This is a genomic window from Phocaeicola acetigenes (assembly GCF_027529745.1).
Lineage (GTDB): Bacteria > Bacteroidota > Bacteroidia > Bacteroidales > Bacteroidaceae > Phocaeicola > Phocaeicola acetigenes.
Genome location: NZ_JAPZVM010000002.1, coordinates 173014 through 230684, shown reverse-complemented (window position 1 = coordinate 230684; position 57671 = coordinate 173014). Strand labels below are relative to the sequence as shown.

The window sequence follows — 57671 nt, the reverse complement described above, 5'->3', positions numbered from 1 at the left end:
TTCAGCAGACAAAGAGAATACAGAAGCCAACTGTGCTTCTACAACTTCGTTCTGCTTGTTAGCTTCACGTTCTTCCAAAACTTCACCAATACAGAAGATAGGTTTCAAGTTGTTAGCCAAAGCCAATTTTACTTTTTCTTCCAAAATTTCTACTGTTTCGTGATAGTAAGCACGACGTTCAGAGTGACCCAAGATTACATATTCTGCACCTGTTGAAGCAACCATTTCTGCAGAAACTTCACCAGTATAAGCACCTGAAACTTTGTCTGCACAGTTTTCTGCACCTACACCGATTACAGCTTTGTCAACGATAGGAGTTACAGAAGCCAGGTGGATGAACGGAGTACAGATGATTACGTCGCAGTTAGGTTTGTCTGCAGCCAAAGCTGCGTTCAATTCTTTTGCCAAAGCAATACCTTCTTGCAGGTTCTTGTTCATTTTCCAGTTACCTGCTACAATGTTTTTTCTCATTTCGTTTAAATTTTAAAATTAATATATCAAATTGGTTTATTATATACTTTCACTTAAACTTAGTTCGCTTTTTCCTCTTTGCCTTTTTCTTTCTGCTTCATTTTCCGGTTACGATAATTAAGCCAAGCCAGATCAGATAAAGTCAACAGTAAAAGAGGAGCCACAAACCATGCCACAACCTCTACAATTTTATGAATTACTGTTTTTCTGTTCAACTGCCCTATCGGTAAGTTTTCCAGCGATGCGTTCAATTGATACTCATCGGGCAAATCCCCATCACTCCATTTATTGATGACAATTCCCTTTTTCAGCAACATCAAACCTGGATTAGATCGAATCATAGTCTTCAGTGTGATATCATCCATTAAAGCAAAAGGATATTCTGCTCCAGTATACTCCTGCCACATAGCAATATCTTCATCTGATGAAGCTGTCACACACAAAAAACGATAACCATGTTCCAAGCTATAATCGTATACCTCATTTATCAAATCAATGTTACTGTCATCGGCCGTAGACAATCGAGGAGATACCAACAAAAAAGTATAATTTTCATCATCCAATATTACATCAGTCAAATCTGTTCCATCTTCCTGTGAAACTATAGAGAAATCATGAATAGGAGGTTCATATCCTTTCTCTTTTACACGAGTGCGAGAATCTACGAAAACCCAAGTAGTGTCTGAAGAAGGGAAGTTGTCAATAGTAAACTCCTTTTCTACTCCATCTTTAGCATAAATAAAAGTCGTTTCGTATGTAGTAGGCTTTTTTCCTTCCGGAATTTCCATTCCTTTTCGTATATCAGCTCCAACATGATAAGGACGAAAATCAAAAACCGGCAACTTACTAATACAGAAGAACGTATAAAATACAATGAATACCGTACTATATAGAGCAACTAACCAATCGACTTTGCTTGTGACCAGCTGAAAAATTTGCTTTCTCCACTTAAAAACAGAAATAGCAGCAAGTAACAATACAATATTCTTTCCAAATGTTTCCCAGTTTGTTAAAACGATAGCGTCACCAAAACAGCCACAATCTGAAATTGGATTTTCAATAGCCAGCCATAACGTTAAAGGAGTCATCACTGACATCAAAAGAAGAACCAGTGAGGAAGCGATACGACTACGAATTCCAAAAAGCAAATAAATACCCAAGGTGAATTCGACCATCCCCATGAGCATAGAGGCTAAATAGACCAATGCATTAGGGACAAGATCGACTATACCCCATGCCTCTAAGTAATCTGTAATCTTGTAAACTGTACCTAAAGGATCATTGGCCTTGACAAAACCGGAAAAAGTAAAGACTAATGCTAACAGAAACCGGCAAAAATTTGTCCAAACTAAAACAGCTATATGTAAACGCTTATTCTCCAAATTCTATTTTAATCAATCCGAAAACTGAATAATTTATCATATCCATATAATTGGCATCTACACCTTCAGACACCAGCGTAGCTCCACTCAACGATTCAATCTGCTTGGTCCGATATATCTTCATCAGAATTAAATCGGTATATGAAGTGATGCGCATGCTACGCCAAGCTTCATCATAGTCATGATTTTTGGCAAGCATCAACTCTAATGCCTGATTGGCATATTTGTCATACAAATCGAGTGCTTGTTGCTCTGTCAGATCTTCTGTATCCGAATAGCCTAACTCCAACTGAATTAAACCAATAATACCATAATTTACAATAGCAATAAACTCTGAGCGTATGCCTTCGTTAATCAAAGCTACACCTTTCACTTCAATACTACGAATACGATTTGCCTTAATAAAAATCTGATCAGTAACGGACGACGGACGCATAATACGCCATGCAGCCCCATAATCGTGTAATTTCTTGGCAAACAAATCACGGCAAATAGCAATGATATGTTCAAACTGCTGTTTTGTTTCCTTCATAATACGTTCCGAATAGGCAGCAAAGTTACTGTTTTTTCAGCAAAAATTCTCATTTCAAATCGTGAAAATCACAAAACAAAAATGTCATTCTGAAAGAGAAAACATAAGCATTAAGCTTACCTATCATTCAGAATGACATTTTAAAGATGTATACAGATTAATTAATTTCCTTATTTCAAGAGCATCTCAACACTTGACCAATACGCAAAGTTGTAGTTCGTTTAATACCATTCATCTGACACAAACGATCGATAGATACATGGTACAAACGAGATACTTTACCTAATGTATCTCCCTTACGAATCTTATGATAACGAATAGCTGATTTCTCCGCCTCTGCAGCTCCCGACTTTCCTGCCTTTACAGCAGCTAAAGCACGATTACGCTGCCAATCATAACGATTGGCCCCACGAACAAACAAATAATTATCCGCAACGATATCCTGTTTTGGGAAATCAAACATAAACTCAGGATTAATTACCTCACCTAAGAAACGGGTCTCGAAATGCAGATGAGAACCAGTAGAACGTCCGGTATTTCCTCCCAAACCAATAGGATCACCTGCCTTTACATATTCATTTTCTTTGACTATTTGTTTAGAAAGATGACCATAAATAGTTTCCAATCCGTTATCATGACGAATGACCACGTATTTTCCATACCCACGACGCTCATACTTCACAATACGCACACGACCATCAAAAGCAGCACGAATCGTATCGCCAATATATACCTTAATATCAAGTCCATTGTGCATACGACGCCAACGAGGACCACATTTAGATGTGATTTTAGTATGGGTAGTAGGCATACAAAAGCCTGTCAAATCAATACGGAAACTATCTGGAATCTGAACAGTATTACCATAAGCATGCACACGGTCGTTACTCCAATTAGGATAAAGAGTGTAAGCAGGATATACAGCTTGCTCTGCTTTAATCTGGCGAACCAAAGCCAAAGAATCAACAGCTTTTAATTTTCTGTCAATTGGAGCTTGACGCGCCAGCAAATCTTGTCCTGAGGCATTTAAGCTAACAAAAGCTAAAGCTGCTACAGCGACGGTCTTAATACATTTTAATATCATTCCTCTTATGTTATTTTCCGACCTGTATCTATACTCAGTGAAGCATTGGCCTTTAGAAACTGAAACGTATCGATACAAGCCCACATTATAAAAAATTCCATGTAACTATCACGAAAACTTGTTATGTTTCGCAAAAACTGTCTCAAAGATAGTTTTTTTCCATCAGACCGCCACGACGAATTAACTATTTTTTATCTATTTTCAGACCATAATAATGAAGATATGTCAATTCTATGTTTTTAAACATAAGAACGTTTTAAACAATATATGTATCCCTGCTGATATACATCGCTTTTCTCTAATTTCATTTCTCTGAAATAGATGAATCTTTTTCCGAAAGAACAAATTTTCCTTCTTTCCACTCATACAATACTGGCATTTTCCTCAAATAAGGAGCCAGTTCTTTTGCTGTTTCTTTATCAAGGTAATCAGGAGTAGTATATACAAAACGTAATGAATTCGTATCCTCCGACAATTCAGCCTTTAACATATACATATCTGTACGCATGCGCAAGTTGCGTACTGAATCAGTTTGAATTTCAGAAAGATCATTTCTATAAAAAGAATCTTCTTCCGGAAGAGTAAGAAAGGCCTCATCCGATAATTTTCTCCAAGACGTATCATAAAAAGAAATATGGCTGTCTGATGTAGGGGCCATATAAGTATGAACCACACAAAGAATCTTTGTCGAATCGTTTAGAGGGAGCAGCTTCATTTCAACTTCACTGGCCGAAGTCATCTTTATTTTCAAATAATCTGCTGTAAGTTTTGTCATTTCAGAGGGTTTACCAAAGCGATTCTTTACCTCAGCCTTCATATTACTGGCAAGGAAATCGCCAAAATCTTCCCTATTAACTTTCGTCAGTAAAAGAGAAAGTGAATCGGGCATAGTAATAAACAAGGACTTGATATCTTGTGCCTGTGTTGTCAATACACAAAGACACATACCAAGAATTAAAAGTATTTTTTTCATGAGAATATTTATTTTTTAATCGAGTCAAAGATACATATTCTACATTTTCCCACCAAATTTACCTGCAGTTCTTGTTTTGGCTATACCAACCTGTAAATTATTTACAAAAAGCCTTTTCTATCTTTCAGCAGAAAAGGCTTTATAGTCTCCCCAAAATATCTTATTTCTTACGTTTTAAAAAATCGGTAGGACTTTCACCAAAATAATCTTTGTAGCACTTTGTAAAATAGGAAGGAGAACTAAATCCCACTTCATAAGTAACTTCAGCCACAGTTTTATCGGTAGAAGCCAACAATGCAGCTGCTTTCTTAAGACGGGCAATACGCAACAATTCATTAGGAGCATACCCCGTCAGTGCTTTTGCCTTTCTATACAATTGAACACGGCTCATGCCAATCTTATCTCCTAAATCCTCCACACTCAAATCAGGGTCACTTAAATGCTCATCAATCAACGCACGAAGGCGCTCTACAAATCCTTTATCCAATTCTGCTATAGGTTCTTTCCGAAGAGTCATCTTATCGGAAAAGAAACTCTGCAAACGACGTCTGTTATCAATTAAATTCCGCAAACGAACCTGGAGTAAACGTGCACTAAAAGGTTTTAAAATATAAGAGTCCGCACCACACTCATATCCTTTTACTTTCTGTTCATCCATTGTATAAGCAGTCAGCATCATGACAGGAATATGTGATGTCTGCAACTCAGACTTTAACTTACGACAGCACTCCATTCCATCCATTACAGGCATCATTACATCACAAATAATTGCATCAGGAACATATTTCATAGCCAAAAGTAATCCTTCCTGCCCATTGGATGCTTCTATGACAGTATACGTTTCTTGCAGAAGAATCTTCACATAATCTCTAACATCTTGATTATCATCAATTACCAGTACTGTTTCTTTATCACTGCACTCTACCGGCTCTGATACTGTTTGAAGCGTTTCCTGATCAGCAGAAAGCACAGCTCCTTCCTGAAGATTTTCTAGGACTATATTTCTTTCCACGTTATCATTTAAAACGCCTTGCTGTTCCATTGGCATGTCGATGGTAAAAATAGTGCCCTTACCTTCTGCGCTGTCTACGGTAATACTGCCCCCATGCATTTCTACAAAAGCTTTTACCAAAGCAAGTCCAATACCTGACCCCGCATGATGTACATCTACCTGATAAAAACTTTTAAAAATATGCTGTACATGTTCAGCTGGCATACCAATGCCTGTATCTGAGACCCTATAACACAGCCATCTATTATTGTCCCGTTTGTAAACTGCAATCGAAACTTCTATCTTTCCATTTTCTGGAGTAAACTTAAATGCATTCGATAAAAGATTATAAGTAATACGTTCCATTTTTTCAGCATCAGCAATCATCACACAATCTTCTTTTTCAGTTTCAACTGACACGATAAAATGTATATGCTTACGATAAGACAAGGTACGAAAAGCCTCTGTCCATTCTTTTATGGTTTCAGCTATATTAAATTTAGAAAGAGTCAAGTCCAACTTTCCATTTTCAAACTTACGAAAATCCAGAATCTGATTAATCAGACGAAGTAATACAGTTACATTTTTCTGTACAATACGTAAAAGAAAGCGCTCATGTTCACCCAAGTTACCCGTTTCTACCAATTGATTAACAGGATCTGCAATCAACGTTAATGGAGTTCGGAAATCGTGTGAGACATTGGTAAAAAAAGCCAATTTAGCATGAGTAGCTTGTTCTAATTGCTCAGACAAATCCACCAACTGATCACGCTGTTCTTCCAAGCGTCGTTTCTGGTCGGAAAGTTCTTCATTCATTCTATTCTTCGTCCAAAAAGCACGTACCACAAAGAAAAGCAACAAGCCAACCAATATCAAAATAATAATACAAGCATACAACAACATCTGTTGTGAAGAATAACGCATCAAGTATGCATCAAGCCGTTTATCAAGTACCTCTATTTTCGAATCCAGCTGGCTGATGTGTGCAGTCTGCATTTGCATAATACGAGCATTTGCCCGATTGACAAGAGCAGTAGAAAGAATTGTCTCACGATTATATTTTTTCTTCTGCAAAATATTCATAGCAACCTCGAATACTTTATCCCCTCCAGTCGGATAAATAAAGGTTGCATCCAATTGCCCATTAATCACTTGCTCCACACCATGTCCTTCTCCTGCTAACGCATCAATGCCGACAAAAAGCATTTCCTTTTGTCGGCCTTTTTCCAAAGCTGCTTCATAAGCACCTTCTGCCATCCTGTCGTTATGAGAAACAACCATATCAATATGTGAATGGCAATTAAGAATAGAATCAAAAGCCTCTTTTGCCGACACTCGGAGCCAAGCAGCATCGGCAGAGGCTACAATTTTAATATCTGGAGTTTTTTTTAAAGCCGCCATTATCCCTCGATGGCGCTCCAAAGCTGATGTAGACCCATGTAATCCGGCTATTTCTACCAATTGTCCTTTTCCATGAAGTCTCTCAGCTATATAATTACCTACTTGAAAACCTATTTCATAATTGTCTGCTCCCACGTATGCCGTATATTTATCGGAATAAATTCTACGATCGACCAAAACAACAGGAATACCTTTATCATATGCCTTTTCAATAACCGGAGTTATGGCCTCAGCTTCGTTGGGAGAGACAATCAATAAATCAACACCTTTATCTATAAAGTCTTCTACATCTGCAATTTGTTTAGCATTATCATCCTTTGCGGTACAAATATCCACTTTCACTCCCGGATAAAACAAAGCTTCACGCTTTATTTCCTTGTTCATCTGTTCACGCCATTCATCATCGCTACACTGAGAAACACCTATTATATAATGTGCTTTTTGCGGAGTACATCCCCAGCACATCCATATACATCCGAAAATAAAAGCTAACAAAGAATATTTCATACCATTTTTCATTCATGATAATACTGTTTCTACCTTCATTTTACCACACGATTTCTCAACTCCTGTGGCAACACGGGCATAGCACCGTTTTGGGTGCATACATAAGCAGACGTTTCTACAGCCAATTTATGAGCTTCTGTTACCGACAAACCTTGTAAAACAGAAGATACAAATGCTGCAGTAAACGAATCACCAGCTCCAACTGTATCAGCAACTTCTACTTTCGGAGTTTCTACAAAAGATACATGTCCTGGAGTAAAGACATAACTTCCGTTTACTCCACAAGTAAGGATCAGCATCTTAAGATTATATTTGGCCAACAATATCCAGCATTTGTCCTGAAGATCAATTCCTGGATAACCAAACATCCGGCTTACAGTAACCAGTTCTTCATCATTTATCTTCAATACATTACATTTCTCAAATGAATTGCAGAGAATCTCCTTGGTATAAAATCCCTGACGAAGATTAATATCAAAAATCTTCCAAGTATCTTCTGAAGGCATTGCATCAAGAAAACGATTAATGGTTTCACGTGATACAACACTACGCTGTGCCAAAGAGCCGAAACAAACAGCTTTTGTACATTGAGCCAAACCTTCTAAAGCAGGAGTATAAGGAATATTGTCCCAAGCCACTCCTTCTTTTATATCATAACAAGGAACTCCTTCCGCATCCAACTCTACCTGTACAGTGCCAGTAGGATATGGTACAACTTCTACCATTGCGCTAAGTTTCTTTTCACGGAAATTCTCCAAAATCTCCATGCCCAATTTATCATCTCCCACTGCACTTACTACCCGGCTTTCCAATCCGAATTGAGACACATGATACGCAAAATTAGCGGGAGCTCCACCTATTTTTTTCCCTTCTGGAAGCACATCCCACAATGCTTCTCCCATTCCTACGACGATTGTATTTTCCATATCTTGAATTCTATATAATCAAAGTTACATATTACTTTTTAATTTTCCATGTATAAAGGAGTAAATAAATCACTCCGACCATCATCACAGCTACTGCTCCATTCTGTCCTATGGCATCACTGGCAAATCCCATGAACAAAGGGAAAACAGTACCACCAAACAATCCCATAATCATCAAACCTGAAATTTCATTTCTTTTTTCAGGAACAGCCAATAAAGCTTGTGAAAAAACAATTGAAAAGATATTTGAGTTACCAAAACCAATCAATGCAATTGCCGCATAAATCACATATAGTTCATGAGATATAAACAACCCAATCATAGCTATCAACATACAGCATACGCTAAGAATAAAGAAAGAACGAGCAGATACTTTCTGTAAGACAATAGCTCCTGAAAAACATCCCAGTGTACGGAATATAAAATATAGACTGGTAGCGAATCCAGCTTCACCAAGTGACATTTCCAGACGTTCCATCAAAATTTTTGGAGCAGTTGTATTAGTGCCGACGTCAATTCCTACATGACACATAATGCCCAAAAAGCAAAGCAAAATAAACGGACGGCCCAATAATTTCAAGCAATCTCCAAACCCAGATGCTTGATCAGCTTTCTCTTCTTCAATCGGAGTTGCCCCCAGCCACAGTATAGCAATTACAGCTATAACCATATAAACAGGGAACAGAACTCTCCATCCCAATCCAAATGTAGGCATAGCCTGAGTAGCCCCCCACATCGCAATATAAGGTGCCAAGAAAGACGCAATAGCCTTTACAAACTGGCCAAAAGTCAAAGAACTTGCCAATTTATCTCCCGATATGATATTACTCAACAGCGGATTCAAAGAAGTTTGCATCAAAGCATTTCCTATTCCCAGTAAAGAAAAAGAACAAAGCATAATACCATAACTATCACCAAATACCGGAATAAGCAAGGATACAAAAGTTACAACCAAACTAAGTAGAACTGTTTTCTTACGCCCTATTTTATTCATCAGCAATCCAGTAGGAACTGAAAAAATAAGGAACCAGAAAAACACTAATGACGGAAAAATATTTGCTTCCGAATCACTCAGATTCAAATCCGCTTTTACATAATTTGATGCTATACCTACCAAATCTACAAAGCCCATTGCAAAGAAGCAGAGCATCAAAGGTATTAATTTAGCATACTTCAATTGTTGATTCATTGTTGTCATCACTATTAACTTTATAATTTATATTACATTTGTTCTGAAAATTCGATTACGCAACTTTGCAAAGACTTGTCTCCAAATACTTCCAGACCTACTTTCATTAAATAATCTCCAGAAACAACCTGATTATTCATCTTTAATACAGATTGGCAACCAGGCATCAGATTAATTTCTTCGACTTTATACATTTTATCAGGATTCAATCCCTGCACTTTAACTGGAAATACTTTTTCTTTAAAACGAGGATAAATATCATATGCAAACAATACAGCTTTTCGTCTATCTTCGCTGACATAGTTCACAGCCATGTGTGCACTCTTATAAGGAGAAACCAAACGATACTGTTTACCATCAAGTATAACAGAAGACAAACGTTTCCAATTGCTTATTGCAGTCTTACAATAAAGCAGCTCATCTTCCGACAAATCTTTCAGACCAATATCAAAACCTAATTTACACATAGAGGCCACATCGGTACGGAATTTTACAGAAGCATTCTTATTCCAGCTTGTTACATGTGCACACATTGCCTTAGCCGGGAAGAAATGAGAGAATCCCCACTGAATATAAATACGTTCTACCGGATCTGTATTATCACTACACCAAAACTCTGTAAAATATTTCAATGCTTCATAGTCACAACGAGCTCCACCTCCCGAGCACAGCATCAAAGGCAATTGAGGATATTTTGCAGATACACGCTTCATGACATTATATACCCCACGCACATGATCGATATAAAGACGTCCTTGCTTATTCTTCAAATAAGGTGAATAAATATTGGTTATCGGACTATTGCAATCCCATTTAAAATAAGCAAGTCCTGCATTCTCTTCCATCAGTTTTTCGACAACCGAATATACATAATCTTGTACCTGAGGATTACTCATATCAAGAACCAGCTGATTACGATAATAATAAGTTTCACGATTAGGATAACGGATAGCCCAATCCGGATGTTTTTCCATCAGTTCACTTTGAGGATTTATCATTTCAGGTTCTATCCAAATACCAAATTCCACACCCGCTTCCTTTGCATAACGGATCAGTGTAGAAACACCTCCAGGAAGTTTATCTACGTTTGCCTCCCAATCTCCTAAACCTGCTTTATCGTTATCACGAGGATATTTATTTCCAAACCATCCATCATCCAGCAAAAACATATCCACTCCCAGGTCTTTAGCTTCCTTCATCAAATTTTTCAAAGTAAGTTCATCAAAGTCAAAAGCTGTATTTTCCCAGTTGTTCAGCAAAGTCATACGTGTACCTTTACCATCTTTCAACTGATAGTTTCGTGCCCACTGCTGAAAATTTCGGCTTCCTTCTCCTGTACCCTTGCTCAATGTAAAAATAAACTCAGGAGTAGTAAAAATCTCATTTTTCTGCAACTCATATACCGATGCATATGGATTAATAGAAGGAATTACACGTAAGTTACCTACATTATCCACCTCAAAAGTAAATCGGAAATTACCGGTCCATCCAATTGTTCCCATCAATACATCTCCATCCTTTTCCTCCACCGGTTTTCCCAGTCCTACCATGAAAAAAGGCTGAACATGCATAGCGGCTCTACTTCCCAATTTTGTATCTATTACTTTTTTGCCAAATTGCAATTGCTGGCTGCTCATCTGCACTTCTTTTGCCCAGTCGCCACTAAACTCTGTCAGATAATAAGAAGGACTACTAAAGTAAAGAATCGTTGAAGCATAACGGGATAACAACAACGGTTTCTTTTCCTGATGTTTTATTTCGCTCCAAGTTTTAATGACATTTTCCTCCGGATAGGCTACATAATGAAGTGTCACTTCTACCGGATACTTATCATCACGAAGCAGAATATCTGTTTGAGTTCCTCCTGGCACCTGTTTTACCGAAGAAGACACATAATATAGCCATGCAGAAGGATTACCGTCTGCATGCATCATACTCCAGGCAGGTTCAAAAAAATCTTCATTTCCAGAGGTACTGCACACCTCCCATCCACGTTCTACAACGCTTGCATCAGATGCCGGGTGTACTCGCCATTCTAAATGCTCCAAATCGGATTCATTACGCAATTTCTCACCTAAATAAGACTGATATACTCTTCCATTCGGAGCTACTTGAAGTATCAGATCGGTCTGATTGGTAGAAATACGAATCAGTTGCTTTTCTGCAGCATACATCTGTATGCTCATTAAAGCAGCAAAAACTAAAGTAAAAATATATTTCATGGTTCAGATTAATATATAATGAAGAATATGTGTTTCGGTAAAACAAATTCAGGTTTTAATAAAAACCTGAATTTGTAAAAGTTGAAGAATGTTTTTACATTCCCAATTTATAGATTTTCATATTACTAAATTCTGCTTCACCTCCTTCTGTATAGAAACGTAAAGTATCATACGGTTTGGTTGGGAAAACTAAATTAGTCATTGCAATACGTCCGCCATCTACAAAAATCTCAATGGAACATTTATCTACAAAAATATCCAAATGATAGGTCTTATCTTCACAGAGAGAAAGTGGTGCCCATGTACCTAAGGCAAAATCATTCTGATAGTTCACAGACAATGTTTTACGGTAATTGCCTGTTTCTTTTGCATGAACATCAAATTTTCCATTTCGTTTCAAGTCAACAATACCACTTTCTGTACGGTCCATCACCAGACGGCCTTCTTTCATATCCAAATAGATCTTTGATTTTTCTCCTTTTTCATTCATCAAATCAAAGCCTACCAAACGTGCATTACCCGGAGTTACATCCATTTCCAGTTCATAAGCTCCTTCCATCTTTGAAAAGACAGTATCCATCTCCAATTCACCTTTTACAGTAAAGTTTTCTATCGGACGTGCATCTTTTCTCAAACTCTGAGCTTCTTTCACAACATTAGCAGCCATATAGATTTGTCCATCTTTTGTATAAAGAGACAGTTCACGCGGCAAAGCATTTGCTCCACGATACTGTTTGATAGGAGTAATATTGGCATACTGCCAGTTGCTCATCCAAGGTACAGCAATCACTCTATCGCCTGTGTTTGAGAAACAAACTGTAGCATAGTGGTCTTTTCCATAGTCCAGCCACTTCACAACCTCAGGTTTGGTATCACATTTAAATTCTTTACCATCAAATTCACCTACAAAATATTCGGTAGCACTTCCTCCAAACATACATCCTGGATTGATATTGACTATCATCACCCATTTCTTATTTTCCGGATTGCCGTCTACAGCCAACTGTACAAAATCGGGGCATTCAAACTGATTAGGCTGTGCACCATATCCTTTTCCAAATCCACTTAAGAACTCCCATTCTTTCAAGTTGGAAGAAGAATAGAAACGCATTTCTTTATCGGCAGATACAATCATATACCATTTCTGTGCCGGTTCATACCAGAATACTTTAGGATCACGGAAATCTTTCAAGCCATCAAAAGGAGTCAATATCGGATTCTTTTCGTACTTAGTAAACGTACGCCCGTTATCGTTGCTATATGCCATACACTGAATCTGTCCGTGTTCATCGCTTGCAGATGTATAAAAAGCAATCATAGCATCTTTTCCATATCCAGCACTGTTACGATGATCGACAATAGAGCTACCTGAAAAAATATGTCCCAATGTATCGCGTGCAATAGCTGGTTTCAAATGTTCCCAATGAATCAAATCCTTACTTACCGAATGTCCCCAATGCATATTTCCCCATCTGGAACCATAAGGATTATACTGGAAATACAAATGATATTCTCCATCTTTATATACTAACCCGTTTGCATCATTCATCCAGCCATACTGAGGAGTATGATGATACACCGGTCTATAATAATCGGTATTAGCCACATCGAAGGTATCAGACAACTGAATATTCTTCCAGCATACAGCCTGAGAAGAAACCTTGTCGACAGTAACAGTCACTTCCTTTACATTCTGAGGAAGTTCAAACGGTACATAATATTCTATACTATCCACAGCCAAGCGGATATCCATTGCTACATCAGCCGGGCTTCCGGTATTCAGTTTCACTTTACCCTCACCACTTGACTCCTGCACCGGAAGTAACAAATATTTTGAAGGATTAGAAACACGGATCACAGTCAAAGAATCGCCTTGACGTTCCAACACCAAATTTCCTTTATCCGATTGGCAAGCAGTCATGCCACACAACAGTGCCTGCGCTATAACTAAACTAAAGAAAGTACGTTTCATAGTATATATTTTATATGCTTTTAAAGATATCTGTTTTTATTTTCATTCAATAATGTTTTACAAGAATTCCAACCTGTTTTTACATAACAATCTATCTACCTTCAAACTTTAAAATTTAATCTGGGCAGAGAACTCGACAGTAAACGGACGGATATAACTACCAGCCATTACAGTATTGGCATACTGTCCTGCTTCCTCTTTTGTTACCAATTCAGCACCTGCTATACTTCCCTTCGCACCAGTCTGATTCAAGAAGTTGATTACAGTACATCCCAAAGAAAATTTCTTATTGACCTGCCAGTTCAAACCACCAAAGGTTTCCCAACGTCCGTTGAAATAATAAGCATCGTTGATATTAGCATAAGTCTTGCTGAAATAGCGGAAGCTAGTCCATATCTTCAAATCGTCAGTAATCATATAACTAGGATCGATTTCAACAATTACTTGAGGAATTTCTGCTACGATATTTCCAGTTGCGTTAATCTGTCCGACATAACCATCAGAGAACTTCACAGAAGTTTCATACTTCTTGTATGTAGGTTTCTGGTAAGTAAACAAGAAGTGCAAATTGAAGCCTTTAAACGGAGTAGCTACCACATCGGTTGTCCAACCCAATGTCTTGATGTCGTAATTAAGCGGAGCAGCCAAAATCTCATTCACACCATTTACTGCATGCTGCAAATTCAATGTAGAATTATTGTTGGTCTTAGAAATATAAGAGAACAAAGAAGTCAGGCTCAACCAGTCGTTATTGAAATAGATTCCGGCACGTCCCAATGGTACAGAAATCTTATCTGTATTAGGTAAAGTAGCAGGAGCAAAATTTTCAATACGAGGATGCTGAGTAATATAGGTAAAGTCTCCGGTTAAACCGAATTTGTTAGTCAGCTTATAAGTAGCAGCAGCACTCAAAGCATAGTTAAACCAATCGTAGCTCATTGGAGTAGGTTCAACTTTTACAGCTCCCGAAGCGCCAGCTGCACCAGCCATATATCCTGTCTGATTACCATCTACATCATATACAGGAACAGCAGTTGCTCCAAGATAATAGTTGGCAAAACGTCCGATATAGTCACCATTGGCATTTTTTACTGCGGCATTGTTTCCACGAAGTGCCTGATACTCCAGACGTGCACCATAATACAAGTTCAATCTGTCTGTTATATCCCAGTCATGAGTAAAATAAACAGCCAATTTATTTTCATGACCTTTATAATATTCTGAAGCATTCTTATTGAAATCATAATAATATCCGTTTCCTCCGTAAATACGTCCTTCAGCTGTTGCATATGCAGGATTATACAAACGTACCGGATAGCTTCCGTCAGCAGGAACCGACTGGTCATACATTGTAGTATTAGATGCATAATCAATATCATAATACCATTCATTCAAGCCTAAACGCCAAGTACCGTTAGACAATTTACGGGACAATTCTGTTGTAAACATAAACTCATCAATGAATCCACGGTTCAAGCAAGACATTCGGCTTTGTACATATTCACCTTGATACGGCATCATACTTCCATCTGCAGCTTCATACTGGTAAGCAATAGAACTGTCTGTACGACGCTTCAGCTCCATCGGAGTCTGGTATACACACGAACCTGTTGCATGGTCATACTTCATCATTACCTTCCAAGCCAGTCCATTATCCCATTTATAGTTATTCATCAATAACCATTCACTTCCTTTATTCTGTACCGCATCGTAAAGTGTTGTTTTCTGCAATTCACCTGTACGCATATCACGATACATCATTTCATTGTCTACCGGAAGATAAGAAGTGGTTCCCAGGGCAAAACCGCCAAACTCTTTTACACTACCATCACCTACATATATAAACGGAGCAGACTGAGTAGCATACATGTATACCGGATGGCTGTTGCTATAATGATACATGGCTGTAAATTCACCACGATTTTCATGATAACGCTTAGTCAGCGCAAATTTATAAATCTGTGTACGGTCTTGAAATGGAGTAGACTTAATTTTAAATGTTCCCGGATCAAAGTCCTGATATGCACTACCACTATAATACCAGTCCTTTGCAATTTCTCCATTGAGGTTAAGAGAGAACTCTTGCATACCAAAGTGATTGGTCTTATAATTTAAAGTACCATGAAATCCTTTTTCTCCAAGCTGAGTAAAAGAATTGACAGCATAACCAATATTACCTGTAGTAATGGCTGTTTCCGAAATTTTCAAAAGTCCTACATGACTCAAGCTGGCATCGGCACGCCACAGAGAGTTTACGCTGTGAGGATTGGTTGCATAAGTAACAGGCATACCATTCTCCAGCACATTGACATCGGCAGAAGGAAGACCAATCTGAATCTCACGAGGACCGTTAGCACTAGCTGCATTCAACATCACATTTCGGTTTCCCTCTTCTTTAGAACTACTATTGTTTGATGATTTCTTTTCCTGTGCATATCCATTTGCACAAGCCACGGCGAGTAGTAACACGACTGCTCCCATACGATTGCATAACTGTTTCTTTTCAGTCTTCATAGCATTAAATACTTAGTATGAAAGATTTGTTTTTATCGACAGCAAAAGTAGGAAAGGGAATAGTTAAAGGGCATAAAAAATGTTTCATCCTCTTACAAATCTGTTACATGAAACAAGTTTGCAAGAGGATGAAACATTTTTATCAATAGTGTTAAATTCCTATATCATAACAGTTTACACTCTATTCTTTCACTTTGTATCATCAAAAACATTCTTTTCGGGTCTTACAGGTGGAAATAAGATATATACCCAGTAAAATAAGAGGAACACTGAGCCACTGACCGATATTAAGTGTCATATTTACCTCTTCTGCTACCTGAGGATTTTTCATAAATTCCAGTCCAAATCGTGCACCAAAGAAAATCAAGAGAGAAACTCCAGTTATCAGACCGATTCGCTTTTGAAGGTGAAATTTGTAATACATCAGCCACGAGGTCACTAACGCTATCAAGCAATAAAGCATCTCATATATCTGAGTAGGATGACAGGCTTGTGCCACTCCATCCCGATTATACAATTCCTGCCATTCACGCGAACGGATAAACTCAAATCCCCAAGGCAAGGTTGTAGGATAGCCAAATATTTCAGAATTCATCAAGTTACCGAAACGAATGCACATACATACCACAGCTACAGCAGGAATCATACGGTCGAACAACCACCACACGCTTTTCTTTGTCACCTTCTTAGAATACCAAATCAACGCCAATATCAGTGCAAAGACCCCTCCATGGCTGGCCAGTCCACCTTTCCAAATCTTTAAAATTTCCATTGGATGTGCACCGTAATAATCCCATTCATAAAACAGGCAATGTCCCAAACGAGCACCAATAACACTACTTACAATGCAATATATAAAAAGTTTATCCGCCCAGTTATCCGGATACTTCTCTCTTTTAAACAGACGAGACATAAATTCATAGGCAAAGATAAAACCAAGTCCCCACATCAATCCATACCAACGGATTTCCAATGAGCCTATATGCACCAATACAGGATCAACATCCCAAACTATACTTCCTAACATGATTTTGATTTGTTTTATAATGTATTTATTCGAGACACAAAGAAAAGAAAAAAAGCAGACTTAGCACGATTATTCACTTACAAAATACAGAAAATTTCGCTATTGGAGCATTACTGGAATGTAAAGCAGGAATACTTACTCTAAAAGGGCACAAACAAAAAACAACTTCTTTTCAGCTCCGAGATTTCATTTTTACAATCTCACACAAAAAAAGGCTTGGCCGGTATCTTTTTGTTTTCCTTTATCAATTTTCGCTAACTTCATCTTCTTCTATTTTGCATAGAAAAAAAGCAGAAATATCCTCAAAAATAGTCCAATACATGCTATACAACACCTTTCCAAGGGTCGATTAAAGGGAATACACGACCTGTATAATGAACCAACGGTACTTGTAACGATGGCTTTCGTTACTTGAAACAGCAGCTTACGCGACTAATAACATCAGCCAACGCAACCAGTCGGAATAATTTAGTCGACCTATAAAGCGTTTTCCAAGAAAATTCACCTCTTGTTTTCACTTTTCCACCTATTTTTTACATCTTCTTTTAAATAACAAAAAACGCATTAAACAAGAGATAGCACAACAATAAACCAAGAAACTAAAGCCAAGAACAACATAATTACACAAAAGCGTGCTGTTTAAAAGATTTATGATTTCACAAAACGGCTAAAAACAGCCATATTTTTCAGGAAATCTTAATCTGGGTTCAAATAACGCATTCTAGAAGCCTCTAAATTGACAAAATGATACTTTACCCCAAACGTTTTCAGCGATAATTAAGAATCTGACAATTTGCAAAACAGATAACATATTAAAAATGCCCTCTGTTTTCTGTATTCACAAACAACATATCAAAAAAAACGGCTTCAAAGCAAAATCGCTTTGAAGCCGCCAGATTATTACAAGATTTTATGATCAGAATCTATAACCTACAGAGATAGAGAATGCCATGTTTTTAGTAGACAGTTCTTCACCCCAAACTTTATCATTCAAAGGATTGATAAATCCATTCTGTCCTGTAAGGTTTACCAAGTAATGTTCACCTACTTCCAAACCGATACCATACTGGATACCCAAATCAAATCTTTTCATTAAAGCTTCTTCGGCACCATCTTCTTTAGAGAAAAGTTTTACAGAACCACCATCTTCTCCATCAACAGTCATTTTACCTCCTAATCCAACAGCCAAGTAAGGACCTGCATTTACAACGAACTTCATATTTTCTCCTAAAGCAAATTTGTATGCAGCCAAGATAGGAAGTTCTACATAGTTCATTTTAACTTTTACACCCTCATCTTTAGCACCTTTACCAGTAAAGTTCAAACCAGACTGCAAAGACCAATCTTCTGAAAATGCATAGTCCATGCCTACACCTACATTGTAACCGATTTTCATATCACCATCCATGTCACCAGTCAAGTTAGTCATAGACATACCAACTTTAGCATCCCACTTTACCTGAGAAAAACCAGCCAAAGCAAACATACCTAACACTGCTGTCAATAAAAACTTTTTCATACTCTTTTTAATTTAGTTTAGATCCGTCCCTTAGACCTTTATTCATTGTTTTATCGTCGAGTGCAAGGACTATCTTTTATTTCTTTAATAAAAAGCTATAAAAGAAGCACTCTTCGTTTGTATTTTTTAGCAAAGTTATATATTTATTTCACATAAAAAACACTTTAAATTTCAGATTTTACATTATTAGGCAAAAAGCATGACTATTCAATCTAAAACAGTAACTATGTAATCATTTTTTATAACTATACAAAACACTAAAATGGCAGTCTTAAGTCCAAAATCAACCTAAGACTGCCATTTCAAAAAGTATATAATAAAAGCTATTTATAGTTTTACGGTTTTCTTAACTGCTTTTGATTCATTGTGCAAACGATCCAATGCTGTCACTATATAACGATACTTTGTCTTCCCGTCTTCATAAGGAAGTTTATAAAAGGTATCACGGGTAATTGATACAATATGTGAAGGATCATCCAAGTTTACCTTTTCCTTATTTTCGAAACGATAAACCACATACTGCACAGCTTCATCCATTTCATGCTTTGCTTTCGGAGCAGTCCAGAACAAGATGTAACCGTCTTCTGTCCATACGGGTTTCAACTTCCTGACCTTTCCCGGAGCTTTATCATCTATAAATGGAGACAAAGGAATCAATGCCGGATACTTATGATATTCTTTTACCAACATATCACGATAGTTACCTACATTTTCCACCACCGCTGCAGCATACCACTGGCAACTTCCCTGCACAGTAGGCAAAGAACGTTGCAAACGATACTTCGCTGGAATCTGACTTTGGTTAGGATTCATAAGATCGGCCTTGGTCACGGTACGGTTTACATCCTGACCGATAAACAATGGACGTGCAGCCGAATGTCGTGCCCACCAGCGAATCAATGTAGCATAATCGGCAGCCGGATGACCAATTTCCCAATAAATCTGAGGAATATTATAATCTACCCATCCATTATTTACCCATAACAGAACATCGGCATACAAATCATCGTAATTCTGCAATCCATTGGTTTTACTACCATTCGGATCGTTCTTCTGGTTACGATAGATACCAAAAGGAGAAATACCGAATTTTACCCAAGGTTTAGCTTCGCGTACGGTTTCATGAATTTCTTTAATCAATACATTCACATTATCACGACGCCAATCGGCCTTGTTCAGAAAACCACGTCCATAAGCAGCAAAACTGGCTCTATCAGGAAACTCTTCACCCGGATTAGGATACGGATAGAAATAATCATCCATATGAATGGCATCGATATCGTAGCGAGTTACGATATCACGTACTATCTTACAAATGTATTTACGCGATTCTGGATAACCCGGGTCGAAATACAACTGTCCGCCATAACTCACGAAAAGTTCAGGATATTTATTGTAAGGATGAAGAGGAGACAAAGCACCTGTTCCTTTTGTTTTTGCACGGTAAGGGTTAATCCATGCATGAAGTTCCATGCCACGTTTGTGACACTCTTCTACCATAAACTGTAGCGGATCCCATGCAGGAGAAGGAGCTTTCCCTTGTACTCCTGTCAAAAAACGGCTCCAAGGTTCATATGACGATTTGTACAATGCATCACATTCGGCACGCACCTGAAAAATAATAGCATTAATACCGGCTCCTTTCAGATTGTCGAGCTGGCTGATTAGTGTAGCTTTCATCTTCTCGGTTGGCATACCTTGAAACTGACCATTCACACACTGAATCCATGCTCCACGAAATTCTCGTTTAGGTGCCATAGTCTGGGCTGAAAGAGTTGCCATTCCACATAGCCAGGCTACAATAAGCACTAAAAATGTCTTTATTTTCATATTATTATAAATAGTATACAACAGCCCGCAAAGATAAAGAAAAAAAGTATATCAAGTGCAGCATAAATGACCAAATCGGAAAGAACATCCCAATACACTTCCAAAAACATCCGATACCTAAGAATCACTGCGAATTAAACAGTAATTTGTTATGACTATATGAGCAAAATAGCTACTTTTGTAACAGTATAAAAATGAGAATAGAATAACATAATAATAAACCAAAATAAATAGAACTATGTATCCATTAAAATTTCAGCCAATTTTAAAATCAACCATTTGGGGTGGTGAAAAAATTATTCCGTTCAAACACCTTGACTGCCAGCAGGCACAAGTAGGAGAAAGTTGGGAAATCTCGGATGTACCGGGCGATGAATCAGTAGTAGCCAATGGAGCTGATGCCGGTAAAAACCTGACACAGATGGTAAACGAATATAAAGGAGCATTGGTAGGTGAAGCAAACTATGCACGCTTCAACGGTAAATTCCCATTGCTTATCAAATTTATCGATGCACAAGACGACTTGTCTATCCAGGTTCATCCGGACGATGAACTGGCAATGAAACGCCACAACTCTATGGGTAAAACAGAAATGTGGTATGTAATTGACAATGCAAACGGTAAAGCTCATCTTCGCTCTGGTTTGAGCAAACAGATTACTCCGGACGAATATGCAGCAATGATTGCAGACAATACAATCTGTGATGCATTAGCAGACTATGCGGTAAAACCGGGCGATGTATTCTTCTTGCCAGCCGGACGTATCCACAGTATTGGTGCAGGATGTTTTATCGCAGAAATCCAACAGACTTCTAATATTACTTACCGTATCTACGACTTCAACCGTAAAGATAAAAACGGTAATACACGCGAATTGCATACAGAACTTTCAAAAGACGCTATCGACTATTCAGTAGAAAGTGACTATCGTACCAACTATACTCCGAAACAGAATGAACCGGTAGAATTGGTTACTTGTCCGTACTTCACTACTTCTGTATACGACCTGACAGAAAACATGAACATGGATTATAGCGAATTGGATTCTTTCGTTATCTACATCTGTATGGAAGGTGCTTGTACTGTAACAGACAACGAAGGCAATACTGTAGAAATGCAGGCTGGCGAATCTGTATTGTTCCCTGCTACTACAAAAGGACTGGAAGTTGCTCCTAAAGGACAGGTTAAATTCCTGGAAACTTACGTATAAGAATTTATCTTTCCTATTCACTAAAAAAGACGAAGAGTTCTGTATTTTACAGCAGGGCTCTTCGCCTTGTCATAAAAATTGATATCCATGAAGAAATACACATCTTTGTTTTGTACGCTTGCCCTAGGAGCAACAATGTTCAGTTGCTCTTCCGAACAAACACCGCAAGCAATCGATTACACACAATACGTAAATACATTCATCGGAGCAGCCGATAACGGACATACCTTCCCTGGAGCATGCCGTCCTTTCGGTATGATTCAGACAAGCCCGGTTACAGGAGCTATCGGATGGAGATATTGCTCTGAATATGTATATGAAGATTCATTGATATGGGGTTTCACCCAAACCCACCTGAACGGAACCGGATGTATGGACTTGGGCGATATTCTGGTAATGCCGGTTACAGGCAACCGCCAGCGTAGCTGGGACGGATACCGTAGTCCTTTCTCTAAAAAGAGCGAAAGTGCTACTCCTGGATATTATACCGTAACTTTAGACCAGCCGGGAGTAACAGCCGAACTGACTGCTACCACTCACACTGCATTACACCGTTATACATATCATAAAGCAGATTCTGCCTCTGTACTTATCGACCTTCAACACGGACCGGCATGGAACGAAAAACAATATCATTCGCAGGTAAGTATATGTGAAACCAATTGGGAAAACGACAGCACCCTGACCGGACACGTAATTAATAAGGTGTGGGTAGATCAGGTATACTACTTTGTAATGCAGTTCAACCGCCCGGTAATCAGCACTGTCAACCTGCCGATGGCTGAAACAGAAAAAGGACAGCGCATCGTAGCTACATTCGATATGAAACCGGAAGACCAGCTGATGATGAAAGTAGCATTGTCTACTACTGGTGTAGAAGGTGCAAAGGCCAATATGGCTGCCGAAGTGGCCGGATGGGATTTTGAAGGAGTTCGTCAGGCTGCAAAAGACGAATGGAACAGTTATCTGAGCCGTATCGAAGTAGAAGGAACACAGGATGAAAAGACCAACTTCTATACAAGTTTCTATCATGCATTGATCCAGCCGAATGAAATCTCGGATGTAGACGGTAAATACCGTAATGCACACGACGAAGTAGTACCGGCAACCGGAGGTAAATTCTACTCTACTTTCTCGGCATGGGATACTTACCGTGCAGCACATCCGTTCTATACTCTGATGGTACCTGAACGTGTAGATGGTCTTGTAAACTCACTGGTAGATCAAGCTGAAACAATCGGACATCTTCCTATCTGGGGATTATGGGGTGGTGAAACCTTCTGTATGGTAGCCAACCACAGCGTATCCATCATCGCAGAAGCGTATGCAAAAGGATTCAGAGGCTTTGACGCAGAACGTGCCTTCAATGCTATCAAACGTACTCAGACTGTATCTCACCCGCTGAAATCGAACTGGGAAAACTATACAAAATACGGTTACTTCCCTACCGACCTGACAGAAGCAGAATCAGTTTCATCAACTTTGGAAAGTGTATACGATGATTATGCAGCTGCCGATATGGCAAAACGTATGGGGAAAAAAGAAGATGCTGCTTACTTTGCAAAACGTGCAGATTACTACAAGAATCTGTTCGATCCTTCTACAAAATTCATGCGCCCGAAAAAAGCTGACGGTACATGGAAGAGCCCGTTCAACCCAAGTCAGGTAGGACACTCTGAAAGTGTAGGTGGAGACTATACCGAAGGAAATGCATGGCAATATACCTGGCATGTTCAGCACGATGTACCGGGTCTGATTGCATTGTTTGGAGGAGAAGAACCGTTCCTCAACAAACTTGACTCTGTATTTACAGTGAAACTGGAAACTACACAGGCCGATGTGACCGGACTGATTGGACAGTATGCACATGGTAACGAACCAAGCCATCACGTAACTTATCTGTATGCTTTGGCAGGACGTCCAGAACGTACTCAGGAACTGGTTCGTCAGATATTCGATACACAGTATCTTCCAAAACCAAACGGTTTGTGTGGAAATGACGACTGCGGACAGATGTCTGCATGGTATATGTTCTCGGCTATGGGATTCTATCCTGTAAACCCGGTAAGTGGTGAATACGTATTCGGTGCACCTCAGCTTCCGAAGTTCACACTGCATCTGGCCGACGGAAAGACATTTACTATCATAGCAGAAGGCTTGTCGAAAGAACATATGTATGTAGACAGTATCACATTGAACGGGAAACCTTATACCAAGAACTACATTACTCATGAAGATATCATGAAGGGTGGAACATTGGTATACAAGATGAAATAAAGCTTCCGTCTGTTGATTATACAAAACTAAATGCCCCGGCAAAGAGAGTTTTCTTTTGCCGGGGCATTTAGTTTCAGTAGTCTTTTCTAATAAGAAAGAAATTGCACACAAACAGGTTTGAGCATTTTAATACGCTTTCCAGTATCTTTCAATAGACCGCTTTCTTCCTCCCTTTCATATATCTGAATCTCGTTTGTATCCCGACAAGCCACCAACAGATACTTTCCATTAGGAGTTATATTGAAATTACGCGGATGGATTCCCGTTGGCTGATACCCTACCTTATCTAAGGTACCGTCTTCCGAACTGACTTCAAATATAGCAATACCATCCCCTTTCAAACGATTCGATGCATAAAGGAACTTTCCATCCGGAGAAAGATGAATATCGGCACTTCCCCGGGCATCCAATGTATCGGCTTTAATATGCTGAATAGTATCGAATCCGGCTTCATCGTACGACAAACCTATAACTTCTCCCGACAATTCGGTGAGCAGATAAGCGTGTTTACCGTTTGGAGCAAAACAAAGATGACGAGGACCACAACCTGAGGGTAAACAAATATCAAAAGTATTCTCTTTTTCCAGCAATTCCGATTTTCCGTCCTCTTTTACCGGAAAGACATGAATACGGTCTGTTCCTAAATCGTTAGCCAACAAGAAACGTCCGTCGGGAGTAAACTGTACACAATGTAAATGAGGCTGCGACTGACGCTCCTTATCCGGTCCGCTACCTGTAAAATTAATCGTATCGCCTGCTTTTAATCTTCCATTTTCCTCTAGGGGGAAAACAGATATATTACCCCCCATATAATTGGCAGTCAGTACAAAGTCTTCTTCCGGACTCAATGTCACATAACACGGAGCTCCTCCTTGTGTTAACTGAGTATTCATCAATACCAGTTTTCCTGTCTGCCTGTCAAAAGACACCGCATTTACAGTAGAAGAAGCTCCCTCGTCTTCACCCACCACATAAATCCGGTTTCCATCTGTAGATGCAACCAAGTAAGAAGGATTAGAAACTCCTTTCAGCCCACTTACATATACAGCTTCTCCGGTTTCCTGATTGAACTGATACATCTGTACTCCCTCATCAGCTGCCGAAGCATAACTTCCCACACAGAGATAAAGCGTATCTCCTGTCTCTGCAAGCCCGACCGCTGCTTTCTGCTGACTTCCCATACACGCAGAAAAACAAACGATTCCTGCTGCCAACCACTTTATTTTTTTCATATACTTAAACTTTGTTCTTTTTCAAAATTAGACAATTTTCCAAGAAGCATTAGATAAATCCATTCTTTTTTCATATCTTTGCAAGAAAGAAATACTTCATCATTCGGGGTTGACTGGTTTTGACAGCGAGAGATGTGGTATGTAAGCATGCAGTGCGTCAGTGATTTGCACTATAATATCAGTTACTGAACTATTATCTGGCAACGAAAACTATGCTCTCGCTGCTTAATCGAAGTACAGTAGATTAACTTTATTTCTGCCACAGTGGTAGAAACGAGACATTGCTCAAAAGCTCTTGTTCCGAAGCGTTTGGTAAAGCGATGCAGTAAAATCGGAAATAGTTTCGTTCTTGTCTTGCGGACGAAATGAAATTTTAAAGACTAAGGTATAAGTGGGTGGCTCTGGTCTTGCTTATGCACGAAAACCGAAGGCAGAGATAAGCATGTAGAAAGCATATGGCTTCCTTGTTTGGACGAGGGTTCGACTCCCTCCAGCTCCACGAAATGTTTCAAAGACCGCTGATGATCAGCGGTCTTTCTTTTATATACAATTCTTACTCCTCTTATCTTTATGATAGTTTAACCATATCAGAGTTAAGAAGAGCAAACAACCGAACTCTGCAATAATTTTCTTCCATCCCAAATCCCCTAGAAGCCTTATATAGATTAATAAAATTACTAATTATAAAATAAGTTTAAGAATGTAAGAAAAGAAAACTGCAGTTAAGAGATTTTTTAATATTGCTGCCCGATAAAAATGGCATATGGAGTGATTTTGCTATATCATCTTCATATGCCATCCTATTTTTGTGGAACATTTACTGAATATCCCTCTTTATGCAATATTCCCAATCATAATCTCCAAATAAGAAATAGAATACCTACATAACTCCAAATACTAAAAAACAACAAAAGCATTTCTTACAGATAGAAAACGTAATCAATAGTTTTGTGTCAGAGATGAATTGTGTAACACGGCGTTCTGTGGAAAAGGGAACACCCACAATGGTGAATCCGGCCTCAGAGTAACGATACCACCATATTCAGGTCCTAAATCGCGAACAATAGTCTCAGCATAATTACTCTCGGAGTTCCAACGTTTCCGGTCACAGAAATTTTCGAAGGTGTTAATAAACTCCACACGCTTCGAGTCTTGCAATAATTTCATGGCCTCATGCTCGGTCAGTCCGGCAGCCTGAGCAGCGTAAGGCTGATAGTTTTCAATACGCATAGCCCGCACCCGGTCTACACGAGACAGTCCGCCTTCCAAATCCCCCTGCCTGATAAGGCATTCAGCAGCCAAGTAATACATAGACTCTGAACGGAGTCCGTAAACATTCCATTTGATATCTGACACATTACATTGTAGGCAGCCATCGGGAAGGGTCGGATATGGTTCCTCCCAAGCCTTGACACCGTCGCTCAGATAATATTTATTCACATAGTCATCAGGAGATATCCGTGTAGCTACATCAGGAGTGATACAAATGCCATACAAATCCCCCAAATTGCTGTTGTCACACCATATAAGATAATAATTATTTTGAGCCGTTTCATTCAACACCCAGTTCTGATTGGTCTTCACGGTAGTACGATCTTCAATATGTCCGTTCACAGCAAGGGCAAGATTAGCGTAATGCAGTGCCTCATCATAATGTTTCATCTGAAACAACACTTTGGCACGCACACCATAACCGAAGTCTACTCCGAAGCGGCAGGGATCATCCACATGACTCTGTATCAGTTTGGCCAGGACTTCATCACTACAGTCGGCTAATATTCGTTCATACACCTCTTTCAAAGTCAGTTTTGTTTTCTGCTCTCCCACATTGGTATTATCCACATAGGCTATGCCACCCAACTGCGCGGCTGTTGCCTCGTCATACTGCTTGGCGTGCATATTGACCAACAGAAAATGATACCAGGCACGCAATACTTGTGCCTCAGCAATGATGCGAATACGTTTGGCATCGTCTCCATCGGCCTCAGGAGCTTTAGAGATAACCACGTTCATGTAATTGATATTGCTATATAAATTTTCGTACAAGCTGCTTGAAGTGGTCAGGTTGACACGATCTACTGTTTCGTCATATTTCACAAGTGCATAAGTCACACTATTAGAGTTGGCTAACAAATCCGGCAATCCATCCCACTTAGCGTACATATTGTTACACAACATCTCAAACTGATTCTCTGTCTGATACAACATAGGCACCTGATTCAGTAATGTTTCCAGATCATCTACACTATCCAAGGTTGTCTCACCCAAAGGCACAATATCCAGCTTATCCTCACAGGCAGTAGTGCAACACAGCATGACAGCTGTCAGCACAGTAGTAAATATCTTTTTAGTTGTCATAGTCTTGTCCATTGTTAAAGATTAAAGAATATGCTCATGGTGTAGCTACGCGGCACACGATTATAGTTGGCTCCGGTTAAGGGATTTACCGCCTCGGGATCAAGCCCCTTGCTATTACGTGCCCAAGTGCAGACATTATTAACCTGGAAACGCAAGCGCAGCTCATTCAAGCCGATGGCCTTACAGATACGGTCACTAAAACTATAACCAAAGACCAAATTACGCAACTTCACATACCCAGCATGTTCCACATTGGTGTGACGATAGATACCGTAGTTGGTCTCACTGTATTTCTGCGCCATGTATCCGTTACCTGGCACGTCCTTGTCACCCTGCCAGTAACGCAAGTAATCCTTGCTGACAGCCCCGTTACCGAAAATAGCCTTATAGCCCCCAGTACTTCCGATAGTCGTTCCCCAAGCATCGTTATCAGTGCGCATGTAATGTCCGCCATAAAAATTGAACATCGCCGACACAAAGAAACCGTTCCAAGTTATTTCAGGTGTGATGGCACCGCTGATGGTAGGTGTATAAGTACCCGAGAATACGGCATCCTCCACCTCAAAAACTCCACTTCCCACAGACTCGGTATGTACATTACCTTCTTTGTCTTTCCAGCCCAACAGGTAAACACCCTCATTTTCAATCAACCCCACATAATTCACCGAAAACAAAGAATTGAGTGGATAACCTTCGTGCAACGAAGTTCTCAAGTATTCAGCTCCCGATTCGGGATAATGCGACACTTTCGTCACTTTATTTTTGTTATAAGCCAAGTTAAATCCCAAATTAATACCTAAATCACGGCGTTTCTTGGCAGGCAAAATTCGTCCGTCTAACTGGAGTTCAACACCAGCATTAGTCATCTTCCCGTTATTAATAGTCAGTGACGTCCATCCTGTGGTAGGATCCAAATCCGTTGAAGTCAACAAGTCACTCCCTTTCTTGCGATATATATCCAACGATCCGTTCAGACGGTAGCCCCACAAAGCAAAATCCAGACCTGCGTTCCATGTAGCCGTTTTCTCCCAACGCAACTGGTCATTAGGCGGTGTTTTCAAACTACCCACCAGATTACCGTTATACTGATTGGTACCCAGACTGGCGGTAAGGTACGATGAAACAGAAGAGTCAATATTACCTGTCAGACCGAAACTAGCACGCACCTTCAGTACGTTCATCCACTCAATCCACTTCAAGAAGTCTTCGTTGTGCAGATTCCAGCTGGCTCCTACTGACCATAGGGGACGTCCACGGAATTTCGGATCAGTGCCGAAGAGATCGGTACGGTCTACGCGATACGAGCCGAACAGACTGTAACGGCTGTCGTACACATAATTCGCTGTAAAATAATACGAATAATACCGATGTAATACATCGCTGGTAGAGAATGTTTTCGGAGCACCCGACACACCATAGTTAGTACCTAGTACACCTGTATAAGGATTATTGATGAAACTCCAATCCGTCAGCAGGTTCTTGTTGGTCTGTGTCTGGTAATCATAGCCATACTTCAAATCCCCATCTGTCGTAGTATGCGTCTGCCGATATTCAAATCCAGCCAGTACATCTACGGCATGTGAACCAAAAGTACGGTTGTATTGCGTCTGTGCCCGGAAAGTATAAAACTGACTTGAAGTGTTATTCGTCTGTAACAAGTCACCATCTGGTATGGCATGGTTCAGATCAAGACGGGTTTCTTCTTTCATACCCAAATGTGGGTCTGTCCAGTCGATGTTCGGATCAAACCAATCAAAGTCGGGGTCAACCACCCACTCTGTGATATACTGTGCCGTAGTGTAGAGGTTGTAAAGACTACGCATATAGTGCGACTCGTTGTTGTAACGAGTCTGTGTACGTGATGTAATGTCTTCATACTGAAACTGTGCCTGAGCCGTCCATCCTTTCACCGGCAAACGGAAGAGCGTCTTCACGTGTGTTCGTACATTGGTATAGCGATATTTACTGAAGTTATAATTCATTTCTTCTGCGTAGTTGTAAGTCGGGTCTTTCAGCTCGTATTCAGCGTTGTCGAAAGCCTTCTCACCTGGATAAACATCAGCTTCCATACGTCGCAAGGTGCCATCTTCGTTGTACATGCTTTCATAAGCCATGAATGAGTTTATGTTGTCATAACTTCCCAAAGCGTGGTACTTCGAACGATTATTCAGAACGTTTACCCCAAATGACATATCCCACCATTTATTCACCTTCAAATCACCATTATAACTGAAAGAGAGGGAATTATCCTGCTCTTTTCTTGCACCTCGGTTATCGGCCATGTAATTAAAGGCAATGCTCGAACTGAGTGATTTGCTTTTGACACGAATACCCAGATTATACTGTTGGGTAATTTGAGTACGATCGTGCATATCACGCCATTCACTACGATAGTCGTTCTGACTCCAGCGGTCGAGAATAGCGTTCAAATCGGCATCACTCAACAACCCCTGATAGTTCTGCAACAAAAGGCGCATCACGTGCGATTGAGTGAAGATGCGCCCGTCTGCGGCTGCTTTAATTTCATCTTGAATAAGGTTAGGATCTTCTTGCAGCATGGCGTTGAAATTATACTTCTCCAGCTGAATAATATCAGCAGCCGAAGCCCAGTTATAGTTGCTGTAATCCTGCCGTTCACTCACCACAAGGTCAGCGTTGAAATCGATAGAAAGACGCTCTTCCTTAGCTCGCTTGGTTGATATGACAATAACCCCGTTAGATGCTCTCGCACCATAAATGGCGGCAGCCGATGCATCTTTCAGCACGGTGATATTTTCGATGTCATAAGGGTTCACACTATCAATACCACCTTCAATAGGCAATCCATCTACTACGACCAGCGGACTGGTACGAGCATTGAAAGTACCGACACCACGGATAGTAATGGCATTTTCACCAGTAGCATTAGGATTATTGCTCACTGTCACCATACCAGGGATTTTCCCTTCCAGGTTACTGGTAATGTCACCCGTATAACGTTTGTCCATATCCTTTGACGTGAGGTTCTGGAAAGAACCGGTAGCGTTTTCCCGCTTGATATTCTGGTAGCCTGTCACAATGACTTCATCCATCAGTGTGATATCAGGTTCCAATGTGAGACGTACGTATTTGGATTCCGGCAGCAAACGAACCTGAGTAGTCTTCATACCGATGTAAGATACAATGAGCACAGGTTTCTTCCCTTTGACCAGAAGCGAGAAGTTGCCATCTATATCAGTGATAGTACCAAGCTCTGTGCCTTCAATACGTATGGAAGCACCGGGTAGCGGTTCCCCGTTTTCATCAAGGATGGTACCTACCACTGTCTTCTGTTCGATATCATGAACAGCCTGCCTTACCGGCTTATTATTCACACTTTGTGCATGGAGCATGAACGGCAATGCAGTGCTCGCCACCCCCAACAATATATAAGATAAATGTTTCATTCTTCTACTAGGAATCAAGATTATTAAATATAAAATTTCAAGCCATGCACCGACAGACGGTTTAACGAGTCAAAGCTGCATCAAGTACCGTAGCAATGTCCTTATCAGACGGACGAGCCGCATTAGCCGAGAGAATTCGTCCATCGGCACCCACGATAACAAAACGCGGGATGGAATTAATACTCATGTCTTCAAGGAATTTACTTCCGCTGTTTTTGTCGAAAATATAGTTGGGCCAGGCAGGTTGATCTTTGTCTATCTTCTTTTCCCAAGCTTTCCGGTCATCATCTTGCGAAATGCTAACAAAGACAATGTGCTCATTTTCTTTATATTGTTCCCATACTTTCTCAAAATAAGGTATTTCGTGGCAACAAGGAGCACACCACGTAGCCCAAAAGTCAATATAAGCTACCTTTCCACGGATGACATCGGCTAAAGTGGTACGGCTGCCATCACGTGCAATCAAGATAGGATTCCCTGGCAAAAGATCTCCATCTTTAATGCGCTGGGCACGTTCGGCCAACACCTTTTCAATATTCTCCACTATGCGCGGTGCCTTGGCCAATTGGGGTGCAATGGCTGTCTGGAATTCATGAATGGTACTATCAGACGGTTGATACATGAGAAACATGTTACACAACGTGTTGATAAGGCTTTTCTTGTTGCTTTCGTTAGTCAGCACACTATCCACTCCTTTTACCTGACGTGCAAAGAAATCTTCCAAATCAACGCACTCACCGGTATTTGCACCCCAACCGACATTGTCATACCAATAGTTGAGCAACCCGCTCAGACGAGTGACGTCGGCATTAGGATCGATAGTGGCAATAATCGAATCACTTTGTGACTTATTGTCGGTCTGATTCATCATGCGTTCCAAGGCCAGATTCTGAAGGAGATAATATTTATAAGTGGCATCGGCCAATTGACGATATCTGGCACGAACTTCACTGTCAATCACTCCGTCCAAAGCTTTTTCTACAGTTTCTCGGCTTTTTTCCAGACGTGTGTTCCATTCGGCCACATCAAAAGGATGGTCGGGCGTAGGCTTAAAGGCCCAAGAAGAAAAAGTGTGATATAAAGTATTGAGAAAAGTACAACGGTCAGTATTATCCCCCCTGAAGGTAACATTCTCTCCATCAATAGCAATGTGAGTAGAACAGCCTTCTTTTACATAGGCACCATAAATATCTTGCCCTACGTAAATAAAGAGGTCGGCCTCACCGCCTTCCAATTTGGGGTTGTAAATAAAAGAACCAGTTGAATCTGTAGTCAATTCTTCCACGTAGTTATCTCCCAGATAATCGTAAACGAGAGCAATTCTGGTGGGTTCAGTCACGTTCAGGATTCCTTCCAGCAAGGGTGAATCAGCCTTACGGGTACAACCTTGTCCAAGTACCGCTGTCAATACCAGCAAAAGCACCTGTTTCAGGTAATGAATAATAGCTTTGTTCATGTGTCAAAAATTTTAATTATTTTCTATCATTTTCCAACAAAATAACAGAAAAACGGCACAAACTCAAAGCCTTATATTTTCGTGATTCATCAATTTGACGGATAAAGAAAAAGAATACTACATTCCTTTCAGTTGCGAACGGTAACAAGCTGGCGTCATGCCGGTACCAGACTGGAAACAGGTATAAAATGTTGAAAGCGAACTGAACCCCACTTCAGCAGCTATCTGCTTCAACGGCTTATTGGCAGCCAAATCTGAAATTTCAACAATAGCTTGGCGAATACGATATTCATTGACCAGTTGTGTGAAACTTTTCCCTGTAGTCTCATTAATTGCTTTTGATAGATAAGTACGGTTTGTACCCAAACGGTCAGCCATGGAGCCGACAGTAAGAGAAGGGTCTGTAAACAACTGTTCTTCTATCATCAACGTTGTGAAACGCGACATCAAATCATTCAGCTTATTGGTGAGGGCAACAGAAGCCTGCCCGTCCTGCCTCATCTTGTCCATCTGCGCCAATAACATTTTTTCCCGATGCAGACATTCCCGGTTTTGTGATACAATGGCATTGTACAACTGTATTTTCTTTCGATAGAAAAAGCAAATCAGGCCCAATGCTACGAACACCGCCGCCAGTATGCAAGTCAAAACAACAGTGCGGTAACGATTATTCAAAATAACCAATTGCTGTTCACTGATTTGCTGTTCACGTGAGTAAATGTCATGCTTAATACGTGCTTCCTGAGTGGCCCGTTCACGTACCTCATCAAACAGACGGTCTTGATAACCCATGTATTCCAACGTACATTCCAGTGCCTTTCCTGTCTGCCCGGCCTCACGGTAACACAAAGCCAGTTCTTTCAGCAGACGTCTCTTATGAATGGGCATACCGCTGTCATCCACATGGCCAAGCGCATATTCCAAAACCTTGATAGCATTTTTCACCCGATTGTCTGCGCGCAACAGACGGGCGTATTCCAGATAAACTATCGTAATGGTAGAAGCCGACGCAGTGGGAAAGTTCTCCATAGCCTGTGAATAAAATCCGTAGGCCTTATCTGTTTCTCCATACTTGGCGTACAACATGGCTTGCAACAGACAAATATCCGACTTAGTTCCGAACCCCTGAGTGGTATGCATCTGGCAAACAGCCTCAATAGCCATACGAGCCGGACGCAAACTGTCAGAAGCTAAATAGTAAAGAGCAGTATTCATTGTCCCATAAAAAAGGGGAATGGGTTCTTTGATCTTGTGTGCAATGTCTACAGCCTCTTCAGCATACACAAGTCCGGAAAAATCGTTACGCATGAAGTAAGCCCCCGATATGTTGGACAATATCATAGCATACTGCCGGCGATTACCCGTGTACTTAGCCTCATCCAAAGCCTGAAAATAATAAGAGATAGCTGTATATATGTCATCATAGGCAAACATAGCATAGTTGCCAAACCCATTCAGTATTAACATCAAAGCTTCATGGTTATGATACTGCGTTGCCAAAGCCCGTGCTGTCTCCAAATGTGTATAACCTTCAGTACTCAGCCTTGATTCCGTATTGACCAATCCCAGTATCAAATGGCCATACAGTTGTCCGCAGGCACGGTCGTTCTGAAGTTCCCCCAATTCCAGCAAGCGTTGACCGTATTTTCGAGCCAGAGCAGTATTGCCGTGGTATAGATAATGAAAAGCCGCTTCACGCAGCCTCTCCTTGTCAGCAGGTAGCACTTCGGTATCCCGTACCGAAAGAGTATCTGCAACAGCCGACAAGGATAAAATCCACAACAAGAATATCAAAATGAAGCGTATCGGCATAGTAAAACAGTAAAAAAAAAGTTCTTTTAAAACAAAGTAAAGCAAATTATCTGAAACAGCCAATTTTTGATGACAGTTCTGTCTATTTCATACACTTTAAATGGCATCATAAGATATATAATTTTCTTAAAAACCTATTTTTCAACATCATACGAAATCATCTGATATTATAAGAATTCTTGAATCGACTTTCTCCAGCTCCACGAATGGAATATGAGAGCATTTCTATATAAGCTTAAGATGGTCTCTTTCTTTTTTATTCCAGAATGGAGTTCGATGTTTTATATACAGTTTTAAAACATACTTGTTATCTGTAACCTAAATTTATGATTCCTTTTACGGATTTAAACCGACGACGTCGGATGCACAATCGGCGACGTTGAATATACAGCCGACAACGACAACTCTACAGCCAACGACGACAACTAAAACATCCGACACTCATCATCGCCTTTTCATACTGTATCCATCAGGAAATAATCACTTTTCCTATCCGAATCCGAGCTAAAACATAACCATAAAAAAATCCGACAGACAGCCCACTAAAGCAGACTGAGACTGTCGGATTCCCCTATAACTATATCGACCTTATCTTATTAAACTACCAAAAGACATAATACCTTGATGATTAATATCAATATTCTCCAAAGATTGAAGCAGAGCCAGCGATTTGTCTTTCAATCCCAATCCACAGTAACCAAGAGCCATCATGTACTTACAGTGAATGATATTGCGAACCTCCAAGTCGTCTTCCCAAATCAAAAGATCGGGCAAAGACACCGCAAAGTAATCCAGTTTCACTTTATCGAACAGATGCTTTTCTCCATAAGATGTCAATTTGTGGAAACGACCTTTAGCCTCATCAGTTCTACCCAGTTTCATTAATGCCAATCCCTGATAGAAAATCTTATCCGGTTTAGCATCGTTATAATACAGGGCTGCAGCAGGTTCTGTAGGACCGAGTGTAGCCTTCTCCCAGCATTCTTTGGCTTTCTCTTTCTGCCCCATTGCATCGTAGGCACATCCCAGGAAATAATAAAAATCGTTTTCCTGTGCACCATATAGTTTACCTTCTCCCAGGTGATGAGGATAGACCAGACATTCCTCCAGCAACTGAACAGCTTCTTCGTTTCTTCCTTCTTTCAAGGCAAGTTTAGCCAGTTCAACACGGGCAAACTGATATTGTGCAGGAACTTTTCCTTCTCCCCCTTCCCATGGATGGAAGATATGAGCATCCAATAAAGTCTTCGCCTTTTCGTATGCACCAGTCTGGTTCAACAAAGTAATTTCTTCCAGCACCAAGTCATCACGCAGTGCAATCAATGCCGGATACTGCTGCAAGAAAGCCAGACGTTCCGCGTGCGGACGCTGCATTCTCTTATAAAGCTGATCGAGCTCCATCAAGATTCTGGCATCTGTTTCATCCAAATGGAATGCTTTTTCCATACATTCCAATGCTTTTTCTTCCTGATGCTGCTTGTTGAAGTAAACCAAAGCCAAGTTTCTCCATACGGTTGGGAAAGAAGCATCCAAAGTTGCAGACTTTTCCCAGTATTCTGTTGCCAAATCGTACTGACGCTTGTCATAATACAGGTTACCCAAATAATAAGGAGCTCTTGCGTCTTCCGGATTCTTTTCCATAGCACACTGAAGCGCAAGGATTGCTTCCAGACGGTTAGGGAAACAATAGTCCGGACAAGCAGCTACTGCTTTTGCAAAGATAGCATCTGCACCTTCCAAGCCTCCTTCTTCCAGGCACCATCCCCAATAATAATAAGTCATCGGAGTAACAGCATTTTCAGAAGAAGCAATATTCCACAACGAAGCCGCTTCTGTCCAGCAGCCAGCGCCACAGTAATCCAAAGCAATTTCATCGTAGTTGTGTGCTTCGCCACGCATCAGTTCTTTCAAGACCTGCAAGTCGGCTACATCCCCTGTCAGAAGGTATTTTTCATAACGGCATCCGAAGTTGAACTTATCAATATCCAGAGAATCTTCAATCAAACGCAGCGCATCTTCTTTTCGTCCCATCTTACGGAGAATTGCAGCTTTCAAAGCTCTGGCCTTATGATGATGCCAATTGCGAATCAATGAACGGTCAATTTCATCCAGTGCATCTTCCAAACGACCCTGCATCAATGAAATCTGTGCACAGGCAAAGTAGCCGGCATCCTGCCATGCTGCATTCCAGCATGATTTATAGAAGCGTGCATAAGCTTCATCCATACGTCCCTGATATTTCAATGCCAGACCCAGGTTGTAAATAGGTTCGCCATCGTACGGGTTCGGATTGCGTTTCTGCAATGTCTTTACTGCAGTCAACAGATACTGTTCAGCACGTTGGAAACGTCCTTTACGGATGTACCACAAACCAAGCGCATTGTTGTTGCGTACATCAATCGGATCGCGACGCAACGCTTCTTCATAATACTCAACCGGATTATAAGTTGCATGACGGTACTGTTCCAAATGCAAACCAGTGAGATACAACTGTTCTGTTGTTTTTATTTCTTCAGGCAACAGGGCTGCTTCTGCTGCATCCGGAATAGGTTTCACTTCGTCCGGCTCTGCATGCCAGTACAAAAGTTCTTTTGCACCTGCAGTAACGACCAGTTCCAGACGTGTGAATTGCTCTTCGCCTACTGCTACCGTTTCGTTCAAAAGTTCTTCCGGAGTAATGGTTACTTCTTTCTGATAGTATACAGTTCCATCTTCTCCTCTCAAAGTAACGACTACCTGCTGACGTGAAGTAGCAAAGATTTTAAAGCATACTTGTCCTTCGCCTGCCGGTTCAATATTCATCAGCAAATCTTTGGTTGCATTTTTTACAACACCCAGTTCTCTATAAGGCAAGAAGTATTGTACGAAACTCTTTTCTTCATAAGGCTGCAACCAGGTGAAGTCTGGCTGGTTTTCAGTATATACTCCGGCCATCAGCTCGATATAAGGTCCGTCTTCGTCGGTCAGGTTACGGTCCCATGCCCGTCCGAAGTCTCCGTTCCCCCATGTCCACTGTTTCTTTCCCGGAGAAATATGATGGCTTGCCACATGCAACATTCCGGCCTGTGTATCGTTTTCATAACCTCCTTCGAAATCGAAGCGAGAGTTTACTGCCATATACGAAGTTGGCACTTTAATATTCTTATAATTGGAAATATCTACTCCGGCAGAGTAGTCCATTTTATAATAAGTCCCTGTAGCGATAGGGAAGCTTGATACGGCACGTTTTCCGTGGTCGAACACTGCATTGATATCGGGTGGGAATACGCTCTGATAATAATCGTTGACAGCTACTGCCGGATTAGCCCACCAAAGGAAAGTCTGAGGAACTTCAGTACGGTTGTAGAGTACTCCCTTGATTTCCAGGAAAGCATGTCCCGGGCGCAAAGTAAATCCAGCCATACCTTTCTGATGGAACATCCGTTCCATTTCGTTTACCCATACAGTTACACTACCATCGGCATTTTCTTCAATTGTAGTATCTACCGGCATGTATGTACTGGGACGATGGTGCTGCGGCCAGTTGAATTCAATACCTCCCGAAATCCATGGCCCGGCAAGTCCTACCAAAGCCGGTTTAATCACATGGTTATAATAAATAAAATGCCGTTGTTTGATTTTATCGTATGCCATCTGCACACGTCCGCCCAACTCCGGCAAAATCATTATCTTGATATACTCATTTTCTATAAAAACAGCATTATATTCCTTATCTACTTTTTCATTGGCAATTGATTCGATAACCGGATAAGGATATACCACTCCGCTACTTCCCTGATATACACGTTTTTCAAGGAAGATAGGATTTTTTTCAGGCTTTCCGACTTCATAGGTAGGAATTACAACCTTTTCTTTCCATGCTTTTACCATTATATTGTATTCTTTTTAAAATTTATTTTTCAAGTTTCAACCGGAGCAGTCAGTTGTCAGACAATACCGCTCCCATCTTATTTAATGTTTTGTTTTATCAACCAGTTCTTCCTCCAGCATTTCTAGTGATTTTCCTTTTGTTTCGGGCAAAACACGAAGGAAATACAGAAAACCTACCAGGCAAATGGCTGCATAAATCCAGAAGGTACCGTAGCTGCCTAATGCATGGTTAAGTAAAGGGAAGGTATAAGTCAGCGTAAAGCTTCCTACCCACAAGGCAAATGTGGCAGTAGCTACGGCTACAGCACGTACTCTGTTCGGGAATATTTCGGCCAGCAAAACCCAGGTTACAGGACCCAACGACATAGCATAACAAGCAATGGCCAAAACGACTAAAACGACCATAAAGAATCCGCTGACCTGAAAGAAATAGCAAGTACCAAGAATCAGATAAATACCAGCCAGTCCACCTGCCCCCAAGAGCATCAGAGCTCTGCGTCCCAAACGGTCGACTGTATAAATGGCCACAATCGTAAAGATTACATTTGCTACTCCTGTCACAACAATATTGAACAGAACATCACCCAACGAATATCCTGCCGACTGGAAGATCTCCTGTGCATAATTGAAGATGACATTGGTACCACTCCATTGCTGGAATACTGCTACAATAACTCCCAGCATCAGTACCTTACGGAACGGACGGCTAAACAGCAAACGTAATCCTCCCTGTGATTGCTGTCTTTCTACTGTACTCTCCATTTGCTCCAGTTCATAAAAAGCATATTCCTTACCTCCAATACGTGTTAAAACCTTTCTTGCTTCATTACTTTTTCCCTTCATAGCCAGCCATCTTGGACTTTCTGGAATAAAACAAGACAACAGGATAAATATTACAGCAGGGAAAGCAGCTCCCCAAAACATCCATCTCCATCCCATCTGCCCGTTCCACGAAGCACAGATATCTACTGCAGTAAATGTTTCCGGTATCGGATCAGCAATCTGCCAGTTTGCAATCTGAGCTGCCAGAATTCCCAATACAATAGTCAACTGATTGAGAGAAACCAAACGTCCTCGTATCGCGGTAGGAGCAACTTCTGCAATATACATAGGCGACAAACCTGAAGCGATACCGATACCTATTCCACCCCAAAAACGTGCTACGAGAAACCAGATAAAACTGGAGAAAGCACCGGTAGCATAAGCCGAAAAGAAAAAAATAAGCGCAGAAACAAGCAGTAACGGCTTGCGGCCGTAACGGTCAGCCATCATACCGGAAACCATTGCTCCTACCAAACAACCAAGTAAAGCAATGCTCATTGCTAACCCCTGCATGGAAGGATTATCGGCTATATCAAAGTACAATTCATAAAAAGGTTTTGCGCCTCCGATTACCACCCAGTCGTATCCGAAAAGAAGACCTCCCATAGCAGAAACCAGACAAATAAAATAGACAAATCGCTTATTATACGTTTTCATGTAACTAGATAATTAATTTTAACAGGACAAAAGTAGAGAGTAAAAGAGAGGTAAAAAATAGAATCTTTTCAAGAAAACATGGACAATCTTATTTTTCTATATATATTTGTCACTGTAACTATGTAAGGGCAAAAACAGATGGTGCGATTAAAAAGCGGATTCAACGGAGAACGGGCAATAGTCATTCCACAACTCATTATCAAAATAATGGAAAAGGATCCATTAATATCCATGCTTCATATTACAGATATCGGATATTATCCCAAAGCCAGTCATCATTTTAGGGAACGGAAAACTCCAATCAACCAATATGTATTTATCTATTGTGTGGATGGTTCGGGCTGGTTTCGTTCGGGAGAAAACGAATACAACGTATCAGCCAATCAATATTCTATCCTTCCTGCCGGAATACCACATGCGTATGCAGCAAACCCAGACGACCCATGGACTATTTACTGGATTCACTTTAAAGGAGTGCTGGCCCCTCACTATGCACAAAAGGTTGCACACCCTGTTGATATCAAACCTGAAATTCATTCCCGCATCAGCAACCGTATAGCTCTGTTCGAAGAGATTTTCAATACACTGAAAGCCGGATACAGCAACGAGAATCTGCACTATGCCTCTTCTTTATTCCATTACTACTTGGGGTCACTGAAATATATCCAACAATACCGGAACGCAGGAGCAAAAGAAGCCGACGACAGCAATGTAGTAGATATTGCCATCCACTACATGAAAGAAAATATAGAAAAACACCTCACATTACAGGAGATATCGGAACACTTGGGATATTCAGCCTCTCATTTTTCGATGCTGTTCAGAAAAAAGACCGGACATAGCCCATTGTCTTATTTCAACCTATTGAAAATACAGCAGGCCTGCTTTATTCTCGATTCCACTGATATGAAAATCAATCAGGTGTGCTACAAAATAGGGATTGAAGACAGTTATTATTTTTCAAGACTGTTTCATAAAATAATGGGGATATCGCCCAAAGAATACCGTAAAAAACAAAAAGGATAAATCCCGGAAGGTTTCAGAAATATAATTCCGAAGACAGCGCAATAATTGTACTTAAGGAGCTTAATTGCCGGTAAACCATTCCTTAAACTCATTTACCTTAGCTTTACTGATTAAGATTTTCTCAGCAACAGGAACTTTCAGATTCACCGACAAGCGATTGTTAAACCACAAATCAATATCCTTAATAACTTTCTTCGAGAGAATATACTGACGGTTAGCCCGAAAAAAATGATGTGGATTTAACGAGTCCGCCAACTCGTCCAAAGTCTGTGGAAACATATATTCTTTTTGATTCACATCTACAGCCTTGACATTTCCCTCTGCAATATAAAAATATAGAATATCCTCTGCTGCAATCGGAATAAATTTATCCCCTTTGGCTGGAATCAAGAAATGTGTCTTATAACTTTCCTGCTTCTGCAATTCACGAATCAATTTCAAATACCCAGGCTCCTCTGTTGCAACCTTCCCTTCCAGCCTTTTCAATTTATCTAAAGACTGAATTAAGTCCGCTGTAGTAATAGGTTTCAGCAAATAGTCTATACTGTTTACTTTAAAAGCTCTTAAAGCATATTCATCGTAAGCCGTTGTAAAAATAATAGGACACGTAATATCTACATGATGAAAAATCTCAAAAGCAGAACCGTCGGCCAAATGGATATCCATAAATACCAAATCGGGCATTGAATGATTCTTCAGCCATTCCACTGTATCCCAAATACTATCAGTCTCACCTACTACCGCTATTTCGTAACCGGTCTCTGCAATGATAGCTTTCAAATTACGCAGAGCCGCTTTCTCATCTTCTATAATCAGTGCATTCATACTAAAGGAAGGATTACGGTAAAACATTCATTTTCTGTTTTCACCTCTATATCTTGTTTAAAAAGGAGACGATAACGCTTGGAAAGATTATCAAGACCAATCTGTGTACTACTATCAGTCGTAAGTTTTGGCTGCAGATGATTACTCACTTCTACCCTGTTTGCTGTAGCTTGTACATATATAAGTAGCGGATTACGATTACTTATCTCATTATGTTTGACAGCATTCTCAATAAGCATTTGAATAGCCATAGGAGGAAGTCGACGGGGTAAAGCCTCCTGTTCTATTTGCAAACTAAAATTCAGATTATCCTCATAACGCATCTTCAGCAAATAAATATAAGAATGAACAAACTTCATTTCCTCTTCCAATGAGACAGAATGACTTTCATTATCCTGCAACGTATAACGTAATACTTTGGACAGTTCCTGAACATAATGCTGTGCCTTATCTGAGTTTTCACGAATAAGTGAATAAAGAGTATTCAACGAATTGAACAGCATATGTGGATTAAGCTGACTTTTTAAAGCTTCATACTGGTTTATCAGATTCTCCGTACGCAATTGTTGATTATCAAGTAATACAATCCGGCTTTTTTTACTTAAATGCATTAAATGACAACTTCCAACTACAATAGAAGAAATAAGAAAATCACGTAACGGATGGAGATAATGATGCAACATAGCATCAATAGCAGGAATATTGGCATAGTGATGGAGATAGACAAACCCTTTTCCCAATAAACTGCTCATTCCCCATGTCAGAATATACGACACAAGCAACTGCTTCCATCCAATATGAACCATTCCCAAATGAAAACGGAATAACTTCAGATTCAAATAAAACAGAAGGAGTAAAGAGAAAAAAGTAAAAATGACTTCATTTATAACATCCGCTATTCGCATACCCGGAAACAGACTTCCATCACCGGATAGGGCAATCATCTCCGGAAGGTGAGTAAGAAACGCCACCATCACAGATATACAAATAACTATAAGTTGATATTTATTAAGATAAAGCCATTTCATACAGCAAATGTATCAATTTTTCTTGATTTTAGCATTCACATACATCCCCGGACGCAACAAAGGATCGGAGTTTTTAAGAATTGCATATACTTTTACTGACCGGTTTTCCTGGTCGACTGTCTGATCAACAGATAACAAAACTGCCTGGAACACCTGCATTCCCATCCCATTTACACGAAATTCTACAGTACTGCCTTCTTTCAGTCTCGAAAGGTCTTTTTCATAAGCAGTAAGTTGAAGCATCAATTTACTTTTATCAATAATCTCACATATCGGCTCTCCTGGATTCAAATATTTTCCTACATTGATATTTGCATTGGTTATATAGCCAGTCAATGGAGATTTTACCTCCAAACAACGAAGTATCATATTTTCTCGGAGGGATTTAATATCGATTCCTAACAAAGACAATTGAGCCGAAGTAGCTTCAACCTTACTTTTCATCGACAAATAGTCGGCTTTACTCTGTTGGAAACGTTTTTGAGAAGCCGCTTCCTGCGAAACAAGATTCTGCTGACGGTGATATTCTTTCTCTAAAAACTCCAATTGAGCCACTGCATCCAAATAACTTTGTTGCAAAATTATAAACTCCGGATTATCTAAGGTTGCCAGCACTTCTCCCTTCTGTACATAACGACCAGGCATCAAAGAAGTACTTCTCACAATACCACCCATTGTAAGCGAAACAGTGGCATGTTGTTGGGGAGGTACCATCAATACCCCATTAAATGAAGATACATTTGCTACATTTGTAGCTCCGCTTACTCCATCAACTTGGGTAGTATCGACCAAAGTAACCGTATCGGCCGCAATAGTAGCTTCTGCATCTGTAATCACAGTTTGTTCCGACTGACTACATGCTACCATATAAAAAGAGGCAGCTAAAATAAATATTCTTTTCATAAACATTCTTACTTTATTTTATTCTGTATATAATTCCAATTCCAAGGCAGAAATATTATAAGCATACACAGCTTCGATATAACGCTGACGAATATCCCGAGCTGTTTCCAGTGTTTGTACAAACGAAACAATATCTATTTCACTCTCACGAAACTGAGCCAATGCACTTTGTCCCAATGCATGTGCTTCCTTTAAAGCTGCCAAGGTAAAATAATCAAGTGTCTTTTTATTTTGAAGAACTAAGTTCTGAAGTTCCTCCACCTTATTGTTTAACTCTGTACGATTTTGTTCAGCTTCCCATTCTGCAATTTTCCAATCAAGTTTGGCTTGTTTACTCCGGCTATGTTGCGGGAAAAACAAGATAGGAAACGAAACTCCTACCATCCACGAATCTAACCCACACATAGGAGAAATCTTTTGACGTACATATCCTATCGAGAATTCCGGAAAGAATTTGCTCTGTTCTATATGCCATATATCTTTCTTCTCCTTCACTTGGTTAGCAAAATAATTCAAATGTACAGAAGAGGGAACGACAGATAGTTGACGCTCTACGACAAACACATTCAGCGTTGTATCTTCCGGCACAATTGCTTCTCCAGCATAACAGGCCCATATAAAGCGTTTAGATGCCAGCTTAAGCTCTTCTTCTGCTTTCATCTGACGGGTATGCAAATCTGCAGCCATAGTCTTAATCGTATTCCGTTCCAGTAAATTAATATCACCTTGCTGATAACGGAGTTCTCCAGTACGATTCAGCTGCTCAGCCAAAGCTTTTTGCTCTTTATATAACTCACAGATATGATAAGCGTATTGATAATAAGCCCATGCACGTTTTACTTCAGCTGTTATCTCTTTTTTTACCATATCTCTATATAGTCCACTTTTCGTTACTTGGGTACGAACTAAAGCATTTCTATAAAAAGGAGTAAGCAGTGAACCGAGTGATTGTTCTATCGCCAATTCATTGTCCTTGCGGTAATTGCCATTCAACTGTCCCCATGAATAACTGAAAGAAGTACTTCCTCCATCCCACACTTCTCCTCTTGCAGCCTTATTTCTATCCACAGAAGCGGTAGCTGCTTTTAACCGGGGATGATGTTGAAAAGCCAAAGAAATAGCTTCATCAAGAGAAACAGTACGCACAGGTTCATCTGCATAAGTATTCAAAGCAGGAAGCATCAACAGCATCCACAAGATGACTTTTGCATTTGATTTGATACAGCGAACTCTTTTCCATCCATGCAACAATTTATTCACCAGTTTATAAAATACCGGAATAATAATTAGAGTAAGCAATGTAGACACAATCAATCCACCAATCACTACCGTAGCCAACGGACGCTGTACTTCTGCACCAGCTGACTGAGCTATTGCCATAGGTACAAATCCCAGCGAAGCAACCAAACCAGTCAGAAAAACCGGACGCAATAAGTGTGGACAACCTAATGCAATAATTCGACTCGTACACATCGTATAATTTTGTTTTTTACGTAAATCATTAAAATGGTTAATCATCAAAATACCATTCAATACCGCAACTCCAAACAATGCAATAAATCCTACACCAGCCGAGATACTGAAAGGAAGCCCTCGAAGCCACAATGCAACAATTCCTCCAATCAAGGAAAGTGGAATGGTAGAAAATACGACCAAAGAATAGATTATGCTCCTGAAAGCAAAGAAAAGCAACAGCAGAATCAACATCAATGCAACCGGGATAACAACCAATAAAGTACGAATGGCATTTTGCAAGTTTTCAAATTGTCCGCCATATTCGAAGTAATAACCTGGTTTTAACTTAATATGCGTATCCAATACAGACTGTATTTTAGAAACCACTTGCTGAATATCAGCATTACGTACATTGACTCCAATCACAATACGCCGTTTGGTTGCATCTCTGTTAATCTGAAGCGGACCATTAACCAGACTAATAGATGCGACTTCACTGACAGGCAACTGAATATTTTCGGAAGTACGCACAAAAAGTCTATCTAGATTCAAGTCTTTTACCTTATCATTGTCCAAACGAAGTACTAAATCGAACCGACGCTCATTTTCAAACACAACTCCAGCCGCTTCACCGGCATAAGCTGTACGTATAATAGTATTCAGTTCTTCAATGTTTATTCCATAGCGAGCTATCTTATTCCGATCATAATTGACTACCAGCTGAGGAAGTCCCATCGCTTGCTCCACAAGCACATCCGAAGCTCCTGGAACCTGTTCTATATAACGAGCAGCCTCTTTAGCCTTTGCATATAGTTCTTCCATATCCTCACCATACAATTTAATAGCTATATCAGCTTTTGCTCCGGTCATCAGTTCATTGAAGCGAAGCTGAATAGGCTGACTGAAATTAAACTCTGCGTCAGTGATCGGTGCCAATGCTTCCTTCATCTTTTCTACCATTTCAGCACGACTCCCGGCTGATGTCCACTCATCAAACGGACGCATTACAATCATCACATCGGCATCTTCTACAGCCATAGGATCTGTAGGAACTTCAGCGGTACCGATCTTTGCTACCACATGTTTGATTTCAGGAAACTTCTCTTTCAGTATCTTTTCTGCACGCAACGATACATCAATACTCTTGCTCAACGAACTTCCTGCAGGAAGTGTCATCTGCATAGCAAAATCTCCCTCATCCAATGTCGGAATAAATTCAGCTCCCAAACGACCGAACAAGAACAAAGAAGCCAATAACATCGCAAACGATACCCCCACTGTTTTCCACGCATGCAGAAGACAATAATCCAATACTTTTCTATAAATACGATTCAACTTTTCAAAGAAACGGTCGGCAAAAGTAGACTTCAGCACCACCTCACGCTTCAGGAACAAAGAAGCCATCATCGGTACATACGTCAACGACAACAATAAAGCACCAATAATACAGAACACTAGTGTCTTTGCCATAGGAGTAAAGTATTTTCCTTCAATACCCGACAAAGTCAAAATGGGAAAGAATACAATCAGAATAATCAGAACGGCAAAAGTGGCACTACGCACGACTTTACCTGCTCCCATTTCCACCTCATGATCCATTTCCTCCTGACTTAACTTCTTACCTGCAAGACGTTTTCCATAAATATGAGCAAGGATACCTTCTAATATAACAATAGAACCATCTACTACAATACCAAAGTCAATCGCTCCCAAACTCATCAGATTAGCAGACACGCCAAAGACACGCATTAAAATAAATCCGAAAAGCATTGCCAAAGGAATCACAGAAGCAACAATCAAACCAGCGCGTACATTACCCAAAAAGATAATAAGTACCACAAATACAATCAAAGCACCTTCAATCAAATTACGGACAACGGTAGATATATTTCTATTAACCAATTCTGCACGATTAAGATAAGGTTCAACACTAACTCCTTCCGGTAACATTTTCTGCACCTTAGCCACACGTTTCTCCAATTCTTTTGTTACCATATTAGCATTAGCGCCTTTCAACATCATTGCAATACCTCCCACACACTCTCCTTCTCCATCCTTAGTCATAGCACCAAAACGTTTAGGTGCACCAAAACGTACCGTTGCAATATCACTTACATGTACAGGAATCCCTCCACGATTGGTCACTACAATTTTTTCTATATCATGAAGATCTGTAATCATTCCCTCGGATCGAATATAATAAGCCTTATTTACCTTTTCTATATAGCTTCCACCCGTATTCTGGTTGTTTCGATTCAATGCCTCAAAAACATCGCCAATCGTAATATTCAATGAGTATAAAGCATCCGGATCGATTGCCACTTCATATTGTTTGAGATAGCCTCCAAAACTATTTATCTCTACAATACCCGGAATACCAGAAAGCTGTCGTTTTACAATCCAGTCTTGAATCGTACGCAACTCCATGGCATCGTATTTTTTTTCATAACCGGGAGCTACCTTTAGTACATACTGATAGATTTCGCCCAAACCAGTAGTAATAGGCATCAATTCCGGAGTACCAAGTTCTGTTGGAATATCACCACTCACGGCTTGAATCTGTTCGTTAATAAGCTGACGGGCATCCAAAGTGGGTACATCTTCCTTAAATACAACAGTTACCAATGACAAACCAAACCTCGATACAGAACGTATTTCTTCTACATTCATGATATTACTCATCGCTACCTCAATAGGGAAAGTAATCAACTGCTCCACTTCCTGTGGAGCCAATGTCGGTGATACGGTTACAATCTGTACCTGATTATTCGTAATATCTGGTACTGCATCAATGGGCAGTGTCAACATAGAATAAATACCACCTATCAGCAAAAACAAAGTTGTTAATGCCACAAACAGTTTTTTCCGAACGGAAAAGTGTACAATTTTCTTAAACATAGTCTGAGGGTCATTTTCTATTATTGATTTCAAAAATAGTACGTATATTCTACTCTTACGACCATAAAAAAATGAAGCAACCAAATACAAGGCTGAAGTCGCTATTTTCCCATTTCAGTTTATTCCATACATCTTCCGCTTTAACAGAGTTCCGTTTATTTCAAAAGCCAAACAAAGTATTCCTTTTCTAAAGCAAATTTCATCATATCAATATAATCGTTATATTTGTCCCGCAAAAATTGAAATTCATCTGTATTCACCAATTATCAATATACATATACTAAGATGGAAATTCATACAGACCAAATAAAACTTAAGGTACAAAAAAGAATTGTATTGGTCTCTTTTGTTATTCTGATAGCCAAGTTTATAGCTTATTATGTAACCCATTCGGTTGGTGTACTGACCGATGCGCTGGAAAGTATTGTCAATGTAGTAGCAGGAGCAGTAAGTCTATACAGTCTGCATTTGGCTATGCAGCCGCAAGACCGTAATCACCCTTTCGGACACGGAAAGATTGAATTAATCTCAGCCTCATCAGAAGGTATCCTGATTATTATTGCCGGCATTATGATTATCTACGAAGCTGTAAAACGCCTGCTTTTCCCTGTGGAAATTCAAAAGCTGGATATTGGTATTTATATCATAGCTTTTTCCGGTATAATAAACTATCTGTTAGGAACCTATAGTATCCGTACCGGCAAGAAGCATAACTCTGTAGCCTTAGTAGCAGGAGGCAAACACTTGCATTCCGATACATATTCTACCATCGGACTCGTAATTGGTCTGTTGGCCTTATTCTTCACCAAAATATCATGGATTGACAGTGCATTGGCCTTATTATTTGGCGGCATTATCATCTTTACCGGTATTTCTATTCTACGACAGACCATTACAGGACTTGTAGACCATGCTGATGAGCAATTACTCGGTGAAATGGTCACTGTTTTAAATGAAAATCGTCAACCTGAATGGATTGATATCCACAATACCAAGATTATCAAATCGGGGAATTACCTTTATATTGATTGTGACCTTACTGTTCCCTGGTATTATACAGTAGAGGCAGGACATAATTTAGGAAGTCAGTTGAAAGATGTATTAAACCAAAAATATGGGAACAGAATCCAGCTCACTATCCACATAGATCCCTGCAACATCACACAAACCTGTAAATGTGAAAAATGTATGTTGGTAAAGTGCCCGCACAGACAAAAACCCTTTACTCAACAGCAAAACATGGATATTCTGTCATTTACAAACACAGAACTGGAGAAATCATAATATTTGTTTTTCGAAAAGATATCAAACTTGTCGTAATGAAACAATCTTGTGCCTCACAATACTTACATCGTGAGACACAAGATATTTGTTACATTTTTCAACTTTTGCATCTATATAAACAGATGTGTTTAAAATCTGCTTTCAGTCGATATAAAAAAACATATCTATTTTACTACAATTCCTTGTTTTTACAAACAAGGAACCGAAACAAATTCAGTGTCTGGATATTCCTTCGCCAATAATGTACGAATATAGTCTTCAGTATCACGGCGAATCAGTTCATCATCCGATACCGGATACAGGTTGTACATCAGTGTATGCAAGCGAATACCTCTTTTACGGATTGCCTCCAGACTCAACAGAGTATGATTAATACTACCCAGACGGCCAGATGTAACAAATATCAACGGATAATTTTTTTGAGCAATATAATCGATAGTCAGCAAATCACGCGTCAATGGTACCATCAATCCTCCTGCACCCTCCAATAAAACTGCATCATACTTTTCACTTAATGCCTCAGTAGCACGTTCTATTTTATTAAAATCAATTGCACGCTTGTCTATTTCTGCTGCCAGATGAGGAGAACAGGGATATGTAAAAATCTCAGGCATGGTCAGCCCCTCCTTATCTTCCGGAAGCAGACCTGTCTCCATCAACTTACGGTGTAACTCTATATCTTCCGACAGTTCAGCATTTCCAGTCTGAATAAACTTCTGTGTAATGGTACGTATTCCGTTCTTGTTCCATTCACGAGCCAGATAACCAGTAGCATAACTTTTTCCGATATTTGTATCAATACCACTGACAAAATACACATTCTCTTTCATATCTTTTACTTTTTAAGTTGACATATTATATATATAGGATGATAGGTAAGCGGTACCATACCACCTTCCGATGCATAACGACTTGAATAATGCATGCAAAAAGCATCCAGCTTGCCCCGTGTCCATACCCCAGAGCGGATACCGGTAACACCTGTTTCTTTAAGATGCTTCAGTACAGCCATCGGCGATTCGAAAGAAAGCCGAAATACTTCTTCATGACTATACACCAGATGATAATGAGGTTCCAGTTCACGCTTCAGTTCTTCCAACGAAAGATAGTTCAGCGATACCGAAGACACTGAAGCTATTTCCTGCATATTCATCTTTCCAAAAGTACTGAAAGCCAAAAATCCTTCAGGCTTTAGAAAGCGGGCACATCTGGAAAGAAAAGCAACAGGATGCTCAAACCATTGTATCGCCGAACAAGATACAATCATGTCCAGGTTCGAGGGAAAACAAAGTTTCTCGGCATCTCCCATCAGAAAGTCAACTTTTCCTTCCGGCAAATCAGAAAAACAGGTCTGTACCTCCGGACAAATATCATTCAGAAACAACTGTTCAGGTGAATGTTGCTGTAAATACATACGGGTAAACATACCTGTACCACACCCTACTTCAAGAATCTTATGCTGATCCGCCTCAGGCACATAAACACTTATACGGTCTACCATGCGCTCGGCAATAGTACGCTGTACTGAAGCAGTCTGCAAATAACTTCCAGTAGCACGTGCAAAACGTTTTCTGATTAAAGTCTTATCCATCCTTCTTCCTTTCCCGACAACAGATTGTCGAACAAGCACTCATCGTAATGAGCGATATTCAATCTTTCCATTTCTACTCCCTCCCAGGCTTTTTGCTGATTGTTTACGGGAAAAATCAAATCCTGCAAACCAACAATGGCTTTATCCCAATGAAACGTCGGAGTATTTTTTGCCTGTACTTCCTGTTTTAATGCGGCAAGTTCTTCTCTCAGTTCTTCCAACGGACGATACGGCTCATGTGCAAGAAAAGCTTTGACTCCTTCCTGAGTACCACACATGCGGCGGCGAAAGCGTACTAAAGTCTTTTCCGAGAAACCTTGTAACGTACCTTCGAATATGGCATGCGGAATGCCTCTTTCGTCATCTATCGGATAAACGGTACCATTCACAGCCAGACTTCTTATTACCGGCCAAGAAGCATTGGACAATACATATCCGGCAACCCAGACTCCCATTGACCATGCCATCACATAAATCTCCTGATACCCCTCAAGGTATGCTTCATCAAAATCTAAAGTACGATAATCGAAGCACAACAAATAATCATAACCTTGTGGTACAGGACGATGGAACAAATGTTCGTCTGCTCCCCATCCCGCAAAAAACAAAAGCAAGCGAGGATTTCCTTCCCGTTTTAAAAAGAGCTGTTTCATACAGTACGAGGTATTATGTTCTGAACAAGCAAATTAATATCTTCTTCTGTCATAGCGGCTGTAAGTGAAAAACGCAAACGCGAAGTACCTTCCGGAACAGTAGGTGGACGAACAGGCAATACATAGAAACCTTTTCGCTGCAATTCCGTTGCATACCATACAGCCCGCTCACTACTGCCTACCGTCAGCGGTACAATATAACTGCCAGAAGCACATTCATATCCATTGCTCTGTACCGCTTCGCGGAGACGGGATGAAATCATATCCAAATGTTTTCTTCGCTCTGTCCATTCTCCCAAACGAGAAAAAATAAAACGAGTCCATGCCATATTGAGTGGAGGAAGAGCTGTAGTAAAAATCAAGGTTCTCATCTTATTTACCAAATAATCCCGTATTACTTTCCTGCAAACCACATAAGCTCCGGCAGAAGCCAATGCCTTTCCAAAAGTTCCACAAAGAAAATCAATGTCGTGTAAACATCCTTGTTCCTCTGCCACTCCCAAGCCATGTTGTCCGCGTACTCCGATACCATGTGCTTCGTCGACATACAGCATCAGATTGGAATATGTCTTCTTGAGTGAAACCAGACGAGCAAGCGGAACCACATCTCCGTCCATACTGAACACACTTTCCGTTACCAGAATAATGCGGGAGTATTCAGTATGATGCTTCTCCAAGAGCTGTTCTACCTGTGTATAGTCCTGATGCCGGTAACGGATGCATCGGGCAGCCGACAGACGGATACCGTCTATCAGACTGGCATGTACCAGTTTATCGGCCAATATCAACGTGTTGCCATCGGCAACAGCCGGCAATATTCCCATGTTCATGTGATAGCCGCTACCAAAGACCAATGCACTTTCGGCTCCAAATGTATCGGCAAGCAACTGTTCCAGTTCCGTATAAACAGGGAAATTACCTGTCAACAAACGAGAGGAGGAAGAAGAAAATAAAAAATCCTCTTCCTTTATCTCACTCATAAACTCTTGTTTCAAAGATACATCGGAGGCCAACCCTAAATAGTCGTTTGAAGAAAGATTCAACATTCTTGCTCCTTCTTTCTCTATCCATTTTCCGTTTTGCCTTACCTCCGGCAATACCCGCAAATTATTTATTCCAGCCAGTCTGTCCAGTTCTGTCAGAAAGGCCTCATCCATCTGTTCCATACTCATAATGTTTGTTTTACAACCTTTATCAATCCCGAAGTCAGTTTGCTCAGTTCTTGCGGAGTAATGATAAAAGGCGGCATGATGTAAACCAATTTGCCAAACGGCCGTACCCAAATACCTTCTTCTATAAACAAGCGCTGCATCTGTGCCATGTCTACCGGTTTCTTCATTTCAATGACTCCAATAGCCCCCAAGACACGTACATCTTCTACCTGAGGCAATAAAGAAGCCGGAGCCAGTTCCTTGCGTAACTGTTTTTCGATACAAGCCACTTTTTCTTTCCAGCCGGACGACAAAAGAAGTTGTACCGAAGCCTTAGCCACAGCACAAGCCAGCGGATTTCCCATAAACGTAGGACCGTGCATAAAGACATTGGGATGATGAGAAGAAATACAATCAGCTACACGGTCAGTAGTCAGAACAGCAGAAAAAGTCATATACCCTCCGGTCAATGCCTTTCCAATGCACATGATATCCGGTTCTACTCCTGCATGTTCCCAGGCAAACAATTTACCGGTACGTCCAAAGCCGGTAGCTATTTCATCAAAAATCAGTAGCAAGCCATACTCACGACACAATTTGGCAGCCTCACGCAAATAGTTGGGATGATAGAACCACATTCCTCCGGCCCCCTGCACAATAGGCTCCAAAATGAGTCCTGCCAGTTCCTGATGATGCTGTTCAATAGCCTCACGCAACGGAAGAATATCTGCTTCATCCCACTCTCCCTCAAAACGACTTTTAGGTGAAGGCGCAAAAAAACGTACGGGTAAAGCCGAACCAAACAGACTGTGCATACCTGTTACCGGATCGCACACCGACATGGCATTCCAAGTATCACCATGATATCCCGAACGGATGGTTATAAAATTACTCTTCTCCGGTTTACCGGCTGCAAACTGATACTGCACAGCCATCTTCAAAGCTACTTCTACGGCCACGGAACCACTGTCTGCATAAAATATTTTCTGCATAGAAGGAGGTACCACTTCCAGCAACAGTTTTCCCAACTCGATGGCAGGGGTATGAGTCAGTCCTCCAAACATCACGTGCGACATCCGGCCCAACTGTTCCTCTATAGCTTTATTCAGTACCGGATGATTATATCCATGTACAGCACACCACCACGACGACATTCCATCAATAAGCCGTGTACCGTCTGATAATGTCAGTATGCATCCGTCTGCTCTTTCCACTTTATAAGTAGGCAACGGATTCAATGTCGATGTATAAGGATGCCACAAATGTTCTCTGTCGAAGCTATCCACAAGCTGTTCATAATTCATACCCTACCTCCTTGATTCGTTTTATATCTTCTTTTACTTTCGAGCCTAATGTAGTAAGCAAGTCTCCTACTATGGCCGAATTCACTCCCACATACAGTGCCTTACGGACAGCCTCCTCACTCAGAAGAGAGCGTCCTCCGGCAAAACGCAGATAAGCCGTCGGGTTCACAAAGCGGAACATAGCTATAGTCCGAAGAACCTCTTCATCAGACAAGCGGGGAGTCTTCTCCAATGGAGTTCCAGGAATAGGCTGCAACAAGTTCAATGGAATAGACTGTACATCCAGTTCCTTTAAAGTGAAAGCCAGTTCTACCCGCTGTTCCATACTCTCTCCCATACCTATAATACCACCACTACATACATCCATACCGGCACGGCGTGCTGCACGCAACGTCTCTATTTTCTGCTCCTGTGTATGAGTTGTACAAAGATTCGGGAAATAGGAAGGAGCTGTTTCCAGATTACAATGATAACGCTCTACCCCTGCCTGACGCAAACGCAGCAACTGCTCCTCTGTAGCCAGACCAAGTGAAGCACAAAGACAGATGGAAGTATGAGTGTGCAAGTAAGCAAAGCGTTCACACAAAATATCCAGCTCCTTGGAGGTAGGTCTTTTTCCACTTGTAACCAAAGAGAAGCGATGTACCCCCAGTTCCTCATTTGCCTGAGCATGACGTAAACATTCTTCTGCAGAAGCTAATCCATATTCTTCCACCCCTGTAGCATAATGGGCCGACTGTGCACACCATTTACAGTTTTCCGGACAACGTCCCGATTTAGCATTAATAATGGAGCACATATCAAACTTATGTGAAGCAAACTGTCCTGTCAAACGATGCGCAGCTTCACAAAGCGCTTCAAAAGGAGCTTCTTCCGCCAACCACAATGCTTCCTTCCGTGTCAACGAAACTCCTTCACCAACTTTTTTTTCCAGTTCTTCTACCATAATAAGATGTATAAAAAGAACGGAGTGACGAAGCAACCAGCTTTAGTATCTGCACAGATACCACACAGTTGCTTCGTCACTCCGTTTACATGAATGACAAATATCCGAAATGTCCAACCGGCATATACGCTACCCCGTACACAACCTCCGCCTGCAAACAACAGAGAAAGAAAATCACTTCCGTTTTCCCTTTGTGGGAAACCGGCATCTGCCTCCCAGTCGTCTTTATCTTCTGCCGCCAAATGCTGCACTCCCCTACAGTTATCCCTCAAAGAGAAAACCACTTTTGACTTATCCAAAGCAGAATCAGCAATACCTTTACCTACACTACCTATAGTAACATGGCAATGCAGACTTCCGAACACAGCATAACTCTTCCGACTCCAAAAACGGAAACGGACACTCTTTCGGTCGTGATGTAAAGTGCTTGTATGCATATTGAAACAATTCTATCGGCTGCAAATATAACAAAAGCCTTTTAACCGCAAAAATTACACTCAGAAAAAGAAAAATACACTGCAATGACACAAAAAGGCTGTTCGGCACAAATATTGATACAAATGAAACATTAAAGAAAATAACTCCTTTCAAATCAAAATTAAATTATTTTCTTTGCAGAGAATTTTGAGAGTATATGTTTAGGAATATTTATTGTAAAAGCATATCTACCCGACTATTCAAGAAGAAAGAGTAACAAAAACAGCATTAATAGATAAAGTAAAACAATGAAAGTTTGCAGTATAGAGACAACTAATACTTCCGAAAAAATCCTATCACACATCGAAAAAATTCGCTCAGAAGAACCATTTATCATCATCCTTTCTTCTTTCGATTGGATAAAACAGAGTTTGGAAAATATTTCTGAACTTTTGATCCAAAACCAGCAGACCGAAGCTTTGCATGCCATAGATACATTGAAAGAAGAGTGCATCAGTATGTTTGCGGTTCCAGATACAGATGAGGCGAATACATGTGCTACAAAAGCAGACATTACAGCACGGATAGACCATTTCGTACATTTGGCAAAGTCACATTCAGAAGCATCTTGCCAGCAGGAAACAGATATAAGAACAACAGGAGGATACCTTTCGGCCATTCTTTGTACTGCATATTTGAAGTACAAAGGAATGAACGCATCCTTACTCGATGCTTCTGAATTTATCCAGTTGAATGAAGAACAGATTCCTGATATAAATTCCACGAACATACAGACAGAATCGGGTAAGATATATGTTATGCCGTCTAATGTATACCGAAACGAATCTGGTGAGGCGACCTATCTGATTGATATGTGTACCGATTTATATGCGCTTTATGTAGCAATTGCTTTCCAGGCAAAAGAACTTTTTTTAATTATGCCGACTCAAGGACTTCATTGCTTAGATAACGAAAAAAACGAGCTTTGTCTGACCTACGAAGAAGCCGGACACATGCTCATTACCGATGACATTCATATTGCGCACTCTACCCTCCTCTCGGCTCGTGAAAAACAAATCAGTATTCGCCTGATAAGCGATAATCAGGCGAACTTCCCTGCTATCTACATTGATGAAGAAAAGAAAAAGCATGATATAAAAGCCATAACTGTACGAAAGGATATCAACTATTTACGTATGTCACCTTTAGGTACAATTCCTTCATCGCAGGTATCTACACAAGCATTAGGTATCCTTGTAAACAATTTGGTACCCATTTATCTGCTTACATCTTCCAGTACAAACATATCGGTAGCCATAAGAGTTTATGACATTTTCTGGAATAAAATACTGAATGAACTCTCTCGATTTGCTAAAGTCACAGTAGAAAAGAATGTTACTGCCATATCTATATTAGGAGAGTTCGACTGGAATATCAGTAAAGTAGAAGCTCGCATAATCGATTTATTAAAAGACATTCCTATTTTAATGATTTCATATGGCAGCGACAACCAAAGTATATCAGTAGTAGTACGAGAAAAAGATACCCAGGAAGTGCTTCGTATTTTATCCAAGTATCTGTCGGGAGTTGAACCCAATCCTCAAAGTCTGACTTTCGCTCCTTACGAAGATCACTCTACCTGGTTTGTATAACCCCAAACAAGATTTTCGGATATTATTCACCATTCGGTCAAATTTGTGCACAAAATGTTTCAAATTTGACCGTTTTCATTTTCCCTTAGAATCGGAAACTACATAATCCACACAACCTCAACCGGTAAATTGCAGAAATAGTGTTTTCCCTTTTTGTCTTCTTTCTATTTTCATGGGTTCCTTCTAATTAATTCTTCATTTTTAACGCTTCATCTTCTATCTTTTTCTTATCTTTGTAGCGAAAGAAAATAATGTAGACAAACATCATTATCACATAACTTAAATAATAAGAATTATGGAATTTGTAACAAACGAAAAACTTACCATTGTAGGTGCTGCCGGTATGATCGGTTCTAACATGGCTCAGACTGCTATCATGATGGGCTTGACTAATAACATCTGTTTGTACGACCCGTACGCTCCGGGATTGGAAGGTGTTGCTGAAGAATTGTTCCACTGCGGTTTCGAAGGTGTAAACATCACTTTCACTTCAGATATCAAAGAAGCGCTGACTGGTGCTAAATATATCGTAAACTCAGGTGGTGCAGCACGTAAAGCTGGTATGACTCGTGAAGACCTGTTGAAAGGTAACGCTGCTATCGCTGAAGAATTCGGTAAAAACGTAAAAGCATACTGCCCGGATGTAAAACACATCGTTATCATCTTCAACCCAGCAGATATCACTGGTTTGATTACTTTGTTGTACTCAGGTTTGAAACCAGGTCAGGTTACAACATTGGCTGCTCTTGACTCTACTCGTCTGCGTAGCGAATTGGCTAAACATTTCGGTATTTCTATGGACGCTGTTGAAAACTGCCGTACTTACGGTGGTCATGGCGAACAGATGGCTGTATTTGCTTCTACTGCAAAAGTAAACGG

Annotated in this window: 38 protein-coding genes and 1 other RNA gene (2 of these 39 only partly in view); 7 read left to right on the top strand and 32 right to left on the bottom strand. The window is 40.3% G+C overall.

All coding sequences use genetic code 11. The features are described 5' to 3' along the window. The 14 genes from tpiA to O6P32_RS03430 form a co-directional block, all read right to left on the bottom strand. Window positions 1-471, bottom strand: the 5' portion of a protein-coding gene (gene tpiA, locus O6P32_RS03495) for a triose-phosphate isomerase (RefSeq protein WP_269876830.1). The gene continues 285 nt to the left of window position 1, outside the view; 471 of the gene's 756 nt are visible here — the first part of the coding sequence; the start codon lies at window positions 469-471; its stop codon lies beyond the left edge, outside the window. 59 nt (window positions 472-530) lie between these two features. Then, window positions 531-1853: a BT_3928 family protein gene (locus O6P32_RS03490; protein WP_269876829.1), complete on the bottom strand. Its 1323-nt coding sequence runs from the start codon at window positions 1851-1853 to the stop codon at window positions 531-533. Then, a complete protein-coding gene (locus O6P32_RS03485) occupies window positions 1843-2385 on the bottom strand; it encodes a DUF1599 domain-containing protein (protein WP_178266073.1) in 543 nt (180 codons plus the stop codon). The genes O6P32_RS03490 and O6P32_RS03485 overlap by 11 nt, the downstream gene beginning before the upstream one ends. Before the next feature lie 175 nt (window positions 2386-2560). Beyond that, window positions 2561-3469, bottom strand: a complete 909-nt coding sequence (locus tag O6P32_RS03480) for a peptidoglycan DD-metalloendopeptidase family protein (protein WP_269876827.1) — start codon at window positions 3467-3469, stop codon at window positions 2561-2563. A 304-nt stretch (window positions 3470-3773) separates the two neighbouring features. After that, entirely contained in the window at window positions 3774-4442 is a 669-nt protein-coding gene (locus O6P32_RS03475) for a DUF3256 family protein (protein WP_269876825.1), read from the bottom strand. 160 nt (window positions 4443-4602) lie between these two features. Further along, window positions 4603-7341: a hybrid sensor histidine kinase/response regulator transcription factor gene (locus O6P32_RS03470; RefSeq protein WP_408636040.1), complete on the bottom strand. Its 2739-nt coding sequence runs from the start codon at window positions 7339-7341 to the stop codon at window positions 4603-4605. A gap of 35 nt (window positions 7342-7376) precedes the next feature. Beyond that, window positions 7377-8267, bottom strand: coding sequence for a carbohydrate kinase family protein (locus O6P32_RS03465; protein WP_269876824.1), 891 nt, complete (start codon window positions 8265-8267; stop codon window positions 7377-7379). A 31-nt stretch (window positions 8268-8298) separates the two neighbouring features. Then, window positions 8299-9465, bottom strand: a complete 1167-nt coding sequence (locus O6P32_RS03460; protein ID WP_269876823.1) for an MFS transporter — start codon at window positions 9463-9465, stop codon at window positions 8299-8301. A 23-nt stretch (window positions 9466-9488) separates the two neighbouring features. Beyond that, the gene (locus tag O6P32_RS03455) at window positions 9489-11678 is read right to left on the bottom strand and encodes an alpha-galactosidase (RefSeq protein WP_269876821.1); all 2190 of its coding nucleotides are present in this window, start codon (window positions 11676-11678) and stop codon (window positions 9489-9491) included. 94 nt (window positions 11679-11772) lie between these two features. Further along, the gene (locus tag O6P32_RS03450) at window positions 11773-13650 is read right to left on the bottom strand and encodes a GH32 C-terminal domain-containing protein (RefSeq protein ID WP_269876820.1); all 1878 of its coding nucleotides are present in this window, start codon (window positions 13648-13650) and stop codon (window positions 11773-11775) included. 108 nt (window positions 13651-13758) lie between these two features. Next, on the bottom strand, window positions 13759-16164 hold the full coding sequence (locus O6P32_RS03445; RefSeq protein WP_269876819.1) for a TonB-dependent receptor: 2406 nt from the start codon (window positions 16162-16164) through the stop codon (window positions 13759-13761). 202 nt (window positions 16165-16366) lie between these two features. Continuing rightward, window positions 16367-17191: a prolipoprotein diacylglyceryl transferase gene (gene lgt, locus O6P32_RS03440; RefSeq protein WP_269876817.1), complete on the bottom strand. Its 825-nt coding sequence runs from the start codon at window positions 17189-17191 to the stop codon at window positions 16367-16369. Between the two features lie 916 nt (window positions 17192-18107). Further along, the gene (locus O6P32_RS03435) at window positions 18108-18710 is read right to left on the bottom strand and encodes a porin family protein (protein WP_178266775.1); all 603 of its coding nucleotides are present in this window, start codon (window positions 18708-18710) and stop codon (window positions 18108-18110) included. Window positions 18711-19037: 327 nt separating this feature from the next. Further along, window positions 19038-20540 (bottom strand): glycoside hydrolase family 10 protein, encoded by a 1503-nt coding sequence (locus tag O6P32_RS03430; protein ID WP_178266774.1) that lies wholly within the window; start codon window positions 20538-20540, stop codon window positions 19038-19040. A 238-nt stretch (window positions 20541-20778) separates the two neighbouring features. Between O6P32_RS03430 and O6P32_RS03425 the strand changes: the two genes are divergently transcribed. Both O6P32_RS03425 and O6P32_RS03420 read left to right on the top strand, forming a co-directional pair. Continuing rightward, window positions 20779-21750, top strand: a complete 972-nt coding sequence (locus O6P32_RS03425) for a type I phosphomannose isomerase catalytic subunit (RefSeq protein WP_178266773.1) — start codon at window positions 20779-20781, stop codon at window positions 21748-21750. Between the two features lie 87 nt (window positions 21751-21837). After that, window positions 21838-24027, top strand: a complete 2190-nt coding sequence (locus O6P32_RS03420; protein ID WP_269876815.1) for a GH92 family glycosyl hydrolase — start codon at window positions 21838-21840, stop codon at window positions 24025-24027. An 86-nt stretch (window positions 24028-24113) separates the two neighbouring features. Here the strand turns inward: O6P32_RS03420 and O6P32_RS03415 are convergent, their stop codons facing one another. Continuing rightward, window positions 24114-25259, bottom strand: coding sequence for a lactonase family protein (locus O6P32_RS03415; protein ID WP_408636039.1), 1146 nt, complete (start codon window positions 25257-25259; stop codon window positions 24114-24116). A 105-nt stretch (window positions 25260-25364) separates the two neighbouring features. On the opposite strand from O6P32_RS03415, the gene ssrA reads away from it, so the two are divergent. After that, window positions 25365-25761: a transfer-messenger RNA gene (ssrA, locus tag O6P32_RS03410) on the top strand. A gap of 437 nt (window positions 25762-26198) precedes the next feature. Here ssrA and O6P32_RS03405 read toward each other — a convergent pair. From O6P32_RS03405 to O6P32_RS03380, 6 genes are all read right to left on the bottom strand, one after another. Further along, window positions 26199-27617 (bottom strand): RagB/SusD family nutrient uptake outer membrane protein, encoded by a 1419-nt coding sequence (locus tag O6P32_RS03405; RefSeq protein WP_269876813.1) that lies wholly within the window; start codon window positions 27615-27617, stop codon window positions 26199-26201. Window positions 27618-27631: 14 nt separating this feature from the next. Then, window positions 27632-31042, bottom strand: coding sequence for a SusC/RagA family TonB-linked outer membrane protein (locus O6P32_RS03400; RefSeq protein ID WP_269876812.1), 3411 nt, complete (start codon window positions 31040-31042; stop codon window positions 27632-27634). Between the two features lie 61 nt (window positions 31043-31103). Further along, entirely contained in the window at window positions 31104-32498 is a 1395-nt protein-coding gene (locus tag O6P32_RS03395; protein WP_269876810.1) for a TlpA family protein disulfide reductase, read from the bottom strand. 117 nt (window positions 32499-32615) lie between these two features. Further along, window positions 32616-34283, bottom strand: coding sequence for a response regulator transcription factor (locus tag O6P32_RS03390; RefSeq protein ID WP_269876809.1), 1668 nt, complete (start codon window positions 34281-34283; stop codon window positions 32616-32618). A 615-nt stretch (window positions 34284-34898) separates the two neighbouring features. Beyond that, window positions 34899-38180, bottom strand: a complete 3282-nt coding sequence (locus O6P32_RS03385) for a DUF5107 domain-containing protein (RefSeq protein ID WP_269876808.1) — start codon at window positions 38178-38180, stop codon at window positions 34899-34901. 81 nt (window positions 38181-38261) lie between these two features. Then, window positions 38262-39659: a sugar porter family MFS transporter gene (locus O6P32_RS03380; protein WP_269876807.1), complete on the bottom strand. Its 1398-nt coding sequence runs from the start codon at window positions 39657-39659 to the stop codon at window positions 38262-38264. A 138-nt stretch (window positions 39660-39797) separates the two neighbouring features. On the opposite strand from O6P32_RS03380, the gene O6P32_RS03375 reads away from it, so the two are divergent. Continuing rightward, window positions 39798-40685 (top strand): AraC family transcriptional regulator, encoded by an 888-nt coding sequence (locus O6P32_RS03375; protein ID WP_269876806.1) that lies wholly within the window; start codon window positions 39798-39800, stop codon window positions 40683-40685. Between the two features lie 60 nt (window positions 40686-40745). On the opposite strand, the gene O6P32_RS03370 is transcribed toward O6P32_RS03375, so the two are convergent. The 4 genes from O6P32_RS03370 to O6P32_RS03355 are packed head-to-tail and all read right to left on the bottom strand — an operon-like array spanning window position 40746 to window position 47794. Next, complete coding sequence (locus O6P32_RS03370) at window positions 40746-41510, bottom strand: LytR/AlgR family response regulator transcription factor (RefSeq protein ID WP_269876805.1); 765 nt, start codon at window positions 41508-41510, stop codon at window positions 40746-40748. Then, a complete protein-coding gene (locus O6P32_RS03365; RefSeq protein ID WP_178266305.1) occupies window positions 41507-42538 on the bottom strand; it encodes a sensor histidine kinase in 1032 nt (343 codons plus the stop codon). Before O6P32_RS03365 ends, O6P32_RS03370 begins: the two co-directional genes overlap by 4 nt. Window positions 42539-42550: 12 nt before the next feature. After that, window positions 42551-43441, bottom strand: coding sequence for an efflux RND transporter periplasmic adaptor subunit (locus O6P32_RS03360; protein ID WP_269876803.1), 891 nt, complete (start codon window positions 43439-43441; stop codon window positions 42551-42553). Between the two features lie 18 nt (window positions 43442-43459). After that, complete coding sequence (locus O6P32_RS03355) at window positions 43460-47794, bottom strand: CusA/CzcA family heavy metal efflux RND transporter (RefSeq protein WP_269876802.1); 4335 nt, start codon at window positions 47792-47794, stop codon at window positions 43460-43462. Window positions 47795-48079: 285 nt separating this feature from the next. Between O6P32_RS03355 and O6P32_RS03350 the strand changes: the two genes are divergently transcribed. Beyond that, the gene (locus O6P32_RS03350) at window positions 48080-49078 is read left to right on the top strand and encodes a cation diffusion facilitator family transporter (protein ID WP_269876800.1); all 999 of its coding nucleotides are present in this window, start codon (window positions 48080-48082) and stop codon (window positions 49076-49078) included. 188 nt (window positions 49079-49266) lie between these two features. Here O6P32_RS03350 and bioD read toward each other — a convergent pair whose 3' ends face one another. The 7 genes from bioD to O6P32_RS03315 are packed head-to-tail and all read right to left on the bottom strand — an operon-like array spanning window position 49267 to window position 55160. After that, window positions 49267-49908: a dethiobiotin synthase gene (gene bioD, locus O6P32_RS03345; protein ID WP_269876799.1), complete on the bottom strand. Its 642-nt coding sequence runs from the start codon at window positions 49906-49908 to the stop codon at window positions 49267-49269. Window positions 49909-49913: 5 nt separating this feature from the next. Further along, window positions 49914-50669, bottom strand: a complete 756-nt coding sequence (gene bioC / locus O6P32_RS03340) for a malonyl-ACP O-methyltransferase BioC (RefSeq protein ID WP_269876798.1) — start codon at window positions 50667-50669, stop codon at window positions 49914-49916. Then, window positions 50654-51322, bottom strand: coding sequence for a DUF452 family protein (locus O6P32_RS03335; RefSeq protein WP_178266299.1), 669 nt, complete (start codon window positions 51320-51322; stop codon window positions 50654-50656). Before O6P32_RS03335 ends, bioC begins: the two co-directional genes overlap by 16 nt. Continuing rightward, on the bottom strand, window positions 51319-52488 hold the full coding sequence (locus O6P32_RS03330; protein ID WP_269877037.1) for an 8-amino-7-oxononanoate synthase: 1170 nt from the start codon (window positions 52486-52488) through the stop codon (window positions 51319-51321). The genes O6P32_RS03335 and O6P32_RS03330 overlap by 4 nt, the downstream gene beginning before the upstream one ends. Before the next feature lie 2 nt (window positions 52489-52490). Continuing rightward, window positions 52491-53777, bottom strand: coding sequence for an adenosylmethionine--8-amino-7-oxononanoate transaminase (bioA, locus tag O6P32_RS03325; protein ID WP_269876796.1), 1287 nt, complete (start codon window positions 53775-53777; stop codon window positions 52491-52493). Beyond that, the gene (gene bioB, locus O6P32_RS03320; protein ID WP_269877036.1) at window positions 53767-54726 is read right to left on the bottom strand and encodes a biotin synthase BioB; all 960 of its coding nucleotides are present in this window, start codon (window positions 54724-54726) and stop codon (window positions 53767-53769) included. The genes bioA and bioB overlap by 11 nt, the downstream gene beginning before the upstream one ends. Then, entirely contained in the window at window positions 54717-55160 is a 444-nt protein-coding gene (locus O6P32_RS03315) for a hypothetical protein (protein ID WP_269876795.1), read from the bottom strand. Before O6P32_RS03315 ends, bioB begins: the two co-directional genes overlap by 10 nt. Window positions 55161-55448: 288 nt before the next feature. Here O6P32_RS03315 and O6P32_RS03310 point away from each other — a divergent pair, with 288 nt between their 5' ends. After that, entirely contained in the window at window positions 55449-56792 is a 1344-nt protein-coding gene (locus O6P32_RS03310; protein WP_269876794.1) for an ACT domain-containing protein, read from the top strand. 295 nt (window positions 56793-57087) lie between these two features. Further along, window positions 57088-57671, top strand: partial view of a malate dehydrogenase gene (locus tag O6P32_RS03305; RefSeq protein ID WP_178266295.1) — the 5' portion only. The gene runs 418 nt beyond the window's last position; the window shows 584 of its 1002 coding nt (coding positions 1-584); its start codon is at window positions 57088-57090; its stop codon lies beyond the right edge, outside the window.

Coding starts and splice junctions, on each gene's coding strand:
- O6P32_RS03380 (WP_269876807.1), bottom strand. CDS start 39,659: ATGAAAACGTATAATAAGCGATTTGTCTATTTTATTTGTCTGGTTTCT.
- O6P32_RS03360 (WP_269876803.1), bottom strand. CDS start 43,441: ATGAAAAGAATATTTATTTTAGCTGCCTCTTTTTATATGGTAGCATGT.
- O6P32_RS03350 (WP_269876800.1), top strand. CDS start 48,080: ATGGAAATTCATACAGACCAAATAAAACTTAAGGTACAAAAAAGAATT.
- O6P32_RS03450 (WP_269876820.1), bottom strand. CDS start 13,650: ATGAAACGTACTTTCTTTAGTTTAGTTATAGCGCAGGCACTGTTGTGT.
- O6P32_RS03470 (WP_408636040.1), bottom strand. CDS start 7,341: ATGAAATATTCTTTGTTAGCTTTTATTTTCGGATGTATATGGATGTGC.
- O6P32_RS03355 (WP_269876802.1), bottom strand. CDS start 47,794: ATGTTTAAGAAAATTGTACACTTTTCCGTTCGGAAAAAACTGTTTGTG.
- O6P32_RS03445 (WP_269876819.1), bottom strand. CDS start 16,164: ATGAAGACTGAAAAGAAACAGTTATGCAATCGTATGGGAGCAGTCGTG.
- O6P32_RS03485 (WP_178266073.1), bottom strand. CDS start 2,385: ATGAAGGAAACAAAACAGCAGTTTGAACATATCATTGCTATTTGCCGT.
- O6P32_RS03365 (WP_178266305.1), bottom strand. CDS start 42,538: ATGAAATGGCTTTATCTTAATAAATATCAACTTATAGTTATTTGTATA.
- O6P32_RS03425 (WP_178266773.1), top strand. CDS start 20,779: ATGTATCCATTAAAATTTCAGCCAATTTTAAAATCAACCATTTGGGGT.
- bioD (WP_269876799.1), bottom strand. CDS start 49,908: ATGAAAGAGAATGTGTATTTTGTCAGTGGTATTGATACAAATATCGGA.
- O6P32_RS03415 (WP_408636039.1), bottom strand. CDS start 25,259: ATGAAAAAAATAAAGTGGTTGGCAGCAGGAATCGTTTGTTTTTCTGCG.
- O6P32_RS03465 (WP_269876824.1), bottom strand. CDS start 8,267: ATGGAAAATACAATCGTCGTAGGAATGGGAGAAGCATTGTGGGATGTG.
- O6P32_RS03310 (WP_269876794.1), top strand. CDS start 55,449: ATGAAAGTTTGCAGTATAGAGACAACTAATACTTCCGAAAAAATCCTA.
- O6P32_RS03460 (WP_269876823.1), bottom strand. CDS start 9,465: ATGACAACAATGAATCAACAATTGAAGTATGCTAAATTAATACCTTTG.
- O6P32_RS03385 (WP_269876808.1), bottom strand. CDS start 38,180: ATGGTAAAAGCATGGAAAGAAAAGGTTGTAATTCCTACCTATGAAGTC.
- bioA (WP_269876796.1), bottom strand. CDS start 53,777: ATGAATTATGAACAGCTTGTGGATAGCTTCGACAGAGAACATTTGTGG.
- lgt (WP_269876817.1), bottom strand. CDS start 17,191: ATGTTAGGAAGTATAGTTTGGGATGTTGATCCTGTATTGGTGCATATA.
- O6P32_RS03400 (WP_269876812.1), bottom strand. CDS start 31,042: ATGAAACATTTATCTTATATATTGTTGGGGGTGGCGAGCACTGCATTG.
- O6P32_RS03480 (WP_269876827.1), bottom strand. CDS start 3,469: ATGATATTAAAATGTATTAAGACCGTCGCTGTAGCAGCTTTAGCTTTT.
- O6P32_RS03375 (WP_269876806.1), top strand. CDS start 39,798: ATGGTGCGATTAAAAAGCGGATTCAACGGAGAACGGGCAATAGTCATT.
- O6P32_RS03475 (WP_269876825.1), bottom strand. CDS start 4,442: ATGAAAAAAATACTTTTAATTCTTGGTATGTGTCTTTGTGTATTGACA.
- bioC (WP_269876798.1), bottom strand. CDS start 50,669: ATGGATAAGACTTTAATCAGAAAACGTTTTGCACGTGCTACTGGAAGT.
- O6P32_RS03335 (WP_178266299.1), bottom strand. CDS start 51,322: ATGAAACAGCTCTTTTTAAAACGGGAAGGAAATCCTCGCTTGCTTTTG.
- O6P32_RS03405 (WP_269876813.1), bottom strand. CDS start 27,617: ATGACAACTAAAAAGATATTTACTACTGTGCTGACAGCTGTCATGCTG.
- O6P32_RS03430 (WP_178266774.1), bottom strand. CDS start 20,540: ATGAAAATAAAGACATTTTTAGTGCTTATTGTAGCCTGGCTATGTGGA.
- O6P32_RS03330 (WP_269877037.1), bottom strand. CDS start 52,488: ATGGAACAGATGGATGAGGCCTTTCTGACAGAACTGGACAGACTGGCT.
- O6P32_RS03370 (WP_269876805.1), bottom strand. CDS start 41,510: ATGAATGCACTGATTATAGAAGATGAGAAAGCGGCTCTGCGTAATTTG.
- O6P32_RS03420 (WP_269876815.1), top strand. CDS start 21,838: ATGAAGAAATACACATCTTTGTTTTGTACGCTTGCCCTAGGAGCAACA.
- O6P32_RS03315 (WP_269876795.1), bottom strand. CDS start 55,160: ATGCATACAAGCACTTTACATCACGACCGAAAGAGTGTCCGTTTCCGT.
- O6P32_RS03435 (WP_178266775.1), bottom strand. CDS start 18,710: ATGAAAAAGTTTTTATTGACAGCAGTGTTAGGTATGTTTGCTTTGGCT.
- O6P32_RS03455 (WP_269876821.1), bottom strand. CDS start 11,678: ATGAAATATATTTTTACTTTAGTTTTTGCTGCTTTAATGAGCATACAG.
- O6P32_RS03395 (WP_269876810.1), bottom strand. CDS start 32,498: ATGAACAAAGCTATTATTCATTACCTGAAACAGGTGCTTTTGCTGGTA.